Below are 56,270 nucleotides of genomic sequence, written 5' to 3' on the forward strand. Positions count from 1 at the left end.
GTATCGCCGGTGAGAGGATTCCAGCCAGTCTAGGTTTGGGCCATCCATCCGGTCAAATACGATCAAAAACGGCTGCCATTCATTTTTGATATGGCAAGCTGAGGACTGAATCAACGAAAACAGGCGAGGCGGGCAGATGAACCAACGGCAAATCGAAGCGTTCAGGCTGGTCATGTTGCGCGGCTCGATGACCGCCGCCGCCGAGGAACTCGGCACGTCGCAGCCGAGCATCAGCCGGTTGATTGCGGAACTGGAGGCCTCGACGGGCCTGACGCTGTTCACGCGCAACGGCGGGCGTATTCAGGCCACGGACGCGGGCAGCGCGTTCTATCGCGAAGTGGACCGGAGTTTCGTGGGCCTCGAAAAACTCGCGCATTCCGCGCGTGAGATCCGCCAGTTCGGCAGTGGCCGGTTGCGGCTCGTCGCGGCGCCGGTGCTGGCGTTGTCTTTCGTGCCGATGGTGATCGAGCGTTTTCTGGCCGTCTATCCGCGCATCGCGATATCGCTGGAAATGCGCAGCGAAGGCACGATCCAGCGCTGGGCTTCGTCGGCCTATTGCGATATCGGATTCGCCACGACGACGCCCGATGCGTTCGGTGTGACGAGCGCCGAGTTATACCGGCTGCCCGGTGTATGCGCGCTGCCGGCCGGGCACCCGCTGGCGGCGCGAAAGCGTATCCACGCACGGGACCTGCGCGGTGAAAAGCTGATCCTGCCGTCGTATGCGGACGACACGCGCTCGTCGCTGGATCGCGTGTTGCGTCAGGCGGAAGTCAATCAGGTGCCGACAATCGAAACACCATACGGCGCGACGATTTGCGCGATGGTGTCGCGCGGTTTGGGAATCGGCATCGTGAATCCGCTTGCGACTCTGGATGCCAATACCATGAAGATCAAGTTCCGGCCGTTTTCACCGGATATTGTGTTCCGTGGATTCACGGTGTGTCCCCAGCTTCAATATACCAATCCGATCGTCGATAGCTTTCTGAAGATCGCCAACGAGACGATGACGCTTGAAGCAAAACACTCGAAAGCCGATCTGGGGTCCGCCGTCGGATAGCCGTACTGGCCGAACCCCTCCCGACACCATCAGGCCAGATCGCGTCCCCCGGTCTCTTCGAGCATCATCACGGCACCAAGAGAAATGACGACGCATGCGATCATGTACCATGCCGGCGCCATCGTATTGCCCGTTACCTTGATGAGCCACGCAACCACGAGTTGTGCCGTGCCGCCGAACACCGACACCGCTACGGCATACGCGCTTGCCAGATACCCTGCGCGCACATGTTTCGGGAAGTTCTCAGGCATGAGCGCATAGGCCGGCGCCGAACCCATCGTGTAGAAGAACATCAAGAGAACGATCAGGCTGATGACGACAGGCAACGTCGGAAACTGGTTCATCAGCCAGAATGCGGGATACAGCAGCGCGATGAGCGCCACGCGTCCGAATACGGTCAACGGTTTTCTGCGGCCCATGCGGTCCGACAGCGCGCCCCAGACCGGGCACATGGTCAGGGACACGCATGCGGCGCCAATCGAGACCAGCATCGACAGCTTGGCCGGCATTTTCAGATACTGAATCGAGTAGGTTGGGATGTAGTACATCAGGACGTAGGTCGCGACCGTCATGCCCATGATCGCGAAGACGGTCAAGAACCATTTGCGCACGAGGGCCGGTTCGAAGCGCGACTGCTCCGTTCTGATGGGCTCATCGTCCACGATATGCCGGCGCAGATACACGCCCACGGGCATGATCAACGTGCCGGCCAGAAACGGAACACGCCATCCCCAATCGAGAAGTTCGGCCGCGGTCAATTGATAGGTGAGCAACGCAGCCATGCCCGAGCCGAGCAGCGCGGCCGCGCCCTGGCTCGCCAGTTGCCAGCTGGCGCGAAAGCCGCGCCCCCTGGCGGAGCCCGTTTCCAGCAGCGTCGCAGTGGCCGCGCCGAACTCGCCGCCTTGCGCAAAACCTTGCACGAGGCGTGCTATCACGATTAACGCGGGCGCGGCGATGCCGATCGTCTGGTAGGTCGGCGCGAGCCCGATCGCCGCGGAGCCGACGGCCATCAGGAAGATGGTCAGCGTGAGCGCGGCCCGGCGTCCGTGCTTGTCCGCGTAATGGCCGAGCACGAAGCCGCCGACGGGCCGCGCCACGAAGCCGATCGCGAACGCGGACAACGCCAGCAGCGTCGACACGACGGGATCTTGCGACGGAAAGAAAAGCTTGGCGATGGTCAGCGCGAAAAAGCTATAGACCGTGAAATCGAAGAATTCGAGCAGATTGCCGATGACGGCCGCCACGACAATGCGGGTCTGCGAAATCGCAATCGTGCCGGGCGATGCAAGAGGCTGGGTTGACATGGTTTAGGTCCTCACCGTAGGCGTATTTATGATGGTTCCGTCTGCGCTTTCTGACGCGCGCTCAGATGTTCGACGCCAGAAACCGCTCGACCAGCCGCGTCCAGAACGCGGCGCCGACGGTCAGATTGTCGTCGTTGAAGTCGTACTTCGCGTTGTGCAGCATGGGCGTGTCCATGCCGTTGCCGACGCGCAGGAAGCAGCCCGGCTTCTCCAGCAGGTAAAAGGCGAAGTCCTCGCTGCCGGCGATCGGACCGAAGCCATCGACCACGCGTTCGTCGCCCACTAGTTCGCGTGCGACCTGCAACGCGAATTCAGTTTCTTGAGCGCTGTTGACGAGCACCGGATAGCCGGGCACATAGTCGATATCGACGCTGGCGCCGTGCGCCTGCGCGTGCGCGTTGGCGAGCGCGCGGATGCGTGTTTCGAGCAGCTTGCGCACGCCGGGATCGAACGAGCGCACGCTCAGTTGAAGGCGCGCCGTTTCGGGGATCACGTTAGGCGCGTGTCCCGCATTGAACGCGCCGATCGTGACCACGGCGGACTGCATCGGATCGACGTTGCGCGACACGATGGTCTGCAGCGCCGTCACGAGTCCTGCGCCGATCACGAGCGGATCCGTGGTGAGATGGGGGCGCGCAGCGTGACCGCCGCGGCCGTGAATCGTGATGTCGACGGTATCGCATGCGGCCATGAAGGGGCCGCTGCGGAACATGAACGTGCCCGTCGGCGCGCCCGGATGGTTGTGCAGGCCGAAGATCGCCTCGCAAGGGAAGCGCTCGAACAGACCGTCGGCAATCATGCGTTGCGCGCCGCTATCCGTGCCGATTTCCTCGGCCGGCTGGAAGACGAGATGGACCGTTCCGTCGAAGCGGCGCGTGCGCGCCAGATGCCGCGCCGCGCCAAGGACCATCGCCGTGTGACCGTCGTGGCCACAGGCGTGCATCTTGCCGGGGTGAACGCTGGAATAGGGCAGGCCGGTGGCCTCGGTGATGGGTAGCGCATCCATGTCGGCGCGTACGGCAACGGCCCGCGAGCCCGTTCCCGACTTAAGCGATGCGACCATGCCGGTTCCGCCCAGGCCACGTGTTACTTCGTAGCCCCAACGTTGCAGCGCCTCGGCAATCAGGTCCGCTGTCTGAAACTCGTGATAGGCCAGCTCGGGGTGCTGGTGCAACCGGTGACGAATGTCGCGCAGTTCGTCGTCCAGATCGCTGGTTTCGTTGAGCGTACAAAAATGCGGGGTTTGGGTCATGGGATCGACATACATGAAGAAAGCGAAGCGTCAGTATTTCGCTGCAAAAACGTGCGATCAATGACGTTTCTGGGTCGATAATGTTGACCTGCATGTCAACGGTCAAGAAAATATGTCAACCGAAGCCGATCTCCCTCAGAAAGATGCCCTTAATCCGCGCAGCCTCCGCTATCTGCATGAAATCGCCGTGCATGGTGGCGTGCGGGCGGCGGCGGATGCGCTCGGCATCAATGCGTCGGTAATCAGCCGGCAGGTGACGCAGCTGGAGCGCGCACACGGTGTGGCGCTGCTCGAGCGGCAGGGCCGGCGCGTGGCGCTCACGGAGATCGGCCTGAGCCTTGTCGAGCACTTTCGCGAGAACCGGCGCCGCGACGCCGAGATGCTTATGCAACTGGAGGACTACCGGGGGCTGCGGCGCGGACGGATCGGTATCGGGTGCGGCGAGGGGTTCGTCGGCAATTTGCTGGCCATCGTGCTCGAGCGTTTCAGCGCGCAGTTTCCGGATATCGTCGTCGATCTGCATACAGGCGCGACGTCCGAAATCATCGCGATGGTGCGCAACGATGAGGTCGATCTCGGCCTATGCGCAGGCGGCGCGCGGGACCCGGCGATACGCTCGCGCACGTTTCGCGCCGCGCCGTTCTGCGCGTTCGTGAGCCCCCGTCATCCGTTGGCGGAACTTCAGCGTGTCCGTTTCGAGCAGCTGGCCGACGCCCGCCTGATTTTCATGCCGCCGCGTTTCGGCGTGCAACAGTACGTCGATTCGATTATTCGCGCGGAGCGGCTCAGTCTGACGCCAGCTTACCGGTGCGATATGTTCGCCGCGGCGCAGGCGATCGCGGCGGCGGGTCTCGGCGTCGCGTTCATGTCGACCGATGCCGCGCGGCAATATATCGACGCGGGCAAACTCGTTGCGCTAGAAATCGATCATCCGATCGCACGCGAGTTCAGCAATCAGGTGGTACGCCGGGTTGGTCGGCGCCTGTCGCCTGCTGCCGCGTTCTTGTGGAAGCAGCTGGTGGAGGCGATGCAAAGAGGCTGGGCGGCCGGTGCGGCCGGGAAAGGTCGATGAACAGAGGGAGGTATTGGCAGACGCGACCTGCGTGCTGCATGTTTCGGTGATGACCTTCATCCCGCGTTCTTGCGTGGGTTGTCGGCGGCCGTGCGGCAGGCTGCCGGCGCCATGTGCCATGTGCCATGTGCCATGTGCCGCTACAACTGGCTCTCAATCGCGGATTTATCGATAACCGACCAGACTTGCTGAATCTTGTCGCCGCCAAATTCATAGAAGACGTTCTCTGCGAACTTGACTCGTTTCCCTTGCACGGGAAGGCCAAGAAACGTACCGATCGGCGTGCAGTCGAAATGCAGTCGGCTGGCAATATGCGGCGGTTCGCAAATGAGAAGTCGAATCTCGAAGCGTAGGTCCGGGATTTCACGAAAATCTCTCTCAAGCATCTCGCGATAGCCTGACAAACCGATCCGTTCGCCGTTGTATCGCACATCGCCGCCAACAAAGTCCCCGAGCTGTGACCAGTCCTGCTTGTTCAGGCAGGCAATATAGCGCCGGTAGATTCCGGAAAGGTTACTTTCGCCCATTGCTATCGTTCACCATGCTTAGAGAGATCAGCTCATTTTCAACGATCCGAGCCATGATGTCGAATGGCCGGAAATGGCCGGAAATGGCCGAGGCCGATTACCGCCGCCTCGCCCTGTGTCGAACGAAATCGTGTGTCCGCCAAGGCTGGCCCGACGCGCACGCTGCAACACCGAGAATTGATACTTTTGATTCGGTCCACCGGCCCCGATAGCGGTCGCCCGACCAACGAGCCTCACCGTCGCGAAGGTTTTCCGCCCGGATCAGGCGGTTCGTGTCACGGCCGGCATCCGGGCGTCATATCCTGCACCGGCTATCATACTTTGCTGTCTTCTCGTTTCACGTCCGCCATGGCCTCAGGCTCTAACTCTTCCGCGGACCGGTTCAGGTGGACAAAAATCCCCCAGGAGGCAAGAAGCAAGGCTGTCGACGCAATCAGCCCGGCCGCATAGCGAAGCTGCGATGGATCCTGATGAAGCGCTTTGAACGTTGCCACGAGCCCTTCGATGGCGAGCGCGACGACAACCACCACCAGGAAGCGCGACATGAAACGCCGAACCCGCGTCGGCGCACTCACGTCAGCCTCCCGTATGACCTCTTCCTCTACGATGGTCTCGGCGATCTGCAAAGCGACAACGGCGCCTGCCAGGAGCCCCAAAGCTTCGATAATGGATTGAGCGCTTCCCTGATCCCATTGACTCGCAAATGCAGTCGATCCGACACGCGCCGCAATCGCAATCAACATTAGCGCGGCGCAGGTGAAGAGAGCAGCCATCAGCCCATGGACGATCGTAAAGAACCGCAAAAAGAACTTCATCTTTTTGGCTCCCTTGAATTGCAAGTGGATGATCCATGCCGTGCTCCATGGCTTACTGAAAGGCGCGCCGGCAGGGCTGATTGTAGAGGCCGACCGGATGGCCCTGACAATGGGGCCAAACCCGCGCTTGGCACATTATCATTTCGGAGCGCCAGCGCTGGACACAGGTCCCGGACCGTTCCTGGCGTGCCGGGTAGGCGAACCAGCGTAGTCTGCCGAGCCGGCGTGAGATCAAACTATTGCCATGCCTGCGCGCCAAACCCGGCTAGCCGGACAACGGTGACGCATAACAACGGAGACCGGGCGAAGAAGGATGGGTCGTGTCGACCGTGGACATTCGCGCTCGCTGGGTAGGGGGCTTATGTATTGGTGGGTGAAATAGAAGGTGAGGTCGGCAATTGCATGCCCATTCCGAAGAATCGCAGTCTCCGCGCACCCTCCGGATAGCGCGCCGACGCGGCTGAAATCGCGGAGGCGTGTCGTCGACTTCCCATAACGGGCCGAGAATGCGAGCGTCGAAGCTAAAGGGACCCTGCCGCGACGCAATGAATCAAAGACCCGCCATGTTCTGTTCTTTCGGTTCGATGGCGCCCAGCTTCTTGACGACCTCGAACCGGCCGCCCGCCGCTTGGGCGATGTACATGTTCATGCGGACGTGATGCTGCCCAGGCACCATCTCCGCCGGGCCGCCGGGTCCTTGCGCGATCTTCGCGTGGTCGAGCGCCGCGATCACTTTATCCTGATCGATGGTGTCCGCCTCGCGCACCGCCGCCTCCCAGAGCTTCATGCCGCGATAGAGACCGGTGCAGGCACTGCCGGCGGTGAACTGCGCGCTGCCGGGAAAGAGTTCGTTGTAGCGCGCGAGCAGATCGCAGCTGAATGGATCGTCGAGTGCCTGGTAATAGTCGAGGCAGCCGTAGAGACCTTCGACTTGCCCGGCCGGCACCAGATTGAGAAAGTTCTCGTCGAAGTAGGTGCAGACGAGCTTACCGCCTCGCTTCTGGAAGCCGGAGCGGTAGAGCTCCTCGAAGAACGGCGTGAGCCCTGGCGGGACGATGGTATGGAAAACTACGTCGGCACCGCTGGCCACGATCTTTCTCACTGTCTCGCGATAGTCTGTGTGATCGAGCGGATAGTATTCCTCCCCGACGATCTGGCCGCCGTTTGCGGTAACGAGCTCACGCACCTTCCTGTTCATCACATGTGGCCAGATGTAGTCGGCCGAAGGCAGATAGAACGTCTTCGCCCCCGTCGTCTGCATGAGCCAGGGAATGAGCGGTTCGAGCTGCTGTGCCGGTACCGGGCCGGTGCAGAAGACTAGCGGGTCCGCCTCCTGACCTTCGTACTGCTCGGGGTAGATGTATAGCTTGCCGTTCTTCTTGACGGGGCCCTTGATCGCCTGTCGCGTGGAGCTGTAGATTCCGCCGAGCAGCACGTCGACCCGATCGCGCTCGATCAGCCTGGTGGCCTTCGCCGTTGCCACGCTATCCGTAGTCGCGCCGTCCTCAAGACAGAGCGCGAGTTGCCGCCCGAGCAGACCCCCGCTCGCATTGATGTCGTCGATCACCATTTTTGCCACGTTGGCATCGGCGATGCCCATGAACGAGAGTGCGCCGGTCTGCTCGGCGACGACTCCGATCTTTATGGCGGATTGGGTCATGACGTCCTCCTGATCTCCCCCCGGCTGGCAACCTTCCAGGCGACCGCTGTGGAGCGCGATTACATCGACACCATCGAAGCAGTATAGGACGAGTAACCGCAACATTTTCCAATTTCGACCGCTCGGCCCAGCGGCGGCAATTGGCCGATTGCTGGTGGCCGACTCGTCCCGTACCCTTCAGCGCGAAGGCTAGGCGCGTTCGACACTGTCTGCGAGCGCGCGCAACAAGGCTGCCCCATCGCCGCGCCAGGCGCTGCCGTGCATGCAGGCCAGCGTGGTCGGCTGCAATGCAGCAAGGCGCTCCAGCATTGCGCGGGCGTTCCTCGTATGTGAGAAGTAGTCCATCTCGTGACGGAATGCCTCGCTCGGCTCGAGGATATCGCCCTCGGTAAGCGGCGGGTTATGTGAGCCGCCCTGGGTAAACAAGTCGCCACAGAGTAAGGTTGCCGACGCTGTCTCCATGAGAAACCCGCATTCCCACGCGTGCGGCAAATGCGGCGTATCAAGCCAGCGCACGCTATGCTGCCCTAACGGGATTGTCTCGTCGTCAGCCAGCGCTCGCGGCGGCCGGTCAGCATAATCACTCACCGAAACCATGGCCGCTATCTGGCCGCAAATGGGCTCCGCATGCGGCGCTGCAGCGAGAAATTCATTGAGTGCGCCGCATTCGTCGGCTTCGAAATGTGAGAATCCGACATAACGCAAACGATCGATTGGTATGATTCGCTCCACTGCTTCCCGGACGACCGGAAACAGCCTGCGCAGACCAGTATGAAATAACAGCGGATCGTCGTCGTCGATCAGGTACTGGTTGAACGAGAATCCGCCGCCACCGGGAATCTGGACGGGCGTGGAGATGCGATAGATGCGCTCCGAAATCTCGTGGATTGTGGTATCGCTTGAAAGGGATAGGGCTGCCATGGTGCGCTCCTTTCCTGGGTGACCGACGTAGTCCAGCTTCGGTCAAATCGACGGTGCACGTTTGCCGATTGTCGATCATTCAGGTACTGATGTCCAATGAGCACTTCTGGCTCAGTCCGACACAATCGACATCGATCTGGAAATCGCCGACAATCGACAACCGCCTCGATCCTCGCGTTTCACCCAGAACCATGCGTAATATCGCCTATCTGCTTATCTCGATCGTGCTTGCCTTGCCGTTCTCGGCACTGGCGCTCGGCAACGACAATCCAGAGTACGATCAATGCATTCTACTTTCGCTCAGAAACAGCGAGAGCCGCATAGCGGCGGGCGCAATCAAAGACTCGTGCGACGCGCTCTACAGAAACAGCGCGCTGCTATTACCTCGCGAAAAATCGTATTACGCGTGTGTCCTGCAGAATGTACAGGGCGTGAGGGACGCGTTTGCGGTTCACGAAATCCAGCGAGCATGCCGACGCCAGAATCAGATGTGAAATGTGCCGGCTAAGGTGTGCATGCACGCTCCGGTGCAGCTTGGGATGAGGTGGTTACCGGTCGACTTGCAACGGATCAGCTGTACGTTGCGCAGCGGACCGCGCGCGGCCCAAGGGGACACTCCCCAAGGTGGTATCAATCGTGGGCAACCCACCGTGAGTCGGTGATTCGGACAAACGCGGGTCCCTGAACGGAGACCTGCGACTCTGTCGCCATCCCAATCTGGCAGGGGGACCGCAAAGCCTGTCATTCCCTGCACAACATAGGGTCATCACAGTCCGCACAAGAACATCGCGTAGACTCGTCGCGAAATGAACTCCAGTTTCGCGGATGCAGAAATGATGCCGTTACGCCGATCGATCGAGACTTATATTTTTGCCAAAGATCGCAACCGCCCGCATCTGCTCTCCCGGGCATTCTCTGCTGACGCGGAACTCGTCATCGATGTCAAAACCGATGAGATAACGTTTCCGACGACAACGAAAGGCCTGCCCGGCATATCGGCTGTTGTGGTCAGTGAGTTCGCACAACGTTATGAAAATATCTATACCTTTTGCATGGAAATTCCGCCGGATGGAGCGGCCGCATTTCGCTGCAATTGGCTCGTCTGCATGACGGAGAAACTTTCGGGCGCAGTGCGGGTAGGCTTCGGGAACTACGAATGGTGTTGTCGAGACGATTCCAACTTGATCTCAAGGCTCAAGATCACGATCGAGGAGATGAGGAACTTGCCGGGCGAACTAGGTGACTCGATTCTTGAATGGGCCAGCATGCTTCCATATCCTTGGTGCTCTCCCGATTTGCTGCTGCAAAACGCCCCGGACATCCCGGTCATCCAGGAGATCGTGGCGAGTCTCGCGCACTGTCAATCTGGGCCGGCTGACCTTGCCGGAGGCCACTGATGGCGTGGCGAGGCGAGTCGTCAAGCGCTACCGAAATGACCGTTTCGTGAAAGTGCGGCCGTCCGCGGTGGGCCGTTACCATCGACATTCCGGCGCCCTGGAAGCTAAGTAGTTACGCAGCGCGTGAACGGAAGAGGGCGTCCGTGCAGCAATGGGCCAACTGGACCGGCCTCCGCTTTGACTGCCGACGTGAGGACAAGACTTGCCACACCCGCGCCGGGCTGACAAAGCAGCATTCGATGCCGCGCACCGGTCCGCGCTCAGGACTGCCTTAGCGAGGTGAGGCGGGCCCTATCGGACAGGGCTTCTGAGGATAGAGCAAGAGCGGCTAGGCGCAATGTCTTGAACATGAGCGACCATAACGCAAGTCGCACAATCCAGATATCCAGACCATGCAAGCTCACGTTGACGCCACTTGCGCATACACGAAGCGCTTCGATGCCGTGCTCGCGTACATCGAAACGAACATCGAGGGCGACCTGTCTGTGGAAGCGCTAAGCCGCGTCGCGAACTTCTCCAGGTTCCATTTTCATCGACAGTTTGCCGCATATGTGGGAGTGCCGGTCGCACGCTTCGTGCAGCTGATGCGCTTGCGCAAGGCCGCCCAGCGCCTGGCTTCACGCGAATTCTGTTCGGTGCTCGACGCCGCGCTCGACGCGGGCTTTGACAGCCCCGAAGCCTTCAGCCGGGCTTTCAAGCGTGCGTTTGGCGTGACGCCGAGCTCGTTTCGCCAGCATCCGAATTGGCAGATCTGGAGCGCGACTTTTGTCGTCCCCTATCTTTCGAGGAAACTCACCATGCAAGTACGGATTGTCGATTTTTTGGAAACTCGCGTCGCCGCGCTTGAACACTGCGGATCGATCGGGCTCGTCAACGAAAGCGTGCGCAAGTTCGTCGACTGGCGTAAGCAAAGTGGGCAGTCTCCCATTGCGTCGAGCAGAACGTTTGGTATCCCGCGCAATAACCCTGACACGACGCCGGCAGATGCGTTTCGCTTCGACATCTGCGGAGAAATCGACGAGCCAGTGGCCGCGAACGCCTACAATATCCACGAACTCGTCATTCCGGGCGGTCGATGCGCGGTGGTTCGACATATTGGATCGACCGACCACATCGGCGAAACAATCTATCCGATCTATCGTGACTGGCTTCCCGGAAGCGGAGAGGAACTGCGGGACCATCCACTGTTCTTTCACTACCTGAGCGTCTCTCCGGAAACGCCGCAGGACCAGTGGCAGACCGATATCTACATTCCCCTCGTGTAACAGATTGCCGAGGCGCGGGAGGCAGTGGTTGGGCAGGGATTGACGATTGCGGACTGCGGCTATCCCGTGCCCGTGGTGTGATCTGCATCTCTGGTTCGATGCGACGAGGAGTTGCAAAGTCTCAATGCCGAACATGGAGGAAACGCATGAAAGTCAAAAGAATAGTTGCAAACATCGAGACGCAAGAAGTGAATGACGCGAAGCGGTTCTACCAGGATATATTTGGTCTTGAACTATTGTTCACCTGGGCGTCGACCTGGGCGATGTCGTGACAAAGGCTACGCTCGCCGAGGCACTAAAAATCGCGTTGCGGCGCGTCGGCATGACGGTGACCAAGATCGCCGCTTTGAAGCAGGACAATTGAAATGGAGCAGATCCCTGTCCTCAAGCTTGGCGAATTTCTGCTCGTGTCAATTCAGGTTGAACTGCACGATGAATTGGTGCTGAGCTTGCAGGACGACTTAACGTTGCGAATCGAGAAGACCCGTGCAAAAGGAGTATTGATCGACATCTCCGCTCTGGAAATTGTCGATTCGTTTATCGGTCGAACGCTGGGTCGTATTGCCGCCATGGCGCGTGTGATGGACGCCACCACCGTATTGGTGGGCATGCGGCCTGCTGTGGCTATTACGCTGGTTGAACTGGGGATGTCTAAGGTATCCGCACGGCACTCGATGTCGACAAGGGGACGGTTTTGCTGCGCAAGTCGCTTGACGACGCGGGAGACCACTCATCGTTACCCTAAGCGAAGCCGTTCTGGACATTCGCTCGCCCGATCAGGTCAACCTGGCCCGCAAGACGGTTCAGGATTGGGCTACGCGGCTGGCCTTCGGTACGCTCGATCGAACCAAATTCGTTACCGCGGCGAGCGAACTCGCACGTAATACGCTCGTGCATGGCCAAGGGGGGACGCTTACTATATCTGAGGTCGAGCGCGATGGGCGGGTTGGAATCAAACTCGTTTTCGAGGACAACGGGCCAGGTATCCCGGATATCGAACGGGCGCTTCAGGACGGCTTCAGTACAGCCAGGAGCATGGGGTTGGGGTTGGGCGGCGCACGCCGGCTTGTCAACGAGTTCGACATTTCGTCGACAGTGGGTGGCGGTACGAGAGTGAGCATTATTCAATGGAAACGACGCTAAGCCTCGGCGACAAAAGCGGCGTGGCAGACGCGCGCAGGCGCGCGATGCATATGGCGCAATCCGTCGGCCTTTCGGAGAAATCGCAGGCAGACGTGGCATTAATTGTGACCGAGGCTGCGACTAACATTCTCAAATATGCCGGCCACGGCGAGATCTCCCTGAAAAGCGCCAGCGAAGACGGGGCCAACAGGCTGGATGTGTTCGCGCTCGATCGAGGCCCCGGTATCGGCAATCTTGGCGCGGCATGTTCCGACGGTTTTTCTACCGGCGGCAGCCTTGGCGCTGGACTCGGAACCATCGCACGGCATTCGACGCTCTTCGACGTGTGTTCGATCGCCGGCAGCGGCACCGCATTATTTGCGCGTGTCGGTGAAGGAGCCGTGGCACAACGCTCGCCGTTTCTGGTCGGCACGAGGGCAACGCCTAAGCTGGGTCAGACTGTAAGCGGCGATGCATGGGCAGTGCGTCACGCGGGAGACAGCATGTGGCTGACGTTGATCGACGGCCTTGGCCATGGTCCGCTTGCAGCCGAAGCGTCACGGCGGGCGGTCGACGTCTTCATGGCGTCCGATCCGAGCGGATCGCCAGCCGATATGCTGCGCAATGTCCATCTGGGCATTAAAGGCACGCGTGGAGCGGTGATGGCAATCGCCAAATTGGACCCGGTCAACTTCATGCTGTCGTTTGCGGGTGTGGGTAATATCATCGCCATCGTCCATGGCGGAGAGACTTCGCAGCATCTGCTTTCGACCGACGGGACCGTCGGCTACAACATGCGCGTAGTCCGGCATACGGAAGCCCGTTGGGTGCCCGGCAGCGTATTCATTGCCACCACGGACGGACTTTCCACGCGCTGGAATCTCAACCGCCATCCCGGATTGACAAGCCGGCATCCGAGTCTTATTGCGAGTGTGCTGCATCGTGACTTCGCACGCGACGTGGACGATGCGACTGTCGTCGTCGTGAAGGCGCTTTGATATGCGGCATCGAATCCTCGCGACGCCCGTCAGTTCCAATTTGAGTCTCGTGGCGGTACGCGATCGGTCGCGTCAGCTCGGCGAACTGTTCGGTCTTGACAGCGTGCAGCGTACGCGCTTCATCACGGCCGTCTCGGAGATATCGCGTAATGCGATCCAGTTCGGCGGTGGCGGCACGCTGACCTTCTTCGTGGGCGATGCGACGGACGCGGCCGAAACGCAGTGTGTCGTCGCGCAGATTAGCGACAAAGGGCCCGGCATTGCCAATCTGGAGACGGTGTTGCTCAACTCCGGCCAGCGGCCCGGCGCGACCGGCGTAGGCATTCCTGGCAGCCGGCGTATGACCGATGGTTTCTTTATTGAGTCGCAACCCGGCAAAGGCACGACCGTGACGCTGGAGATGTTCCTGCCACGTGGCACGGGACGTCTGTCGGTGCGCGACCTTGGCGGCCTCGTCGACCGGCTTACCCAGCGAAAGCCTCAGAGTCCCGTGGAAGAACTCGAGCAGCAAAACCGGGAAATGCTGCTCGCACTTGAGGAGCTTCGCCGCAAGCAGACCGAACTCGAGGAAGCGGATATCCGCAAGAACGAGTTTCTCGCCATGCTCGCACACGAGTTGCGCAATCCGCTCGCCGCCATTTCGCTTTCGCTCGAACTCGAAGCGCATGCCGGTGAAAGCCGTGGGGAGCATACCCTGGCCGTCATTGGGCGGCATACCGCGCAGCTATCGCGGATGGTCGACGACCTGCTCGATGTTTCACGGCTGACGCGTGGGAAGGTGGAACTGCAGACTGAGGTTGTACGGATCGATACGCTTATCGACGGTGGGATCGAGATGGCCGCGGCCGAAATCAGGCGGCGGGGACACCGCATCCAGACGGAGTATCCGCCCGAACAGGTGCGGGTCCGAGTCGACGTCGCGCGGCTCAAGCAGGTGTTCACCAACATCCATCCACAATGCAGCGCGCTACACGTCGCAGCCCGATTCCATTGCAATTTCCGTCACGCGCGTTGGTAGCGAGGTCGAGATCGCATTTACGGATCACGGTATCGGAATCGATCCCGCCATGCTGCCGAGGGTGTTCGACTTGTTTGCCCAGGCGGGCGGCGGAATCGGCCGCCAGGACGCCGGGCCTGGCATCGGGCTGACCGTCGTGCAGCGGCTTGTACACGATCACGGTGGATCGGTTAAAGCCTATAGCGAGGGGTTCGGCAAGGGCACACGGGTCGTCGTGACGCTGCCCACTGTCAATGAAGAGCTTGTGGACACTCCAAGTCTCGTATCAGCCGGAAAAAGGGTTGGCGAAGAGCACAAAGTGCTGGTCGTTGACGACAACCGGGACTCCGCTGACGCGTTGGCCGCGTTGCTCGAAATGCATGGGCATCGTTGCATGGTTGCATACGACGGTGCATCAGCGCTGAAAATTGCCGGCACGTTTGAAGCGTCTGTCGGTTTTCTCGATCTTGGCCTGCCCGATATGTCTGGGTTCGACCTCGCGAAGCATTTGCTTGGCGGCGAGTCAACATCGCCGACGCTGGTCGCAATGAGCGGGTATTCCACTGAAGCGTTTCGAGCAGAGGCGAGTGAAGCCGGGTTTAGCCACTTCTTTACGAAGCCCGTCCCGATCGAGGCCCTGTTGGACTATCTGGCAGGGATCTGAGAAAGAAGGTCGCGCTCAACGGGACGGTGACGCCGGTTTCGAAAGAAATCGTCACGGCTATTCGTTGATTTGTTGAGCCATATGCGCCGGTGCAGGGTTTCAGTGAGCCGTCGCCAGGTGGCCAGTCGGGAGTTCGCAAAATGATTCGTAAGTATGATCCGGGTGGGCAGACTGCGAATGGTGCGAGTGCCGCATTCGGGTTTTCACTGAGTCGAATCATTGTCGATTTGCCGTCGTATCGCGCGTCGTGTGGATGAGGAGCAAACTACCAACTGGCTTCGAATCCACATCACTTGAAGCGCCGACGGAGATGACAATGACTAGGGTAAGAGTTGCCGGGTTTAGTGTCTCGCTTGACGGCTTTGCCGCGGGAACCGATCAGAGTCTGGATCACCCGCTTGGGGTTCGCGGCGAGGAAATTTTTCAGTGGTTTTTCCCGACGCGGACGTTCTGTCAGATGCTGGGCAAAGAAGGTGGCGAAACGGGCCTTGATGACCGATTCGCGCAACGAGCAATGGAAGGGTTCGGTGCCTTCATTCTCGGTCGCAACATGTTCGGCCCTGTTCGCGGGGAATGGCCGGACGATCGATGGAAAGGCTGGTGGGGTGACAATCCACCGTATCATGCGCCGACCTTCGTACTCACGCACCATCCGCGACCGTCAATCGAGATGCTAGGCGGAACCACATTTCATTTTGTTTCTGGCGGCATTGAGGATGCGTTGGACAAGGCGCGCGAAGCGGCGGGCGGAAAGGACGTGAAGATTGGCGGCGGAGCCGAGACCGTGAAGCAATACGTTCAGGCCGGCTACGTGGACGAGATTCACCTCGCCTTTGCTCCGGTTGCGCTTGGCCAGGGGGAACCGCTCTTTAGCGGACTGGATCTCCGCGCGCTGGGATATCGGACAGTCGAGCATGTACCCACGGACCGAGCCACCCACATTGTCCTCGCGAAGTGAACCGAGAATCGGCCGTCCGCGCAATTTCCTGCAGAGGACGGTCGCTCTGCTCCTGTGGAATTGACCGCAACTGCTACTTTTGCACGGATCCCTCCTGTCCGAAGATATCCGCATCGGTAGTCTTTCCGGAGGAAAATCATGGAATTCGTCCGCATGGTCTGTATGGTCCTGGCCAGCTTCTTCGGCGTACGCAAGCGTTCCAATCATGAGGCAGATCTGGCCAACGTCAACATGGTATTGCTGCCGTTTGTCGCAGTAGCACTCGCTCTGATGATTGGTTTGCTCATCTTCGGCGCTGTTCATCTGATTGTCGATGGGACGAGCTCCTCCCAAGGATTCTGATAGGGACCCATCGGCAGCCAGGCGAGAAGGCGGTTGCGGTCTGCTCAACGAAGTCGCACCTCACACGACCACCTTCCGTCAAAGGACTAAACCGCTCGCGCGGTATGGGGCTCCGGTCCAATGCTAGTGGTTCTGGAGAGGAAGCCGACTCTGTTTTCATGCTGAAGGGCGAGGCAATCCGCCTCGTCGTTCAACGGGAGCAGAGTCATGACCCACACACCTCAGCCCATCAGTCCGCTGCGCCAGCGCATGACCGACGACATGCGCATGCGTCAGCTCGCACCGAAGACGCAGGCCGGTTATCTGCGTGTCGTACGCGAGTTCACGCGCTTTCTCGGACGCTCTCCTGACACCGCCACCGTCGAGGACCTGCGGCGCTACCAGTTGCATCTGGTCGACCAAGGCGTGTCACCCGTGTCGCTCAATGCGGCGATCACCGGACTGAAGTTCTTCTTCGAGATCACGCTCCACGAGCCCGACCTGATGGCACGCATGCAACCCGTGCGCGTGCCTCGCGTCCTGCCGGTCGTGCTCAGCCCGGACGAAGTGGGCCGCCTGATTGCCGCCACCGGCAATCTGAAGCACCAGACCGCACTATCGGTCGCCTACGGTGCCGGCCTGCGCGCCAGTGAAGTGGTGGCGTTGAAGGTCGGCGACGTCGACGGCCAGCGCATGACCCTGCGCATTGAACAGGGCAAGGGCCGCAAGGATCGTTACGCCATGCTCTCGCCGGTGCTGCTTGAACGCCTGCGTGTCTGGTGGCGAGTGGCGCACACGCAGGGCCGGATGCTGGAGCGCGGCTGGCTGTTTCCGGGCCTCGATCCGGTCGATCCGCTCAGCACGCGGCAGCTCAACCGCGCCATCCATGCCGCCGCCGAGGCCGCGAACATCAACAAGCGTGTCTCGATGCACACGCTACGCCACAGCTTTGCGACCCACCTGCTGGAGCAGAAGGTCGACATCCGCGTGATCCAGGTTCTGCTGGGGCACAAGAAGCTGGAGACGACAGCACTCTATGCGCAGGTCGCCACCGACCTGCTGCGCGAGGTGATCAGTCCGCTGGAGAAACTGCAGAACAACGGCTGAACGCGGCGCACAGCCGTGCCCGAAGTCGCGGACGTGTTCCGCGCGCATGGGCCCGTGTGGCGACAGACCGCACAGCTGAGTCTGGGACAGCTGAAGGTCATGTCGGCGATCGAACAGTGCCGCAGCGCGGCGCTGGGTGGTCACGTGTTGCGCTGTTCCGGCTGCGAGCAGATCGAGGTTGCCTACAACTCCTGCCGTAACCGCCATTGCCCGAAGTGCCAGGCGAGCGCCGCGCACCGTTGGCTCGAAGCACGTCAGGCCGATCTGCTACCGGTCGAGTACTACCATGTCGTCTTTACATTGCCCGCCACGATCAGCGCGATCGCCTGGTACAACAAAGCGGTGCTCTACGGCCTGCTGTTCGACGTTGCCGCCGAAACCCTGCGCACTATCGCCGCCGACACAAAGCATCTGGGCGCGCAGGTCGGCGCGACACTCGTGCTGCACACGTGGGGCTCGGCGCTCACGCACCATCCTCACGTACACGGCATCGTTCCCGGCGGAGGCCTCTCGCCAGACGGTGAGCGGTGGGTCGCCTGCCGGCCCGGCTTCTTCCTGCCGGTACGTGTGCTGTCGCGGCTGTTCCGGCGGCGCTTCCTGGAAGAGCTCACCCATGCACATCGCCGGGGCCAGTTGCGTTTCTTTGGTGAGTACGCCGGGCTTGCCGATCCCACTGCCTTCGCACAGTGGCTCGCGCCGCTGCGTACGTGCGAATGGGTCGTATATGCGAAGCGCCCGTTCGCGGGACCGAAAGCGGTGCTTGCGTATCTGTCGCGCTACACGCATCGCGTGGCCATCTCCAATCAGCGGCTCATAGCACTCGACGAACGCGGCGTGACCTTCCGATGGAAGGACTATCGGGCCAGCGGCCGCACACGCCAGAAGACGATGACGCTTGAGCCACAGGAATTCATGCGGCGTTTCCTGCTGCATGTACTGCCTGTCGGCTTCCATCGGATTCGCCACTATGGTCTGCTGGCCAATCCCGTGCGTCGGCAGAATCTGGCTGCGATACGGGCGCTGCTAGACGTGCCAGCTTCCATTATTGTGAGCGAAGGTCCGTCACCGGGCACTCCCGCCCCGAAGTTCGTCTGCCGGCATTGCGGCGCGCCGATGATCATCATCGACATCCTCCTGCGCAGCCACCCAATTCGCGCTCCGCCCACTTGCCGAAGCAACGTATGAAGACGAATCACCCTGGCTGTCCAGACCGACTGTCGGCTCTTCGGCAACGAGCGCCCGGAGAAGACGCTTGTGCCTGTCGTTACCAGCAGACCTTGCCGCGCTCGCGACACCTCTACAGACGTGCAGCATGGATGCAGCAGAATCTTTACGCGACCACCAAACCCTCGCTTCGACTGAAGATTGTGAGTCTCTGCAGTTCATGAGAGCACTTAAATCCCCATAGCAGCGCAATATTCCTGCCGTCCTGGTCCACTCCGCGGTTTCCTCCCTCGAGCGTTGTCCAACGCCTGCCCGCATCCCTCGTCGTGTACTCACGCGGTGGCAGACATGGGCAGGCGTCGAACAACGCTTAACACTCATGGACCTCCGGGTCATCAAGGATTTCGGCGAGTGACGCAATCGCGTTTTCGAAGCGGGCTTCCCAAGGATGTCCGAAGTTGAGCCGGACGCAGTTCTGGAAAGCGTGTCTTGCTGAGAACATGGGGCCTGGCGCAATGCTGATGCCCCGTTCGCTCGCAAGCGCATGAAGCTCCATTGCTCTAACGGATTGCGCAAGCTGTAGCCAGAGCATGTAACCGCCGTCCGGACGCGTCCATCTGACCGAGCTGGGCAGCCACTTATGCAGTGCGGTCTCCATCTGCTCAAGCTGCACGTGAAGCGACGACCGTAGCGAGCGCAGGTGCTTGTCATATCCGCCATGTTCCAGGTAGTCGGCGACACCCGCTTGCGCCGGGATACACGCAGACAGCGTTGTCATCAGCTTGAGCCGGCGTACCTTGTCAGCGTACCGTCCAGCCGTTGCCCAGCCAATTCGATAACCGGGCGCGAGCGTTTTCGAGAATGAACTGCAGTGCATGACAAGTCCTTCCGTATCGAATGCCTTTGCGGGCAACGGACGCTCGCGGCTGAAGTGGAGTTCCTGATAAACATCGTCCTCGATAAGCGGCACCTGTTTTTCGCGCAGCATCTCGACCAATTTGCGTTTCTTCTCGACAGTCAGCGAGGTCCCCGTCGGATTCTGGAAGTTGGGCATGAACCAGCATGCCCGGATTGGATGTTGCTCGAGCGCATCTCGCAGTGCATCCAGGTCGAGGCCCGACACCGGGTCCACGGGAATTTCGACCGCCCTCAGGTCCAGTCGCTCGATTGCCTGCAGTGCGGCGTAGAAGCCGGGCGATTCGACGGCCACGACGTCGCCCGGGCGGGTCACTGCCATCAGGCACAGATTCAGCGCTTCCAGCGCGCCGCTGGTCACGATGATTTCTTCCGGCGCGACGGCGAACCCCGTCGCAACGTATCGCAGCCGGATTTGTTGACGAAGCTGGTCGCTACCGGGCAAGTCTTCAACCGTACTCCATGGGGTGAGCGAGCGAGTGCCCGCGACCAGCGATTTCAGAAGCCGCGCCGACGGAAAGAGTTTCGGCGAAGGAAATGCAGAGCCCAGCGGCACGATGTCTGGGTGCCGCGTCGATTCCAGTACTGAAAAGACCAGGTCGCTAATATCGACCTTCTTGGGCGCCTCCACCGGCTTTTCAGCGGACACCGCGTTGATCGCGGCGCCGGGCGTTACAAAATAGCCGGAGCGTTCTTCGGCGCGGACCAAGCCCCATTGCTCCAGCAGATAGTAAGCGCGAAAGCCAGTAGATTGACTGACGCCGTATTGCGCGATGATCTGGCGCAAAGACGGAAGCTTGGTCCCGACGGGGATTTGCCCCGCGCGGATCTGCTCTGCAAGATTATTCGCAATGGTTTCGAAGCGATTCATAGGTTGACCCTGCGGCGTGCTGGTGCAGCGGAACCTGGAGCGGCCGCGCCTTCGTGACGTCCCCGGGTCCCCTCGATGTTTGTTTGCCATGCTACCCGGATTTGCAGCTTCTCGAGTCAACGGGCTCATGCAAGCCCTGCTGCTGCGCAAGAAATGACCGCATCTGCTTCTTTCCGCTCATCCGTGCCGACGCTACCGTACCCGTGTGCGTCGCGCGGTACGAGCGCGCGCTAAACCAACTGGAACACGTGACCGGAGAAGCTCCCCACCCATGTACCGATACACCGATTTTGACAAAGCATTCGTTAGAAGCCGTGCCGCCCAGTTTCGGGACCAGTTGGGGCGCTGGCAAAGTGGCCAGTTGAGCGAGGAAGACTTTCGTCCGCTCAGACTACAGAACGGCTGGTACGTGCAGCGACACGCTCCCATGTTGCGCGTGGCCGTGCCTTATGGCGAACTGTCGAGCGCACAGCTGCGCGTCCTGGCGCGCATTGCTCGCGAATACGACGACCCGGCTGCGGACGTGTATCGGAGCGCCATGGACGCGCAGGCACGATTGGGGCCGACGCATCTGCCCACCAATACCGCTCACTTCACAACGCGCACCAATGTCCAGTTCAACTGGATTCCATTGGATAAAGCCGCCGACGTAATGGACCTTCTCGCGTCCGTCGACATGCATGGCATTCAGACCAGCGGAAACTGCATCCGGAACATCTCGTGCGACGAACGCGCCGGCGTGGCGGTCGACGAAATTGCCGACCCTCGGCCTTTCGCTGAGCTAATGCGGCAGTGGACAACCCTCCACCCCGAATTTGCCTACCTGCCGCGTAAATTCAAAATCGCCGTCACCGGCTCGACGGAAGACCGGGCGGCCACCGACTGGCACGACGTCGGGCTTCGACTCACACGCAATGACGCGGACGAGCTGGGGTTTCGTGTCTCAGTGGGTGGCGGTATGGGGCGAACGCCAATGATTGCGACTGTTCTTCGGGAGTTCCTGCCATGGAACCAGATCATGAACTACATCGAAGCAGTCGTGCGCGTTTATAACCGTTACGGTAGGCGCGATAACAAATACAAGGCTCGCATCAAGATTCTGGTCAAAACCGAAGGGCAGCGCTACATCGATGAGGTCGAGGAAGAGTTCCGGCAAATCGTCGAACTGGATGGCGGACCGCACACCATTGCAGATGAGGAACTCGACCGTGTGACCGCCGCATTTGTGCCGCCCGTGGCAACGCGCGAGTCTACCGAGAGTTCCACGGAATCGGCAGCCGTCTCGAACCGTTTCGCGCGATGGGTGCAGCGCAACGTGGCGCCGCACAAGGAACCGGCACTGCGCATCGTGACGCTGTCGTTCAAACGACTCGGCCAGGCGCCCGGAGATGCTTCAGCCGAACAGTTAGAGCGCCTCGCAGACCTGGCGGACCGATTTTCCGGGGGCGAAGCGCGCGTGACCCATACGCAGAATATCGTTCTGCCCTGGGTTGCTGCCGACGACCTCCATGCGTTGTGGCAGGCGGCAAGTGAACTCGGCCTCGCCAGCACGAACATTGGATTGCTGACCGACATGATCGCGTGCCCGGGAGGCGACTTTTGCGCGCTTGCCAATGCGCGTTCGATTCCTATCGCTCAGGCATTGGCCGAGCGGTATCAAGACATCGACGAACTGGATGACATCGGCGACATCGACGTGCATATCAGCGGATGCATCAACTCCTGCGGCCATCACCATAGCGGGCACATTGGCGTGTTGGGCGTCGACAAGGACGGGAAGGAGTGGTACCAGATTACGTTGGGCGGAGCCGACGGAACCCTGGCGAGCGGCGCGGCGCAACCGGGCAGGGTGGTGGGTCCTTCCTTCTCCGCGGCTGAAGTGCCCGATGCAATCGAGGCTATCCTCGGCGCCTACCGAGACCTGCGCGAACATCGAGAACAGGGGCGGTACGAGCGCTTCATTGAAACCTTGCGTCGGACCGGCCTCGACCCCTTCAAAGCGGCCGCGAATGGCGCGCGAGCGAACCACGAGGTGCATGCGTGAATAGTCTCCCCCGAATGAAAATCATCGATGGGCGCGCTGCTCGAGATAATGAAGAACCCAACGTTCTGAAGCTGCCCAATGGCGCTGACCCCATGACGCTCGCGGGCAGGATCGCCGGCGTCGAGCGAATTGAACTGCAGTTCCCGCATTTCACCGACGGTCGTGCGTACAGCCAGGCCTATCTCCTGCGCCGCAGGCTGCGCTTCACGGGAGATTTGCGGGCAACGGGCGATGTCCAGATCGACCAACTCCTGCAGATGGCGCGAACCGGCTTCTCCAGCGCCGTGCTCAACGACGGACTCGATCCGGCGGAGGCCGCCCGCCACCTGGAGCAATTTTCCGGGTTCTATCAGCGCGACCTCGCGGGGACTTAGCTTTCTAATTCCCCGGTACGTCTGTTGCTTCGCGTCCCACTGTCAGCGGGCGGGGCCGGCGCTAACTTTAGCCCACCTTAGCGAATTGACGACGGGTGACGTGCGAGCGCCGTCACTTTCATCGTCATATACGGAAACAACGGCAGACCGGAGAGAAGGGTGTGCAGTTCGTCATGCGAGTCGACGTCGAAGATACTGTAGTTCGCGTATTCACCGACCACGCGATGGAGCTGCTGCCATTTGCCCTGACGTTGAAGGTCCTGCGAGTAAGCTTTTTCGCGGGCTTTGATTTCGTCAGCCTGAGCCACCGGCATATCGTGTGGCAGGTGCACATCCATTCTTACGAGATAGAGCATGTGTCTCTCATTTGAAAAGGTAAGGGTCTCTCAGGTCCGCCAGCACACGATTGGAATGACGAAATGTGTCTGGTGCTGTGACGGCAGTGTGTTCAGTTATTTTTTGTCACGACGGTAGAAAGCGAGCTTTTCTTCGTCGATATGCAGGCCTAGCCCCGGTCCCTCGGGCAGGTGAAGGTCGAAGTCCCGATACTGAGGTCGCGCGGTGACGATGTCGTCTTTCAGCAAAAGTGGTCCGAACAACTCCGTTCCCCATGCGAGTTGCGGCAGCGCGCTGAATCCATGAGCTGACGCAATCGACCCAATGCTGCCTTCCAGCATCGTGCCGCCGTACAGCGCTACGCCGGCGGCATCCGCGATAGCGGCCGCGCGCATCATTCCGTAAATGCCTCCGGACTTCGCAATCTTCAACGCGAACACGTCCGCGCATGCGTCACGTACGAGTTCAAGTGCGTCTTCCGGGCCCGTGACGGCTTCGTCCGCCATGATCGGCACGATGAAGCGTGCGGAAAGTCTGGCAAGCGCGCCGCGCTGCTCCCGCGGCGTGGGTTGCTCGATGAGGTCGATACCGGCCGCCTCGAGCGCTTGGATTCCCAGCGAGGCGTCCACTTCGTTCCACGCCTGATTGACGTCGACGGTCACTTTGGCGCGTTCGCCTAGAGCGGACTTGATTTTCGACACGTGCGCGACGTCATCACGAACGCTACGTCGTCCAATCTTCAACTTGAAGGTGTTGTGGCGCCGCTGCGCGAGCAGCGTTTCCGCTTCTTCTATGTCCCGTTGTGTATCGCCGCTTGCGAGCGTCCAGAGGACAGGGAGTGTCTTGCGAACAGCGCCGCCAAGCAGCGTGGAGACCGGAACACCGAGGCGCTTGCCCTGTGCGTCCAGCAATGCAGTTTCAATCGCGCATTTTGCAAAGCGGTTTCCTCGCGCGACCTTATTCAGCTTGAGCATGGCGCCATTCACGTTGGTCGCGTCCAGCCCGGCAAGCGCAGGTGCGAGGTAGGTGTCGATGGTCAGCTTGATACCTTCGGGGCTCTCTTCGCCATACGACAAGCCGCCAATCGTGGTGGCCTCGCCAATGCCCTCGATGCCGTCGCTCGAGCGCAGACGAACGATAACCAAGGTTTGTTGCTGCATCGTCGCCATGGCCAACTGATGCGCGCGAATGGTTGGAAGGTCAACCAGGATGGCTTCGACGGAGGTGATTTGGGCGTTCATACCTTGGATGGCTGAGTAGTTGGGTTGACGCAGTATTGCGTGCCCAATAACCGCCTGTCCAACACCATTAACGTCTAGCCTGATACCGTGCGGGTATGGTGGCCGTCAACGCGCCCAGTCCGCGCGGGGTGTGTAGGGTATTTTCTCTTCTTCGTAGAGCCGATAGATGAGTTCGAGCATTTCCGAAATGTCGCGCGATTCATCGAGTGCGCGCATGCTCATGATGATTGGGGACACCAAAGTTGGGTCGTCCAGTTCTTTGTAGCTCACATCGTCTCGCTTCAGCCCGTACACGCTGCTGGGCACAACTGCGATGCCTTCTCCCGCTGCGACGAGGCCAAGCGCAATCTGCAATTCCCGCACTTCATATATCTTGCGGGGTTTGAGGCCGCGGTCGTCAAATGCCGACAGCACCTGGTCGGCATAGCTGGGGCGGGGCGCTTTGGGAAAGATAATGAGCGTCTCATTGACCAGGTCACGCAGAGCGACAACGGGTTTGGCAACCGAAAGCGGATGGCCATCCGGAAAGGCAACAATCATTTTCTCCTCGCGAAGAATCACCCGGCGGATGTTTGCGTCCTCGTGCCGGATGCGGCCAAATCCGACATCGATGCGACCGTCCTTCAATGCTCGGATCTGGTCCATCGTCGACATCTCATGCAGGCTGAGCTCAACCGTTGTGTGCTCGTCGCGGAAACGCCGGATGATTTTCGGCAGCATCCCGTACAACGTGGAACCCACGAACCCGACCGAGAGACTGCGCTCAATGTTGCCCACGCGCCGTGTCATGGATTCAAGGTCTGCCGTCTGCGCCAACAACTGCGCAGCGTGAGAATAGAAAAACTTCCCCGTCTCCGTCAGCTTGAGCGGCCGCGAGTTGCGCTCCAGTAGCTGCACGCCCAGATTCTCTTCGAGTTGCTGTATCTGGCGGCTCAGAGGCGGTTGCGCAATGTTCAGCCGTTGTGCTGCGCGCGTGAAGTTGCGTTCTTCGGCCACCGCGACGAAATAACGTAGATGCCGCAGTTCCATTTCGATACCTCCAGGATATAGCCCGATACTAAAACGGTGTTGGACGACGCCTTCTCACGTCCATTATCCTGCATTCACACTCAGTTTCGGCATTCGATTATACCTTCTGTAGATAGATGGCTCGAAACCGAATCACGGGTTAACCCGACCAGAAAATACAGAGATTCAGGAGCAGACATGAGCGTCAAAGTGTTTGATACGAAGGAAGTTCAGGACCTGTTGAGGGCTGCTGCGAACCTTGGAAGTGAGGACGGCAATGCCCGCGCAAAGCAGATTGTCAATCGCCTGCTGGGCGACCTGTTCAAGGCCATCGACGACCTCGACATGACGCCCGACGAAATCTGGGCCGGCGTCCACTACTTCAACAAGCTTGGTCAGGACGGCGAAGCTGCACTGCTTGCTGCTGGTCTCGGTCTGGAGAAATTCCTCGATATCCGCATGGACGCGGAAGATAAGGCGGCGGATATCAATGGCGGTACGCCGCGTACCATCGAAGGCCCACTTTATGTGGCCGGCGCACCGGTGCGCGATGGTGTCGCGAAGATTGACGTCAATCCGGACGAGGACGCGGGGCCGCTCGTGATCCGCGGAACGGTAACCGGTCCGGACGGCCAGCCCGTCGCGGGTGCGGTTGTCGAATGCTGGCACGCCAATTCCAAAGGTTTCTACTCGCATTTCGACCCGACTGGCGCGCAGAGCGACTTCAATCTTCGCGGCGCGGTGAGCACCGATGCGAATGGCAAGTACGAGTTTCGTACGCTCATGCCAGTCGGGTACGGCTGTCCGCCGCACGGCGCGACTCAACAGTTGTTGAATGTCCTTGCCCGCCATGGAAATCGTCCGGCCCACGTGCACTTCTTCGCTACCTCCGACAAGTACCGCAAGCTGACGACTCAGATCAATATCGAAGGCGACCCGCTCATTTGGGACGATTTCGCTTATGCGACTCGCGAAGATCTGATTCCGCATGTGGTCGAAAAGACCGGCGGCACCGCTTTGGGTCTGAAAGCGGACGAGTACAAGGAAATCGAGTTCAACATTGAGTTGACTCCACGGGTACAAGGCAAGGACAACCAGTTGGTCAATCGTCTGCGAGCGTCTGCCACGGCGTAACGCTCATCGCGGCCACAGCGTCGTATCACAGTTGCCGCCTGATTCTGCGCAAAATCCTCTTACACCGATGCGCGTGCCCGCTTACCTGAGCACGCGTGGGGAGAACACTTATGTCCGCCATTATCGACAAAGCCAGGCAGCTGGATGAACTGCTGCACACCGCCGTTCAGGACGACGAGCAAAACGGTATATTCCGTTGCCGCCGCGACATTTTCACCAACGCCGATTTATACGAACTCGAGATGAAACACATCTTCGAGAATAACTGGGTGTACCTGGCGCACGAAAGCCAGATTGCCAATAACAACGACTACTACACCACGTGGATTGGTCGTCAGCCTATTGTTATCACGCGCGACAAAGCCGGTGAGTTGCATGCGGTCATTAACGCTTGCGCACACAAGGGTGCGATGCTGTGTCGCCGCAAGCACGGCAATAAAGGCAGCTTCACCTGCCCGTTCCACGGCTGGACGTTTTCGAACTCGGGCAAGCTGCTCAAGGTAAAGGATGAGAAGACCACCGAGTATCCCGTGCAATTCAACAAGCAAGGCTCGCATGACCTGCGAAAGGTGGCCCGCTTCCAGAGCTATCAGGGTTTCCTGTTCGGCAGCTTGAACGCGGACGTGATGCCTCTCGAGGAATATCTGGGTGAGACAAAGGTCATCATCGATCAAATCGTCGCGCAGGCGCCGAACGGCCTCGAAGTGCTGCGCGGCAATTCATCCTACATCTACGACGGCAACTGGAAGATGCAGATGGAAAACGGCTGCGACGGCTACCACGTCAGCACCGTGCATTGGAACTATGCCGCAACGATGGGCCGGCGCAAGGAAGAGGGCACGAAGGCCGTGGATGCGAATGGCTGGAGCAAGTCGGTAGCCGGTGTTTACGGCTTCGAGCATGGCCACATCCTGCTGTGGACCAACTCGATGAACCCGGAAGTGCGTCCGGTCTATGAACATCGCGAAGAGATTGCGTCGCGCGTTGGTGAGGACAAGGCAAAGTTTATCGTCAACCAGACCCGCAATCTGTGCCTCTATCCGAATGTGTTCCTGATGGACCAGTTCAGCACGCAGATTCGGGTCGTGCGTCCCATCAGCGTCGATAAGACCGAAGTCAGCATCTTCTGCTTCGCTCCAAAGGGTGAAAGTGCGGAAAGCCGTGCGACCCGTATCCGCCAATACGAAGACTTCTTCAACGTGTCCGGTATGGGAACCAGCGACGACCTGGAAGAATTCCGCGCCTGTCAGTCAGGCTACGCGGGTTCGACGACGATGTGGAACGACCTTTCCCGCGGGGCGCCGCTGTGGATTCACGGTGCGGACGAGAACGCGAGGAACATGGGCCTGAACCCGCTGATCTCGGGCGAGCGCAGCGAGGATGAAGGGCTCTTCGTGGTCCAGCATGAATACTGGGTGAAGGTGATGCGCGACGCTCTGCAGAAGGAACAAGCGGAGGCGATGGTATGAACTTCGATTATCAAGAAATCTGCGACGCGTTGTATCGGGAAGCGCGCTTTCTGGATGACCGCCAGTGGGACGAATGGCTTGCCTGCTACACCGAGGATGTTACCTACTGGATGCCCGCCTGGGACGACGACGACAACCTCACTGAAGACCCGCACAGCCAGATCTCGCTGATGTACTACCCGGACCGTGGCGGACTCGAGGACCGAGTGTTTCGCATCAAGACCGAACGCAGCGGCGCTTCGATGCCGGAACCGCGGACCAGCCACAACGTCACCAATGTGGAAGTGCTGGCGGAGCGCGAGAACGAAGTGGACGTTCGATACAACTTCAACACGCTCAACCATCGCTACAAGGTTACTGACCAGTTTTTCGGCACCATCTACGTCACCTTCCGGAAGGTCGGCGAGCGCTTGTTGATTGCCAACAAGAAGATTGCGCTTAAAAACGACTACATCCGCCAGGTACTCGACGTCTACCACGTCTGATGCCAACGGTTGGAACGAGACAGGAAGCAGGAGGCAACATGACCAGTTACAACATTGCACTGAACTTCGAGGATGGGGTGACCCGCTTCGTCGAATGCAAGGCCGGCGAGAAGGTTCTCGACGCCGCCTTTCGCGCCAGGATCAACCTGCCGATGGATTGCTCCGACGGCGTATGCGGCACCTGCAAGTGCCGAGCCGAGAGCGGCAGTTACGACCTGGGCGACGATTACATCGAAGACGCGCTGAGCGACGAGGAGAAAGAAAGCGGCTTAGTCCTCACGTGCCAGATGGTGCCGCAAAGCGACTGCGTGATTGCCGTGCCGGCGTCGTCGGCGGTGTGCAAGACAGAACAGAGCAAGTTTGCCGCGACTGTCAGCAAGGTCGAACCGCATAACGACGCAGCCGTCGTGCTCGAGTTGGATGTGGACGCGGCCGCGCCCGTGTTTCTGGCAGGCCAGTACGTCAATATCGACGTCCCCGGCAGCGGCCAGCATCGTTCGTATTCGTTCTCGTCAGCACCGGGCGAAACCAGAATCAGCTTTCTGATCAAGAAGATTCCCGGTGGTTTGATGAGCACGTGGCTCGAGTCCGCGCAGCCGGGCGACGACGTGCAGTTCACCGGGCCGCTCGGAAGCTTTTATCTGCGCCCGGTTGAGCGGCCGCTGCTATTCCTTGCTGGCGGCACCGGTCTGGCTCCCTTCCTGGCGATGCTGGAGGTGCTGGCGCGCACGAATTCCCAGCAGAGGATCCATCTGATTTACGGCGTGACGAGAGAGCTCGACCTCGTGCAGGTCGATGCGATCGAAGCCTACGTCGCCAGGCTGCCGAACTTCACTTATAGCACCGTCGTTGCCGATGCGGAGTCGAACCATCCCCGCAAAGGCTGGGTGACACAGCACATGCCGGTCGAGTCGTTGAACGACGGCGATGTCGACGTGTATCTGTGCGGCCCCCCTCCGATGGTCGACGCGGTACGTAAGTATTTCGATGAGAACGGCGTGAAGCCGAACAGCTTCCACTACGAGAAGTTCACCCCCAACACTGCACCGGAGCCCGCATGAGCGCCGACCGATTTGCCGGCAAGGTCATGGTCGTCACGGGCGCGGCGCAAGGTATCGGCCGGGGCGTGGCTTTACGGGCAGCGGCCGAAGGCGCCAAAGTGCTGCTGGTGGATCGGGCCGAGTTCATTTCCGAGGTCGCGGCCGAAGCGAACAGTGATGACGCGGCCGGGTTCGTGGCCGACCTCGAGACCTACGAGGGCGCCGCATCGGCAATCGCTTTCGCCGCGAAAAAGTTTGGTCGAGTGGACATTCTCGTCAACGGCGTTGGCGGTGCGATTCGCATGCGTCCTTTCGCCGAGTTCGAACCGGCACACATCGACGCCGAGATCCGCCGTTCGCTTATGCCCACTCTGTACGCTTGCCACGCGGTGCTTCCGTTTATGCTGGAGCAAGGCGGAGGAACCATTGTCAACGTGTCATCGAATGCTACGCGTGGCATCCGTCGCGTGCCGTACTCGGCGGCCAAGGGTGGCGTGAACGCACTGACGCAGTCTCTCGCCATGGAATACGGTGAGCACGGAATTCGCGTCGTAGCGGCCGCGCCGGGCGGAACCGAGGCCCCGCCTCGCCGGGTGCCGCGGAACGCTTCCGGGGACACCGCGCAGGAGAAGGTCTGGATGGGTGAAGCCGTGAAGCAGGTCACGGAGTCGACGTTCTTCAAGCGCTACGGCACGCTCGAGGAACAAATTGCACCGATTCTGTTTCTCGCGTCTGATGACGCAGGCTATATCACTGGCGCAGTACTCCCGGTCGCCGGTGGGGACAACGGCTGACAACGCCGACAATCGCAAGTTCGTACTGGAAAGGAAGCGAGATCCGTGACTGAACGCAAAGCCATCATCCCGGCGGGTATGGAAGCGGTGTACGAGAAGATTCGTTATGCGCCCGCTATCAAGGCCGGCAACACCATTTACGTATCCGGCCAGATTGGCCGCGACGCGTCCATGCAGCTCGTCGAAGGTCGCGAGGCCCAGATGGTCCAGGCCTTCGAAAACCTCAAGCTTGTTCTGGATGCCGCGGGCGCGTCGTTGAGCGACGTGGTTGACCTGACCACGTTCCATACCGACATGCGCGACCTTCCGCTCTTCATGCAGGTGCGTGACCGGTATCTTGCGACGCACCCGCGACCGGCCTGGACGGCAGTCGGCGCACATATGCTCGGCGGGACGGCCGGCTATATCGTCGAAATCAAGGCTGTGGCAATACTGCCTGGGTAGGGTGCGGCTATCGCATTCCCTCAAAAAGCAGGTGGGTGTGTCTGGCGAAATCTGTCAGCCGGCAAGACACGAGGTCGTTGAGCTGCGTTCGGATCGCGCGGATGACATAACGTCATTTTCGATGAGCGCGGCCATCCGCTCCAGGTCGCCACGCGCGTCGCCATGCTGGATGGCGCGTAGTCCATGTCGGCTTACTGCGCACGCAACCGCTCAAGGCGTGCCTGCAGTTCGCGTCTGCAGCATGTACAAGCGCGCATCCTGCACGGTGAACTCGATGTCCTGCATGTCGCCGAACGCGCGCTCGAGGCGCGTCGCGGCGTCACGCAACGCTTCCCAAACCGCGGGCATCGCGTGAGCGAATGCTTCGTGGCCATGCGCGTTACGCCGGCCCGAGACGACATGTTCGCCCTGCGCGTTGAACAGAAAATCGACCCACAGCGTCGGCTCGCCGCTGATCGGGTCTCGTGTGAATCCGACCCCCGCGCCCGAACGCCCCTCCGCATTGCCGAATACCATTGCCTGCACGGTCACGGCGGTCCAGATTGCATCGCTGATGCCGCACTGTTTGCGGCACGCACGGGCCCTGTTTGACTGCCAGCTTGTCAGCACGGCGCCAATGGCGTTCGCCAGTTGAACCTGCGGATCCTGCGGAAATGGCTGGCCGGCGACGCGCTCGTAGGCGGCGAGGCAACGATGGGTGAGGTCGCGCAGTTCGGCGGAATCGAGGACGACATGTCCAGGATGCAGGTTGGATCAGCGTCAGCGTGCGAAAGTCGCCTAGGTTAACCCAGCACCGCCTGCACGGGACGGCGGAGCGAAAGCGGTAGCGTCGGCCCATAGCCGAAGCGCAGAACGATATCAGGCCGCCGGCCAGCGTCGCCGACGAGGGCTGCCAGTTCTGGACGAAAGCGCGCGACCTCGATGGGCTGATTGATGAAGGCGACCTTGATCCCAAGGTGCGCCGCTGTCAGCGCGAAGCGCTGACAGGACCGGCCGACCCTGATCCAATGCATCTTGTCTTGCCGATCGCCGACAAACACGGCGACGCCTGCTGAAGAATCGATTTGGCGGGCACAGGTGTCGTTCTCTGTTCGGGCATTGAAGAACCGTTCGAACGCGAAGCGGCCAAGAACGTTGGGCAGCACGGGATTCCCGCTTGCGGCGGAGAACAGGCCATCGCCCGAGGCCAGGGCGCTGCGCGGGTTGAACCGGATCCACCGCTTCAGTTCGCTAATGAAAGCCGGGTCCGCCATTTGAACGCCGTTGGCGGCAACAATCAGATCTCTCACCTTGCCGATTCGTACCCGGTCCGTGAGGAGGGTCAGGTGAACGCCAGGCGTGTCGGCCGCCTGTTCGAGGAACGCGAGGTCCGCAACAGGAATGGGACGCCTGTCATATTCGACGCGCGTCGATTGTCGTTGGGTAATGGCGGCATAGAGCGGACTCGTGCTCATCGATCCGCTTGCGAATGCATAGCGTGCGCCGTCTGCCTCGGGAGTCATCTGAACCTCGCCGGGCCATCCCGTTGCCGCAGCCGCGATGGCGAGGTTTTCCGCCGCGCATCCCAGGCTCACAAACAGATGATGATCGTTCGGGTCAACAGCGGGTGTGCGGCGGGAGAAGTCCGGCAGAATGTCGATGAACCCGTCACCGGCGTGAAATCGCCAAGGCTGTGTATTGTGACTGTTAGCGGCAAGCGTTGCATAGCGGACGAGGTCGCGAATGTTCGGCGGCACGGTCAGATCGGCGCGCAGGCGCTTTGCATAGGCCTCATAGTCCGTCATCGATCCCACGGACGACATCCAGGCAGTCGTGCTGCCCGCCAGCATCAGGGCGCCACCAGCGCCGATGAAAAACGTTCGCCTGTTCATAGCACATTCCGTACGTTGTCGTGGCTGTCGCGTCGGGGCCGGCGGCGAGCGTGCGATCGCGACAAAGGATGCGCAACCCGTTCGCGCAGTGCGCGCCGCGAAGTCGATCGTAGTCTGCCATTGATCTGTGTCAACGGGTGGATGAGACGTCGGTCCATGCTGGGTCCGTATCGAGACTGGAGACGATCCATGAATGAGCAGATCAAGGAAAAGATACTGGCACTGCTGGATCAGCACCGGATCATGACGATCGCCACGCTAAGGTCGGACGGCTGGCCGCAGGCCACAACCGTAGGCTACGTGAATGAGGGGCTTACGCTTTACTTCCTTTGCGGTCTGGATAGTCAGAAGGCAGCCAATCTGGCCAGAGATGCCCGCGTCTCGCTTGCGATCGATCATGACACTTCGGATCTGATGGCGATTACTGGTTTGTCCATGGCGGCGCACGCGCGACCGGTGACAGATCGTACTGAAGCGGAAAAGGTCCTGCGCATGCTTGCGCTCAAGTATCCGGAACAGGTTACTTTGCCGATGCCAATGCCGTCCCCTGAAGATGTCCGAATATTCCGAGTCACGCCGACGGTCATTTCCGTGCTCGACTATTCGCAAGGCTTCGGCCACACGGATCTCGTCACGTGCTAAAACCCGTTTCGTGAGATGGATGCGGCAAACCATGAGACGGTGCGCTTGCAGGCGGATCAGATGGGCGGCCTGTGCCAAGGCAGGCAGTGTGTATGCCTTGAGCGTTTTCGCGATCGGCTTTGCCCTCGGAGCGATCCGCATCCTGCTGCTTGTCCCGCGTCTGGGGGACACGGCCTCTGTATCGCTGGAAACTCCGGTCATGCTTGCCGTGAGCTGGAGGATGTCGCGATGGAGCGCAAAAAAACACGGCTTGTTGACCGATACCCGCGGCGCGTTGTCGATGGGCGCAATCGCCGCTGCCGTCCTGATGTCTGCGGAGTTGGCAACCGCGGTGCTTTGCTTCAACAGGACTGTGGCCGAGTACTTTGCCGGATTCCGGTCGATGGCCGGGGCGATCGGACTCGCGGCCCAACTTTGCTTCGCCAGCTTCCCATTCCTGCAGGCCACCAGGAACCGAATCGCCTCTAGTGCGTGAAGGCGCTTGCCGAAAACCAGGTGGGCGCCGACCGCTTTTCCATAGCGAAACGCCCCGCATGTTCGCTCGTGAGATGCCGGCGTACAGCCGACGTTCAATACATATAGCCGACGGCGAGCATGATGGAGCGATCGTCGCCGAGTGCGACCGCGTTGCTCAGGCCGCCAGTGTAGTAGTGTTTGTTGAAGATATTGCTCAGGCGCAACGAGGTGTGCCATCGCGGTGCCGTATAACTTACACCGACGTCGCTGACAACAAAGCCCGGAATCGTGTAGCCGTACGCGTAGAGATTACTCTGACCGCGCACGCCCCCGTTGATTTCCCAGCGATAGAGTTCGCCCGGCAGCTTGTAGCGCGTAAACACGTTAAAGCTGTGACGTGGCACGTTGTTGATGCGCTCGCCGTCCGTCGACGGCACCTGGCCGCCGTCGTCGGCTATCACGGCAGCGGTGTAGGCGTAGCCACCGGTCACGCTCAAGTGTTTCGTCAATTCAGTGTTGAAGCCGAATTCGAAGCCGCGAGAATGTTCCTCGCCCACAGCGATACTGTAGCCGTCGTTAATCGGATCGTCTTCGAGCACGTTGCGGCGACGTAGGTCGAAAGCCGCGACCGTCACGCTGGTGCGTCCTTTTTCCACGTCGAACTTCACGCCCGCTTCCCATTGCTTGCCGGTCTCAGGATCAAAGACCTTGCCGTTTACGTCCGCGCCGCTGTTCGGATAGAACGACGTCGCATAGCTCACGTAGGGCCGAACGCCAGGGAACAGTTCGTACATCAGGGCGACGGAGCCCGTGGTTGCGCTGGACGGATTTCCACTGCGCAGGTTGGTGAGTTTGTTGAGCGCGTCGCTCGACGCGTCGTCGTAGCGCACGCCCGCGAGCACGCGCCAGCGCTCGCCGAGCGCGATCTGATCGCGCAGATAGAAGCCGAGGTCGCGAATCGTCGTGTAGGTGTGCGTCTTCGGGTTGGCCGGGCAGGTGATCGTGCCAGTGTAGACCGGGTTGTACATATTGATCGAGCCGACCGTGCACGTGTACGAGGTCGCGTCCTCGCGTCCGCGCATGTAGTCGATGCCCGCCGTGACTTCATGGCGTCCGAGCGCGGTGTCGAAGGTCTTTTGCGCGTTGTTGTCCAGCGAGATCGTGTCTCCGGACCATTGCGAATCCGTGGCGGTACGGCTGAGCGTGACGCCGTTCGAGGCGACCTTGCCGTTGCCGACGAGTTGACCGCCGAGTGAAAACTGCTGCCAGCGGAAATTCTGGTTCACGGTCCACCCCGAATCGAAATGATGGGCGAAGCTGTAGCCGACGCGCGCCTCGTGCCCTGAATAGGGCTGCTCGTCAGGCTCGCCGGTAAACAGGCTGCGTGAGAGGCTGCCGTGCGCGTTTGACAGGACGGAGCCGGACCACGGCAGGCCCTGCTGACGGATGTAATTGCGTTCTTGATAGCTCGTCAGGATCGTGAATTCGGTGCGTGGGCCAAGATCCAGCGACAGCGACGGCGCGATGTAGCGATTGCGCGACCAGACGTAATCGGTGGCGTCGTTCGAGTTCATCGCGAGCGCATTGAGGCGGAACGCGGCTTTGCCGTTCTCCGACAGCGGCGTGCCCATGTCGACGCTCGCCTGATAATAGCCGTGGCTGCCTGCCGTGAGGTCCAGGTTGGCGAACTCATCGGCTTCCGGACGCTTGCTGACCATATTGACCATGCCGCCGGGTAGCACGAGCCCGGAGAGCAGTGTAGCCGGACCCTTGAGCACTTCGATCTGCTGCATGCCGAAAACCTCTTCGGCAAACCGGTTGTTGACCGCCGTGCGCAGCCCGTCGAGATAGACCGAATCCGATGCGGTCTGTCCGCGGATGATGAAGTCGTCCCAGCCGCGACGACCATAAGTGCCGGAGATCACGCCGGGCACGTTGTGCAAGGCTTCGTTGAGAGTCTGGACCTGTTGCGCGTCCATCAGATCACGTGTCACAACGCTGATTGATTGCGGCGTTTCGCTCAATGGAACGGATGACTTCGTGACTTGTGCCGTGGCAGGCATGTCGAACGCGGTGCTCGGCGATCTAGTCTCCGTGACTTTCATCGCGGGGAGTTCGCTGTCGGCAACGCTCGCGGCGGAGTCGGTTTCGTGGTCGGCAGGCGCGGATGGCAAGCTCGATGAAGGCGAAGAGGCGGTGGATGAGTCCGAAGTGGCGGCTTGCGCGTAGGATTGGGACGAACCGAACGCAAAAACGGTAAGGATAGCGAAATAGATGGAATGAGGACGCATCGGTAATGGAGAAGAGCCAGCCTGCGCAAGAGGGTCGTAGAATTACTTTGAAATGAGAATCATTATCAATTGCGGGATCATACTACGGGTTTGCCCTGTCCCGCAATGGCCAGTACGCGCGGATCGGTGTCTTTCCTCGCGGCGGCATCCGACTTCAACGGATGCACAAGTTCGATCCACCTTTGCCGTTTGGTGCGTCGGATATCAAGTCGCCACAGGGATCGGACCGCCAGTAGGTGTTTGAACCGAATGCGACCGCACGATCGCGGCGCGGCTCTATCCGTCCATAGACGAGTCGATGGATCTGAACCGCCGATGGGCGCGGGCCCCAGATTGAACATATGACGCGTATCGGTTGTACAACGCGCGTCGCTCCCGCGGATGCATCGAAGCGACCGATCTCGGGTGACACGTCGAGTGGGCTGGGTGCAATTGCGCGCCGCGGCATGAACGTTGCGCGGAAAAAGTTGGAAAACCCTTTGTTTTGGCCGCGCGAATCGGCGCTGACGAAAATATCGAACATTCACGCTGCGGCAGGGCGGCCGATCTTCTCTGAAGTGGATCGTCTTCCGCCCGTGGCCATTACTGGAGAAATCATGCGCCGCTCGTTCAATAAAGTTGCCTTACCTACCAAAACCATCGGAACACTTGCGGCTGCGGCGACTGCCGCCGCTCTTGGTGCGCTATGGGTCGAACATCGCGCATGCAAAGCAGAACGCGACAACCCGCCTGCCGGCCGTTTTGTCGAAGTAGACGGCGTACCGCTTCACTACGTGGACAAGGGCACAGGGCCCGCCGTCGTGCTTTTGCATGGTAATGCAGTGCTGTTGCAGGATTTTATCGCCAGCGGATTAGTCGACCGGTTAGCTGAGCGCTATCGCGTGATCGCGTTTGACCGCCCAGGTTTCGGCTACAGCGGCCGGCCACGCGACCGCCTGTGGACCGCACAGGCTCAGGCCGCACTGATAGAACAGGCGCTCGTGCAAATCGGCGTCGTGAAACCGGTCGTGCTCGGCCATTCCTGGGGCACTCTGGTCGCGCTGGGTATGGCGGCCGACCGCGCCGCAGACGTACGTGGTCTGGTGCTGGTTTCCGGCTACTACTATCCGACGGCACGCGTCGATGTTGCGCTCACCGCGCCGGCAGCGCTCCCTGTCGTTGGGGACATTCTGCGATACACGGTTTCGCCATTGACCGGCCGACTGTTGTTAAAGCGGGCCGTCGAAGCGATGTTCGCCCCATTGCCCATGCCAGCCGACTTCTTTGATTTTGTTTCTCGAGAAATGATCCTCCGTCCGGTGCAGCTCAAAGCGGACGCCGAGGATGCCGCGTTCATGATCCCCGCTGCGGCAAAGTACAGTGCCCTTTATCCGAACCTCAAGATGCCGGTCAGCATCTTTGCGGGAGCGGATGACAAGGTCATTGATCCCCAATCCAATTCAGTGCGATTACATCGCGAAATCACTCATAGCACGCTCGTAATCGCGCCCGGGGCGGGCCACATGGCGCATTACGCGGTCCCCGATGAAATTGTCGAGGCGATCGACCTGATGAGTTCGGATCAACAGTCCGTTGAACCCGGCGATAGCCAAGCCACCATTGATGACGCGTCGGCGGCGGCTGAAATGCATCGGGCGTGAACCGCGAGGCGTGGCAGACGACTCTGCGCGAGTGCCTCAAGCCCTACGCGTTGGCTCGCGAGCAAGCGACGGGCGGCGGTCATTGACGCTGCCGACAACGGTTTCAGAATCGACTTCCGCCGGATGCCCGGCACCGGAGGCGAAGAAGTGTGCACGGTGCATGCGGCCGGCGCGATGTTGATGCCCGTACCCGACGCGCTCACTGCGTCGGGGCCGCGTTAGGCTTACCGTCGACAGTGTTCCCGGGAGACTGGATTTCTGCCGCGATTGAACCGTGGTTGATGATGGCTACCAGCGAGATACCGCCAATCATATTGCCAAGCAGCGTCGGCACGAAAAACCTCCACAGATAGTCCTCCACGCTTGCAGCGCCGGTCATCACCGCATAGCTTGCCTCGACCGAGCCCGCGATGATGTGCGACAGCCTGCTGATTGCCACGACATAGGTGATGAGCAGAATCGTCACAAGTCGCGCCGAGCGCGCACCTGGGAGCAGCCAGACCATCAGTGCGATGAGCCAGCCGGCAAACACCGCGCGCACTGCCGTCACCGCGAAACTGCCGGAAAACGGCTGTGTGGCTAGCGCGCCTAGCGCCTTGATCACATCGTTGGAAAAAACACCCGGGATCTGGAGCATGGCCGCGAATACTACCGTACCGATTACGTTCGCGAACAGCACGAGTCCCCATAACCGCGCCGTCTTCACGACAGTTTTGAAGTCGCGGCGCGTCAGGACCGGAAGTACCGCACTCAGGGTGCTTTCCGTGAACAATTGCTGCTTGCCAAGAATGACGATGACAAACCCGACCGTATAGCCGAACGATGCAATCAGAGAGCGCTCGACGGTATCAGGCAACGAGCTCTCGATGACCGCCTGGGTCAGAAAGGAGAATCCCATCGACAGCCCTGCGGCAAGGGCCGACATGATCAGCGCACCGGCTGTCCGGTCCATGGCAGCCTCGCCCTCTTCACGGACGACCTCATGGATGACGAGGGCGCGGGGAGACGAATGCTCAGCAGCCTGTCGCTGTTCGCCGTCATCGAGGTGGGGAGAGTTGGAGCCAGTATCGGAACCGGGCATGGTCGTAGTCCTCAGAAAGTCACATGTCATCCGGTTCGAGCAACCGGCCGACGTGGTGTCGCTGCGCACGATCGGTGCCTGCTTATGCGTTGGCTTGCGGGGCGCGTTTTCACCCGTTCGCTGCCTGGCTTCGCCGGCTGGTAGGTAAGAAATCGACGCGTTAGCAGCCGCACGGCGGTAAATACGATCGTGCGGCCGCTTTCGGAGTTCGCGCGATGTGCGCGTGACCAGCCAGTAGTTGACATTAGCGCAACGCAGAATGCGTCATTGCGATGGCGAATTGATTGCGTCATCTGCCGGGTGCACGATAGAACCAGCTTGGCCCAGGCTGTCATCTGGCTATTGGCTTCGATCAGTCTTCCACCGACGATTCTCGCCAATTATTCGATCAAGGAGCCCTGGTTTGCGAAGAGCGGTCAACTGGATATAGGGCGGCCCATGTGGCCTCGTCCAGGATCCCGCTTGTTGGAAGGAGGTGATCGGCCTGAAACCGCACAATTGCCGCTGTTGTTCGTTTTCCGATTACACCGTCGATTGGTCCAGGCTTATAGCCCTGTCTGACCAGTTGAAGCTGGGCCTCGAACAAATCATGATGAACCACGGGCTTTGCTATGTCCTGCGCGGAGCTTTGAATGACGTGTCCATTCGATGCGTCAATTTCGAAGTAAAGCCGCCGTGACTTTGATTCCTCGTCCAAGGTTACGCTGTATGTCTTTGTGCGTTCCGCCCAATTCGCTGCGTGCAGCGCGAAGTCAGACGCAGGGCGTTTGTACATATCGATCGCAGCCCCTACGGTCTTGCTGGCAGCTCCGCGCGCGTCGAGCATTTCTGCCGGTTTGTCACTCAAGCAAAATATCGCGAAAGCAGCAAACAGCAGGAGACCGAGCAACATCGTAATGTGCGACGCGTTTGCTCGCCATATCGCCCGACTTCGGCTCACGATGTCGGTGTCGTCTCTTAGATAATTGACGAGGAGCGCATGGCAGGTCGCCGCACTCCAGATGGAGAAGGCAAGGCACGCCCACGACAGGAGCAGGATCCAGATGTAAGTCGAACCGTTAGGCTTGCCCAGCAGATTGCCTGAGAACGTCGCCGTGAGCGCAAAAATCGCACTCGAAAGCGTGACAATGCCCTTCGAAAACTCACTGAGGACTGTCCACGGGCTCGGCGGAGGATCGGGTGCGCCCGGCGACGGTGACGGCGAAGGCGATGACATGGGAGCGTTTTAGCGAAGCCGCTATTTCTTGATCACACAAATAAATTGATCGAGATTGGTTGCCAGCCAGTGCACAGCATCGAATGCAGTAATCCCTTTGTCCGAGTCCATCTGCTTAAGTATCTGGTACAGGAAAATCGGTACAGCCACCTCGTAGGCTTGCGTTAACCTCTCGACATTTGCTCCTGGAACATTCCATCTGGGATGCGGATCCTCAGTGATCAGGCTGATTACCTCAGCGATGAATTCTGCGGCTTGACGACTGACCGGAACGCCGGTGTAGCCGGAAAAATCATTACACGCCTGCTCGACGCTCTGCAATATCGGAGTAATCATGTGACTATTCCCTTCGCAAGTTTCGACAACGGAAACCATGCACCGAACATCATTTGCATAGATGCTGGCAGGTCAGCGCCCACATCGACTGGAGCGATATACCAGAGCATATGGATTCGACGTGCGCCGTATGTGTGGCATCGCACACTACTTTATCCGCGATAGAGGGGAGGGTGCGGCTCGGTATGCAGGCTCTTTGGAACGATGGCTCCACGCCGACACGCGCTGAGGGAAATGCAACGACTCGACCGTCAACAGGGGCGGTGTCATGCCGAAAACATGAGGCAATCGTCGGCCGTCAAGAGCCGGTCAGTGTCTCGCGTTTGCGAGTACGAGCGATATGCGAATTACCCGCTGCCGGTTCCGGCATGTAGGTCACACGGGTCGGCGCCATTGCGGCGCTAGAAATAGTTTTTCTTCGGCATTGCCAGCCCCTGCGGACCTCCAGTAAATCACGCACTCCGGGGCAAGGTGCCGTCAGTGGTCTAGATATCCCGCACGGTAAACCCAAGAAAATCTCACCATCCGCCACCATCACCCGGATCGACCATGGCGCTTGCGAACGCGGAGCCGGCCGTGCGCTCACTCATACGCCCCGCGGAAGCAGTCGCTTGGCGCCGCTTTCTTTTTTCGCCGAAAACGTCCCGTCTCAAGGGGTTGAGCGGGACGCTATCACAGCCAGAATGATCGGCAATTGGGCCGGTTTTACAAAATGGTGATCGAAACCCGCCCTAAACGATTCGACCCTTTGGGAGGATGCGCGCTGGCCGGTCACCGCCACCAGCAACGGTCTGGGCACGGTGCCGATGCGCCGGATTTCTCTCGCCACTGCGTGACCGTCCCTACCGGGCATCTGGATATCGAGCATCACCACATCAGGACGCCAGGCGGAGTACGCGGCGAGCGCGCTTACTCCGTCTGTAGCCTTTTGGATGATGAAACCGTAAGCCTCGAAGAACAGCACGTAGGCATTGACCAAATCCGGGTCGTCGTCCGCGATGAGTAGGCGCTCCGCTTTCGTAGTGGACATTGGATTCCTGTAGGTTGCCCCTATGAGACGCAATTTGGGGACCCGATAGAATCAACGCAGCTACTTGCGCGTAATATGGATTCATGGCTTTGGCCACTGACCTTTTCCGCTTCTTTGAGGCTAAACATGCGATTGGCCGATTTCATCGTGCGGGACATGGAAACGATTCTGGTGCAATGGGAGACGTTCGCCGCTACGCTGCTGCCGGCAGCCGGGGATATGAAATCACTCGCTCTGCGAGACCACGCGCAACAGATTCTGCACGCCGTAGCGAAGGATCTGTCGACCGCCCAGACGCGGAAAGCGCAAGCCGAAAAGTCGATGGGGCGTGCTCCCATCCTGATCGGGGCGCCAGAGACGGCTGCCCAGACCCATGCCCTTGTGCGGGCGCGAGGCGGATTCGACATTAACCAGCTGGCTGCGGAGTACCGGGCCTTGCGCGCGAGCGTCCTGCGCCTCTGGATGGATGAATGTCAGCCCGAAGTACCGCATCCGGACGATGTCGTCCGGTTCAACGAGGCTATCGACCAGGCGCTCGCCGAATCGGTCGGGTTTTTCAGTGCGCAGGTAGATCAGGCTCGTAATCTCCTGCTTGGCATGCTCGGGCATGACATGCGCAGCCCGCTACAGACCATCGTGCTGACGGCCCAGTATCTGGCGGCATTGAACGCCGGGGAGCAGGTGTCCGTAGCCGCATCCCGCCTGATCAGGAGCGGCGCTCGCATGCAAGCCCTTCTGAACGATATGCTTGATTTCAATCGAACCAGGCTGGGTTTGGGGATCAATATCGCGCCGATAGAGGGCGACCTGGCGACACTGCTTGCCGACGAGCTCGACCAGTTGCGGGCAGCGCACCCAGACTGTCAGATTCATCTCGAAGTGGAAGGGGACTGTCGGGGGCTGTGGGATGGCCGCCGTTTGCAGCAACTGCTCGGCAACCTGGTGTTGAACGCGATCAAATACGGCACGCCGGACGCACCCGTGCGGGTGGCAATGACCGGCGAAGGGCGGCAAGTTCGTTTCGAGGTCAGAAACCAGGGACCTGCCATCGATCGAACGACTATGCAACGGATCTTCGACCCACTGCAGCGTGGCCTGAATCAGCAAGGCTCAAATAACGCCGACGGCAACCTTGGGCTCGGTTTGTATATCGCGCGAGAGATTGCGAAGGCCCATGGCGGCGAGATCGAGGCGCAGTCCGACGACGCAGAAACCGTGTTTGCTGTGCATTTGCCTCGTCGCATGTGGCTGTAACTTCTCTTGCCGACTACGCGGGCCTGTCCTTCTCGAATTCGGTGCGCACCCCAACAGGCAACCAGGGTTCCTTATGGCAGCACCACAATTCGTAGGTCGGCTCGTAAGTTCCAACCCGGTCGAAGGCGCCCAATGGCAGGTCCAACTCGTCGCTTTCGAGATATTCCATGAAGGCCACTGATCCACAGGTCGGACAAAAGTGCCTTTGCGCGGCCGGTGAACTTTGCCACGCCTGAGTCCGACCAGATAATTCCACCGCACTGCGCGCGAACATTGCGTAACCGCCAAACACGTTGCCATGTATCCGTCTCTCGGTTGGTTCAGGGTTGTGTCGACCCAGTCGGGAATGAGCAAGGCGGATGCCCGTCCCGGAGCGCCGGTTCGGCGAACCATTCCACGAATGCCGCGCCTCTGTGGAATGGTCGATGCTGTGAGTTGCCGCACGAATTGGTTTCGCTTGCCCACTCGACGAGAGGCTCACCGCGACTTGAGAGATCCACGTCGGTTGACGTGCGTCAAGCCCTCGCTGGCGTCGAGGGTTAGCTTGGTGATCTGTCATGCCACGCACAGTCCGCGCATGGCAAGACATGCTGGCACTGACGCCGGCTGACGCAATGCGGGATTCCTGCGATGCTCTCGCAAAGTGGATCTTGACTTCGATGAGTCAGCCTCCCCAATCGTATGCTTCATCCATTTCAGGGACGATCTTTCGGCGCCTTCAGCGGCTGATAGGTGCTGATCTTCTTTGCGTTTCCGCGTGCACAACGGATGTGCCGCATGGTGACCGCACACTACTGGAATTCCTGCGTGACGGGACGACCTCGCGGGAAGAGGTCATCCTGAGGCTCGGGCAACCGTCTGCCACGTTCGAAGGCGAAAGGATTGTGACCTACCGGGTCGGCAGCCGTAAGAATGAGGGTTACACGATCTCGCGACAGCGCGAGCACAAGTGGGAAACTGCATCTGACACTTGGGTCGATACCCACTTCAGCCTTGTGCTTGTTTTCGATGACGCAGGTGTCCTGAAGAAACACGCTCTGGGTCAGGTCAGGTAACCGGCAATCACGGGTAAGGTGATTTTGATGGAGGCGAGCGCGCGATGATACCGATGAGAATCACGTTCATCATCGCATGTGCCAGTCTGTGCGCGAGTTACATCGTCGTGCCCGTCAGCTATACCGAATATGGAGACCGCAAGAACGTCTCAAAGGAAACGATAGACAGGATCGTCATCGGTGTGACCACCAAAGAGGATGTGCGCCTTGCCTTGGGCGAACCTGATTTCATTTCTATGGACGAAGCGTGCTTGGGGTACTCCTGGAGTAAGGTGAAGCTGCTTTGGATGGCTGCTGCCGGATATAACGCGACAGGCGGGGCCATCGCACGTGATTACAGGCTAACCATACCGTTCGATGAAAAGAACGTCGTCGTCGAAAAACAATTCACCGCCCGATCGAGTTCGCAGTAGTGTCTGAACGGCGCCAGAAAAGCGCCGGAATGAGTCCGGCGTTGTTGGGTCGATGAGCGGGCCGTTAGTCCGATGGACCCGCTCGCCGTTTGCGACGATCGCGCACCGTTGTCCGCCTGAGCAATGCCTGCAAGCGCAGCGAACGGTGCGGGGCTTGCCGATGAATGTTGGCGACAAGCGTGCCGGGTATGTTCGCCGTCCGATCGTTGCGGGTCAGGCGTTCGACCAATCCCAGCAGGCTTACCGCTTTACGCAGGCAGGTGGCACTGAGCCTGCCGCTCGACAGAGGGGGCAGGTCGTCGACGGTGAGGGCATGACGGATTTCGAGCCGGCAAGCGCGCGTTGCATCGTCGAGTACGATCAGCACGTCGTACTGCCTTGCACGATGACGTGCGTGCCGGTAACGGAAACAGAAGCGAGTGACGGCGGACTGACGGGCCCGCCGCCCCGCTTCCGGCACAAGCATCACATGCCACCGCCATAGAGATCGGGCGAAACACCGCCTAAGGATGAAGCGCTGTCCGCGGCCGGCCTGCCCACCACCATGCAATCGGTCGTCAGAAGCAGCGATGCAACAGAGACCGCGTTCTGCAACGCGGTGCGCGCGACCTTGACCGGGTCGACAATGCCGGCCGCAAACATATCGCCGTACTCGGCGTGTGCCGCGTCGTATCCATACGAACCGTTCGACGCGGCGACTGCATGCACGACCGCGGGGCCGTCCGCGCCGGCGTTCTCCGCGATCTGGCGCAGCGGTGCGGCGAGTGCATTGAAGACGATCTTTGCCCCCGTATCTTGCATCTCCGTGTTGCTGCTGGACTCGAGAAGCACGCAACGGGCGCGCAATAGCGCGACGCCGCCGCCCGGTACGATCCCTTCCTCGACGGCCGCCCGGGTCGCATGCAATGCATCCTCGAAGCGGTTCTTGCGCTCATGGAGCGCGGCCTCAGTTGCGGCGCCAACCTTTATCACGGCGACTCCGCCCGCGAGCTTCGCAAGCCGGCCTGCCAGCGCATCGCGTTCGCGTCCCGCGCCGAGCGTCTCCAGTTGTTGCTTCAGACTGGCGATCCGCCCGTCGATGCCCTTGCGCTCCCCGCCGCCGGCGACGATCGTGGTCGTATCCCGCGTAATCTCGACGCGCCGCGCGGAGCCCAGATCGTCTAGCGTCGCATGTTCGACGGTGCGTCCCGTCTGCGGCGAAATGACCGTAGCACCAGTCAGAGCGGCCAGATCGGCGAGTTGTCCGGAACGTCCCTCACCGAATCCGGGTGAGCGGATCGCACAGCACTTCAGCGTGCCGCGCAGGTGATTGACGACCAGCGTGGCCAGCGCTTCGCCTTCGACTTCGTTGGCGACCAGGAGAAGCGGCTTACCGATGCCGATGATTGCCTCGAGCACGGGCAACCGATGCGAGACAGCCGTAATCGTCGTGTCGCACAGCAGGATGCGCGGCTCTTCCAGCACGAGCTCGCGGTTCTGCGCTTCGACGAACAGGGGCGAGAGGTAGCCGCGCTCGATCAGGGAACCATCAACGATCTCGAGTTCATCGTCGAGCTTCGAGCCGTCCTCGATGCTGATTGCCCCGTCCTTGTGGACACGCTCGACCGCCTGCGCTACCAGCGCGCCGATACTTCCGTCTCCGCTAGCCGAGATAGTCGCTATCTGGCGCATCTCCTCGATGGTGGAGCAAGGCCGCGCCAGGCGATGCAGTTCTTCGACGACGCTTTTGCCGGCCGCTTCGATCGCACGCTTCAGTGCCATTGGGTCGTAGCCTGCGGTCACGCATTTCATGCCTTCGATCATCATCGCCTGGGCAAGGGTGGTCGCGGTGGTCGTGCCGTCGCCGGCCACTTCACTCGTCTTTGTCGCCACCTCGCGCAAGAGTTGCGCGCCCATCGCCTCGAAAGGATCCTGCAATTCGATGGACCGGGCCACGACCACACCCGAATTTGCAATCAGCGGCGGCCCTCCAGGACGTTCGACAATCACGTTGCGCCCGCCTGGGCCGAGGGTAACCTTGACTGCTTCCGCTAATGCGTTGACACCGTCAAGCAGCAAGTGCCTCGCACTCTGATGAAAGACCAGCGACTTGGCCGACACAATTCACCTCCAGATGGGAAACGGGGCTCGCGCGATATGCGAACGCCAGGCACTGGGCGGCAGCGTTGACCCAGGGTCGTGCGCCGCCGGATGCCCCGATTGCGTAGAGCTCAGGAAGCTCTTATTCCACACCTCTGCATGACGTGAAGCGTTGATGTGTGTCAATCCACCTTAGCTGAGACCGTCCACGGAAGTCGCACCCTCGGGCTATCGCAGAGCGGACGTGACTTTTCCATCCATCCGGCTCCCCTTGCCCGTCGTCCAGCGCCGGAATTTAGCGAGCGAACAGGCCCGACGGCTGATGTTTCATGTTGACCACGGGGCTCGCGCGCCCGCTTCAATTTATCGCTTGGGCGTCTGTATTCCGCGAGCAGGTCAGGCTGCCGAGGTTGTTGCTCATGCCCGCGCCGAAACTGCGGTTGTCATTGAAACCGGTTGTCGATTTGCTGAATCCGTATAGTGCAGTAGCCCGGAAATCCAGTCGGGTAAACCACTTCTTGATCCGGACAGGTCACGAGATTCTGTCGCGCCCTAGAGAACGCCGACATCGATGATCTTTCGTCATCGCGATCGGCGATGGTGCCTTTCCAAAAGACCACGAACGAGCCGGCGTGCCTGATGCATGATGCCTCCACACCAGAATCAATTGCGAAACCGCATGACCGTGTCAACCATGGTCGACAAATTGACGGAGTGAGACGAAGCAATGCAACTCGACCAAGCCATGAGTGGTCCGCGAACCCTTTACGACAAGATCTGGGACGCTCACCGGGTCATGAGGCGTGACGATGGACAGGACCTGCTGTTCATAGACAGGCATTTCGTCCACGACGTCACTGCTCAGTCGTTCGACATGTTGCGTGAGCGTGGACTCAAACCGCGCTCTCCCGAGCGTATCTTCGGCACGGCTGATCACTACGTTTCCAGCACGGCGAACGATCTCGCGTCCGTGGCAGATCCCGAGCGGCGAGGCATGATCACGGCTTTGCAACGTGATGCCGCGGAGTCGCGCATCACGCTGTTCGACATGGATGACTCGCGGCGCGGAATCGTCCACGTCGTTGGACCGGAGCAGGGCCTGAGTCTGCCCGGCATGACCGTCGTCTGCGCCGACAGCCACACGTCGACCCACGGCGCGCTCGGCGCGCTGGCGTTCGGCATCGGCGCAACCGAAGTGGCGCACGTGCTCGCCACACAATGCCTGTGGCAGCGCAAATCGAGCAACATGCGCGTCATCCTCGACGGAAGGCCGGGGCAGGGCGTGACCGCCAAAGACCTGATTCTTGCCGTGATTGCGCGGATTGGCGTGGCTGGCGCGGCAGGCCACGTGATCGAGTACGCCGGCCCGGCTATCGCGGGTTTATCGGTGGAAGGACGGTTGACGCTGTGCAACATGACTATCGAGGCGGGCGGCCGTGCCGGAATGATCGCTCCCGACGACACCACTTTCGCTTATCTGTCCGGCCGTCCTTACGCCCCCACAGGCGAGCAGTGGGATCGGGCGATGGCGCGCTGGCACGAACTGTTTACCGACGCAGGCGCGGTGTTCGATCGCGAGGTGAATATCGACGTGGCGGATATCGCGCCCATGGTGACATGGGGAACCACGCCCGAATACGCATGCGCAATCGACCGCCGGGTGCCCGATCCTGCGGAGCAGGCCGACCCTGATCTTCGTGCGTCGATGTTGCGGGCTCTCGACTACATGGGACTGAAGCCTCACGAGGCGCTGGAAGGCGTGGCGATCGATAGAGTGTTTATCGGCTCGTGCACCAACGGGCGGATTGAGGATCTGCGCGGCGCGGCCGAGGTCGCGCGCGGTCGCCGCGTTGCACCCGGCGTCGAGGCATGGGTGGTGCCCGGTTCGCACCAGGTACGCGCGCAGGCCGAAGCCGAAGGGTTGGACCACGTGTTCAGGGAGGCCGGTTTTGAGTGGCGCTTCCCCGGCTGTTCCATGTGCCTCGCAACCAACGGCGATATCGCCGCCCCTGGCCAGCGCTGTGCCTCGACCTCAAACCGTAATTTTGTGGGACGTCAGGGGCCGGGCGTGCGCACGCACCTGATGAGCCCGTCCATGGCCGCCGCCGCCGCGGTGACGGGTCGTTTGACGGACGTGCGCCGCCTCATGGGAGTCTGAACATGGACAGCCTGAACTACCTTGACTCAGCCGCGGTGCCGATTGCCGCCATCAACTGCGATACCGACCAGATACTGCCGGCACGCTTTCTCCAGAAACCCCGTTCCGACGATTTCGGTCAATTTCTGTTCCGTGCGCTGCGCTTCGACCAGGACGGTGCGGAGCGGCCGGACTTTGTGCTCAACCAGACGCCTTACCGGGAGTCCCGCATCGTCGTAGCGAACCACAATTTCGGTTGCGGCTCTTCGCGGGAGCACGCTGTCTGGGCGCTGCATGACTACGGGTTCCGCGCCGCGATCTCGTCGAGCTTCGGCGACATCTTTTTCATCAACTGTTTGAAAAACGGGCTGCTGCCCATCGTGTTGCCCGAGGCCGTGGTTTTGCCACTGCTGGACACCTTGCTGGCCAGTCCGGGTAGCCGCATTGCCATCGACGTGCCCGCACAGACCGCGACGTTGCCCGACGGCTCTATTCATGCCTTCGAGATGGAGCCCTTCGCGAAACAGTGTCTGGTGCGCGGCATGGACGAGATCGACTACACACTGTCGCATCAGGATCGCATTGACGCGTTCGAGCGCAACCATGCCCAGGCTTATTGAAGGCGCACTCATACGGATAGCAACCAAGGAGAAGTTCAAATGAAGATTGCAGTCATGCCGGGTGACGGTATCGGCACGGAGGTGGTGGCGCAGGCTGTCAAGGTACTGCGGATCGTGGCGCCTCATGCCGAGACTCAGGAGGCGCCCGTGGGCGAGGCGGGCATTCAGGCCCATGGTGTGCCGCTTCCCGAATCCACTCTGGCGTTGGCGCGCAAAGCCGATGCGATCCTGTTCGGCGCGGTGGGAGTGGCCGACGAGGCCGATATCCCGCGTGAACGTCGCCCCGGCACGGGATTGCTGCAGTTGCGCGAAGCGCTGACGCTATATGCCAACTTCCGGCCTGCCTACATGTTCCCGGAACTGATCGGCGCTTCGACCTTGCGGCCAGAGGTCGTCGATGGGCTGGATCTCGTCATCGTGCGTGAATTGAATGGCGACGCTTATTTCGGCCAACCCCGAGGGTTCGAAACCAACCAGGCAGGGGAGCGCGTGGGTTTCAACACAATGCGCTATTCGGAATCGGAGGTCGAACGGGTTGCGCGTGCTGCCTTCGAGAGCGCTCGACGCCGCAGCCGCAAGTTGTGCTCGGTGGACAAGGCGAATGTGCTGGAGGCGAGCCAGTTATGGCGCGAAGTGGTCACGCGCGTCGGGCGCGATGACTACCCGGATGTCGAACTGAGCCATCTCTTTGTGGATGCCGCCGCGATGATGCTCATGCGTCGACCCAAGCAGTTCGACGTGATCGTCACGGGCAACCTGTTTGGAGACATTCTCTCGGATGCCGCGGCCATGTTGACGGGTTCGATCGGCATGCTGCCTTCAGCATCGCTGGGCTATAACCGAACGGGCTTGTACGAGCCTGTGCACGGCTCGGCGCCGGACATTGCAGGCAAGGATATCGCCAATCCCCTCGCCGCGATCCTGTCGCTGGCGATGATGCTGCGCGAGAGCTTCGAGATGGAAGATGCCGCGAGGCGCGTCGAGCAGGCCGTGCGTGCAGTGCTGGCCGCCGGCTATCGAACTGCCGACATCCATCAGGAGGGCACGCAATCCGTGGGTACCCGAGACATGGGCGATGCGGTGGTCGAGGCACTGCGCAAGCAGGCAGCGTAAGCGCATCGCGCAGCAGGACGAAAGCCGGCAGCACGAGGATCGGGAGCATGAGGAGCCGATGATCCTCGGCAGTTCTCAGCATCAAAGGAATCGGGGACGTGAAGACCCCGGTCCGTCCTCGGCGGCATGTCGCACCCAAATATCCCCTGAAAGGGAGGAGACAACCATGAAGCTGAAATTTGCCATCGCGCTTTGTGCCGCGTTCGAGCTTGGCTGCGGTTCTGTCGCGGCCGTGGCCAAGGACGTGCCTGAAAAACCCGAACTTCACATTGCGGCGGCCTCCGTCGGCATCACCTATCTGCCCATGCTGGTCGCCATGCAACGCGGCTACTTCAAGGACGAGGGGCTGGATGTGCACATCGCTGCCTTCTCCGGTGGGTCCAAAACATTGGAGGCGTTGTTGGGTGGGAGTTCCGACATGGTGGCGGGCGCCTATTCGAACACCATCACGATGGCTACCAAGGGGCAGCACCTCGTAGTGATCGCAGCGCAGGTCATTTGTCCAGGCTGGATCTTTGGCGTGTCCCAGAAGCGCCAGGCCGAAGTCAAGTCGACGAAGGATCTGAAGGGTATGCGTATCGGCGTGAGTGCGCCGGGCTCAAGCACACACATGGCACTGAACTACATCCTGCACAAGGCAGGCCTTCAGCCCTCGGACGTATCCATCATCGGTGTCGGCCAGGCTGCGGGAGCGGTGGCGGCAGTGAGGGCGGGCCAGATCGATGCGCTGATCGTCAATGATCCGAGCGCCACGATCCTGACCAAAGACGGCAGCCTCAAACCGTTGGAGAACATGCGCACCGCGGAGGGTAACGTCAAGGTGTTCGGCTCGGATTACCCCGAATCGAGCCTGTTCGCGACTCGGGATTTCATCAACAGGAATCCGAAGACGGTACAGGCGGTCGCCAATGCGATCGTGCGCGCGGAGAAATGGATCGCCAAAGCCACGCCCCAGCAGGTCGCGGACAATGTGCCGCCCGAGTATCTGGGCGAGAACAAGGCACTGTATGCAGATGCCTTCACGAACAGCCGCCGTTGCATCGCACAGAACGGGGAGGTCACAGTCAAAGGCGCACAGACCGTGCGTGATGTGCTGTCGGCGTTCGACCCGACTGTGGCGTCGACCAAAATCGATCTCACGTCGACCTACGACAACCGGTTTGTCGAGAAAGCGGCGGAGATCCAGCCATGAGTACCGCACCGTGCACTATCACTCCAGAGCATGGCCAGAGGGCAATGCGTGAGGCTTTGCGCTTTGACAATGTGACCTGCACCTTCGCCGGCAATGGCAAGAACGCTCAGACCTACACGGCCGTTTCCGGCGGGAATTTGACGATCGGCGACGGCGAGTTCGTCTCGATAGTCGGCCCCACGGGCTGTGGCAAGTCCACGTTGCTGAACGTGGCGGCCGGGCTCACCCGGCCTTCGTCGGGCAGTTTGAGCGTGTTCGGCGAGAAACTGAGCAATGGCCTGAACAAGCAAGCTGCCTACCTGTTCCAGGTCGACGCACTCATGCCCTGGAAGACGGCCGAAGAGAACATCGCGGTGGGCCTCATCTTCCGTGGCACGCCCCGCGATGAGGCGCTCAAGGTGGCGCACGAGTGGATCGAGCGGGTGGGTTTGCAAGGCCATGGCAAAAAGTATCCGCACCAGATGTCGGGCGGCATGCGCAAACGTGCCGGCCTCGCGCAGGCCCTGGCGCTCAATCCACGCATCATTCTGATGGACGAACCCTTCAGCGCGCTGGACATTCAGACCCGGCACCTGATGGAAAACGAACTGCTGCGCCTGTGGTCGCGCGACCGCAAGTCCGTGATGTTCGTGACTCACGATCTGGAGGAGGCTATCTCCTTATCGGACCGCGTCATCGTGCTGTCGGCAGGGCCGGGTACGCGGCCTATCGCCGAGTTTGAAATCGACCTTGTGCGTCCACGCGAAATGTCGGAAATCCGCATGACGCAGCGTTTCCTGCAACTGCACACCCAGATCTGGGACGTGCTTCGAGGGGAGGTTCTGAAAAGCTATGCGCGCAATCGTGTTTGACCCAAACAATCGCGTTGTCGTTCTTGTCACGCGGCTCGCACTTCTGTGCGGCGTTCTGTTCTTGTGGTGGATCGGCACCAGTCAGAAATGGTTGTCGCCTTTCTTCTTCGGCGATCCGTTGGGTGTTGTGCGTCGCATCGTCGAATGGACTGTGACCGGCTCGGTGTTTCGCCACCTGTACACGACGCTGCTCGAAACCATGCTGGCGTTCGCCATCGGGACGGTGTCCGGTCTGGCGTGCGGTCTGTGGCTCGCGCTCAATCCGTTTCTCGCGGTCGTGTTCGATCCATTTATAAAGGCCATGAATTCCATGCCGCGCCTGATCTTTGCGCCGATCTTCGCACTTTGGTTTGGCCTCGGCATTTGGTCCAAGGTGGCGCTGGGCGTGACACTCGTCTTCTTCGTGGTTTTCTTCAATGTCTTTCAGGGTGTGCGCGAGGTCAGCCCCGCGGTGTTGTCCAACACCCGCATGCTGGGCGCCAATGCGCGTCAGCTGATGCGGCACGTGTATCTGCCTTCGGCGACGAGCTGGGTGTTCTCAAGCCTGCACAACGCGATTGGTATCGCGTTTGTCGGAAGCGTGGTCGGTGAGTATCTGGGCTCGGAGAAGGGCGTAGGGTATCTGATTCTGCTGGCGGAGGGCGTGTTCGACATCAACTCGGTGATCGCCGGCATTCTTGTGTTGACCTTATTTGCACTGCTGCTCGATACAGCGGTATCCGTCGTCGAGGACTATCTGCTGCGCTGGCGGCCTGTCGCCGGGCAGACCGTGGCCGCGAGCGCATGAGCGTGCGGGCCGCGATCGACAATCCAACATCAAGGAAACTATCTTGCAGACCAATGCAATCAACCTGAAGGAACGCGTCGCCGTCGTGACCGGCGGCGCACAAGGCATCGGCCTGGAGGTCGGCCGCCGGCTGCTGGCTTCTGGCGCGCGCCTCGTGATCTGGGATATCAATGCCGAGGGCCTTGAGCGGACCCGTACTGAACTGGGACGCTCCGATGTTCACGTCGAACCCGTTGATATCGCCGACTATGCCAGCGTCGAAGCTGCCGTCTCGGGTACGCTGAAAGCGGCGGGACGCATCGATATCCTGATCAATAACGCAGCGATCGTCGGCCCCAATGCGACCTTGGCCGAGTATCCCGTCGACCTCTGGAAGCAGGTGATCGACATCGACGTCAACGGCACCTTCCACTGTTGCCGCGCCGTGGTGCCCGCGATGATCCGGCAGAACTACGGCCGCATCGTGAATCTGGCTTCTGTCGCTGGCAAGGAAGGCAACCCGAACGCCGCGGCGTACAGCTCGGCCAAGGCTGCCGTGATTGCCATGACCAAGTCGCTCGGAAAGGAATTGGCGAGCCACGACATCGCGGTCAACTGCGTGACGCCCGCGGTGGCGCGTACACCAGGCGCGATGGAACAGTCGCCCGAGCATATCCGCTACATGCTGGGCAAGATTCCGCGTGGCCGTTTTCTCGAACTCAATGAAGCGGCCGCAATGATTGCCTGGCTTGTCAGTGAAGAGAATTCATTTACCACGGCCTCGGTCTTTGATCTGTCTGGCGGTCGCGCGACCTATTGAAGGGAACACCAAAAATGAAGCTGTTACGCTACGGTCCGCCCGGCGAGGAGAAGCCGGGCCTGCTCGACGCCGATGGAGACTTGCGAGACTTGTCGGGCCATGTGGCCGACATCTCCGGCGACACTCTGCTGCCCGCCAGTCTGGCCCGCCTGAAAGCGCTCGACGTCGCTTCGCTGCCGCGCGTGGAAGGCAATCCGCGCCTCGGCCCATGCGTGGGCGGTACGCGAAAGTTCATCTGCATCGGGCTGAACTACTCCGACCATGCCGCCGAGACGGGCGGCGCGATACCGCCGGAACCCATCGTCTTTATGAAGGCTGTCAGCGCGATCGTAGGTCCGGGCGATGCCATCGAGATCCCGCGCAACGCCCTCAAGACGGATTGGGAGGTCGAACTGGGTGTTGTCATCGGCAAGCCCGCGAAGTACGTGAGCGAGAGCAATGCGATGAATCACGTGGCCGGCTACTGCGTGATCAATGACGTGTCTGAGCGCGCGTTTCAGGCGGAGCGCCAGGGGCAGTGGACCAAGGGCAAGTCGGCCGACACCTTCGGTCCGACGGGCCCGTGGCTGGTGACTTCAGACGAAGTGCGCGATCCGCAAGCACTGCCCATGTGGCTGGAGGTGAATGGCCACCGCTACCAGAACGGTACTACGGCGACCATGATTTACGGCGTGCGTTACCTTGTAGCCTACCTGTCGCAGTTCATGTCGTTGCAGCCGGGCGATATCATATCCACCGGCACGCCGCCGGGCGTTGGGTTGGGACAGAAGCCGCCCGTGTATCTGAAACCGGGTGACGTGGTGACGCTCGGCATCGACGGCCTGGGTCAGCAACGCCAGAACGTCGTACAGGGCTAGAGAATCGCCGCCAAGCCGATCTGGACAACAAGGAGACAACATCGTGCTAACGATCAGGCGCCTGCTGTTGCCGATACTAGCCGCCTGCCTCGCGCTGACGAGCCACTCGGGCGCGAGCGCAGCCCCGGCGCCGGCGCCAGAGAAACCAACACTTCACCTGGCTGCCGCCGGCGTTGGCTTTCCCTATTTGCCCTTCGTCATCGCGCAAAGCCGGGGCTATTTCAAGCAGGCGGGGCTGGACGTGGACATTGGCGTATTTAGCGGCGGCGCGAAGGCGTTGCAGGCAATGTTGGGCGGCAGCGCCGACATGGTCGCGGGTGCTTATTCCAACACGATCACGATGGCGGCTAAGGGACAGAAATTGGTCTCGTTCGTGACGCTGGCTTCTTGCCCGGGCTGGGTGTTCGGCGTGACGCGGGCCAGCCATGACAAGGTCAAGACCTATGCGGATCTTAAGGGAATGCGCATCGGCGTAAGCTCGCCCGGTTCGAGCTTCCACATGGGCGTCAATTATCTGCTGAACAGGGCCGGCCTCAAAACGGGGGATGTCTCGATCGTCGGCGTGGGTTCGTCTGCCGGCGCGATTGCCGCGGCACGCAGCGGGCAGATCGATGCATTGATGAGCAACGACCCGGTCGCGACCGTACTGCAGGGCAGCGGCGATCTCTTTCCGCTGGCCGTGATGCGTGACCCCGCCGGAACCCGTGCGACGCTAGGCGGCGACTACCCGGAAGCGTCTGTCTACACCACGAGCGAGTTCGCGGCCAGGTATCCCAATACGGTGCAAGCCGTGACGAACGCTGTCCTCGCGGCCGAGCGCTGGATGGCGCAGGCCACGCCTGAGCAGGTGGCCGAAGCAGTCCCCGCCCAATATGCTCTCGCCGACAGGACTGTGTTCGCTCGAGCCTACGGCAACATGCAGAATTGCATTTCGCGCGACGGACTGATGACGGACGCCGCAGCGCATACCGTGCGCGATGTGCTTGCTGCCTTCGATCCCGACATCGGCAAGGCCTCGATCGACCTGAAAGCCACGTATGACAATCATTTCGTCGAAAATGCCAGCAAGCACTGACTTGCACGGAGGTCAATGATGGAGAGCGGCATCCATATCGTGGCTGAAGGGCTCAAGTTTCCCGAAGGACCCGTGGCGATGGCCGATGGCTCAATCGTGCTGGTCGAAATCGAGCGCGAGACCATCAGCCGCGTGACGCCCGAGGGCACGGTCAGCGTATTGAAGGAGGTGGGCGGCGGCCCCAACGGCCTGGCCTTGGGGCCGGATGGGGCGTTCTACATCTGCAATAACGGAGGTTTCCTGTTCCGTACCGTTGCCGGTCTGAATCGCACCAAACCAGGCGTACACCCGCGTTATACCAGCGGGCGCATCGAGCGTTTCGACCCACGGACCGGGGATCTGAAGACTTTGTACGACCACTGTGGTGAATACCCGCTACGCGGTCCCAACGACATCGTGTTTGACCACGACGGCGGCTTCTACTTCACCGACTTCGGCAAGAACCGGCTACGCGAGCGCGATCACGCAGGTCTCTATTACGGACGAGCTGACGGATCAATCATCGTTGAAGTAGCCTACCCGCTCACGACGGCCAACGGCGTTGGCCTGTCGCCTGACGATCGTGTCGTGTACGTGGCGGAGACCGAGACCGCGCGCTTATGGGCGTTCGATCTCGAGGCGCCCGGCAGGGCGCGCAGGCATCCTTATCCTTCTCCGCACGGCGGTCGCCTGATTTGCGGATTACCGGGCTACCAACGTTTTGACAGCCTGGCCGT

At 60.4% G+C, this 56,270-nt stretch carries 55 protein-coding genes and 5 pseudogenes (1 of these 60 only partly in view); 40 read left to right on the forward strand and 20 right to left on the reverse strand.

The window, feature by feature from the left end; genetic code table 11:
- The first annotated feature begins 136 nt into the window (after positions 1-136).
- Entirely contained in the window at positions 137-1,060 is a 924-nt protein-coding gene (locus CJU94_RS35095) for a LysR substrate-binding domain-containing protein (RefSeq protein WP_095423238.1), read from the forward strand.
- Between the two features lie 29 nt (positions 1,061-1,089).
- Here CJU94_RS35095 and CJU94_RS35100 read toward each other — a convergent pair whose 3' ends face one another.
- Both CJU94_RS35100 and CJU94_RS35105 read right to left on the reverse strand, forming a co-directional pair.
- Positions 1,090-2,364, reverse strand: coding sequence for an MFS transporter (locus tag CJU94_RS35100; protein WP_095423239.1), 1,275 nt, complete (start codon positions 2,362-2,364; stop codon positions 1,090-1,092).
- A gap of 61 nt (positions 2,365-2,425) precedes the next feature.
- On the reverse strand, positions 2,426-3,616 hold the full coding sequence (locus CJU94_RS35105) for a M20 aminoacylase family protein (protein ID WP_095423420.1): 1,191 nt from the start codon (positions 3,614-3,616) through the stop codon (positions 2,426-2,428).
- 112 nt (positions 3,617-3,728) lie between these two features.
- Between CJU94_RS35105 and CJU94_RS35110 the strand changes: the two genes are divergently transcribed.
- Positions 3,729-4,688 carry a LysR family transcriptional regulator gene (locus CJU94_RS35110; protein ID WP_095423240.1) on the forward strand — a complete coding sequence of 320 codons (960 nt, stop codon included), beginning with the start codon at positions 3,729-3,731 and terminating at the stop codon, positions 4,686-4,688.
- A 140-nt stretch (positions 4,689-4,828) separates the two neighbouring features.
- On the opposite strand, the gene CJU94_RS35115 is transcribed toward CJU94_RS35110, so the two are convergent.
- The 4 genes from CJU94_RS35115 to CJU94_RS35130 all read right to left on the reverse strand — a co-directional run bounded on the left by CJU94_RS35115 (position 4,829) and on the right by CJU94_RS35130 (position 8,611).
- Complete coding sequence (locus CJU94_RS35115; protein WP_095423241.1) at positions 4,829-5,215, reverse strand: ester cyclase; 387 nt, start codon at positions 5,213-5,215, stop codon at positions 4,829-4,831.
- Between the two features lie 314 nt (positions 5,216-5,529).
- On the reverse strand, positions 5,530-6,030 hold the full coding sequence (locus CJU94_RS35120) for a hypothetical protein (RefSeq protein WP_095423421.1): 501 nt from the start codon (positions 6,028-6,030) through the stop codon (positions 5,530-5,532).
- Positions 6,031-6,580: 550 nt separating this feature from the next.
- Complete coding sequence (locus CJU94_RS35125; protein ID WP_095423242.1) at positions 6,581-7,690, reverse strand: substrate-binding protein; 1,110 nt, start codon at positions 7,688-7,690, stop codon at positions 6,581-6,583.
- A 189-nt stretch (positions 7,691-7,879) separates the two neighbouring features.
- Entirely contained in the window at positions 7,880-8,611 is a 732-nt protein-coding gene (locus CJU94_RS35130) for an oxygen-binding di-iron domain-containing protein (protein WP_095423243.1), read from the reverse strand.
- 191 nt (positions 8,612-8,802) lie between these two features.
- Between CJU94_RS35130 and CJU94_RS35135 the strand changes: the two genes are divergently transcribed.
- The 14 genes and pseudogenes from CJU94_RS35135 (at position 8,803) to CJU94_RS35190 (ending at position 18,625) form a co-directional block, all read left to right on the forward strand.
- Positions 8,803-9,105 carry a VF_A0006 family four-cysteine protein gene (locus CJU94_RS35135; protein ID WP_095423244.1) on the forward strand — a complete coding sequence of 101 codons (303 nt, stop codon included), beginning with the start codon at positions 8,803-8,805 and terminating at the stop codon, positions 9,103-9,105.
- A 312-nt stretch (positions 9,106-9,417) separates the two neighbouring features.
- A complete protein-coding gene (locus CJU94_RS35140; RefSeq protein ID WP_244221115.1) occupies positions 9,418-10,008 on the forward strand; it encodes a hypothetical protein in 591 nt (196 codons plus the stop codon).
- Between the two features lie 392 nt (positions 10,009-10,400).
- A complete protein-coding gene (locus CJU94_RS35145; protein WP_095423246.1) occupies positions 10,401-11,273 on the forward strand; it encodes an AraC family transcriptional regulator in 873 nt (290 codons plus the stop codon).
- Between the two features lie 146 nt (positions 11,274-11,419).
- Positions 11,420-11,533 (forward strand): annotated as a pseudogene (locus CJU94_RS42355) (glyoxalase); the annotation flags it as partial.
- Positions 11,506-11,637, forward strand: a pseudogene (locus CJU94_RS42040) (anti-anti-sigma factor); the annotation flags it as partial. The pseudogenes CJU94_RS42355 and CJU94_RS42040, both read left to right, overlap by 28 nt.
- 1 nt (position 11,638) lies before the next feature.
- Positions 11,639-12,018 (forward strand): annotated as a pseudogene (locus CJU94_RS35155) (STAS domain-containing protein).
- Between the two features lie 11 nt (positions 12,019-12,029).
- A complete protein-coding gene (locus tag CJU94_RS35160; protein WP_244221162.1) occupies positions 12,030-12,416 on the forward strand; it encodes an anti-sigma regulatory factor in 387 nt (128 codons plus the stop codon).
- Complete coding sequence (locus CJU94_RS35165) at positions 12,401-13,393, forward strand: ATP-binding SpoIIE family protein phosphatase (protein ID WP_095423248.1); 993 nt, start codon at positions 12,401-12,403, stop codon at positions 13,391-13,393. The genes CJU94_RS35160 and CJU94_RS35165 overlap by 16 nt, the downstream gene beginning before the upstream one ends.
- A 1-nt stretch (position 13,394) precedes the next feature.
- Positions 13,395-14,411, forward strand: a complete 1,017-nt coding sequence (locus CJU94_RS42045) for an ATP-binding protein (RefSeq protein WP_244221116.1) — start codon at positions 13,395-13,397, stop codon at positions 14,409-14,411.
- Positions 14,389-15,054, forward strand: coding sequence for a hybrid sensor histidine kinase/response regulator (locus tag CJU94_RS42050; protein WP_244221163.1), 666 nt, complete (start codon positions 14,389-14,391; stop codon positions 15,052-15,054). The genes CJU94_RS42045 and CJU94_RS42050 overlap by 23 nt, the downstream gene beginning before the upstream one ends.
- Before the next feature lie 316 nt (positions 15,055-15,370).
- The gene (locus tag CJU94_RS35175) at positions 15,371-16,012 is read left to right on the forward strand and encodes a dihydrofolate reductase family protein (RefSeq protein WP_095423249.1); all 642 of its coding nucleotides are present in this window, start codon (positions 15,371-15,373) and stop codon (positions 16,010-16,012) included.
- Between the two features lie 138 nt (positions 16,013-16,150).
- Positions 16,151-16,354 carry a DUF2970 domain-containing protein gene (locus CJU94_RS35180; RefSeq protein WP_095423250.1) on the forward strand — a complete coding sequence of 68 codons (204 nt, stop codon included), beginning with the start codon at positions 16,151-16,153 and terminating at the stop codon, positions 16,352-16,354.
- Positions 16,355-16,561: 207 nt separating this feature from the next.
- Positions 16,562-17,440: a tyrosine-type recombinase/integrase gene (locus CJU94_RS35185; RefSeq protein WP_095423251.1), complete on the forward strand. Its 879-nt coding sequence runs from the start codon at positions 16,562-16,564 to the stop codon at positions 17,438-17,440.
- Between the two features lie 15 nt (positions 17,441-17,455).
- Complete coding sequence (locus CJU94_RS35190; protein ID WP_095423252.1) at positions 17,456-18,625, forward strand: IS91 family transposase; 1,170 nt, start codon at positions 17,456-17,458, stop codon at positions 18,623-18,625.
- A gap of 349 nt (positions 18,626-18,974) precedes the next feature.
- Here the strand turns inward: CJU94_RS35190 and CJU94_RS35195 are convergent, their stop codons facing one another.
- Positions 18,975-20,390 (reverse strand): aminotransferase-like domain-containing protein, encoded by a 1,416-nt coding sequence (locus CJU94_RS35195; protein WP_095423253.1) that lies wholly within the window; start codon positions 20,388-20,390, stop codon positions 18,975-18,977.
- 271 nt (positions 20,391-20,661) lie between these two features.
- On the opposite strand from CJU94_RS35195, the gene CJU94_RS35200 reads away from it, so the two are divergent.
- Together CJU94_RS35200 and CJU94_RS35205 are read left to right on the forward strand one after the other, a co-directional pair.
- Entirely contained in the window at positions 20,662-22,434 is a 1,773-nt protein-coding gene (locus CJU94_RS35200) for a nitrite/sulfite reductase (RefSeq protein WP_095423254.1), read from the forward strand.
- A gap of 14 nt (positions 22,435-22,448) precedes the next feature.
- Positions 22,449-22,808, forward strand: a complete 360-nt coding sequence (locus CJU94_RS35205; RefSeq protein ID WP_095423255.1) for a DUF934 domain-containing protein — start codon at positions 22,449-22,451, stop codon at positions 22,806-22,808.
- Between the two features lie 77 nt (positions 22,809-22,885).
- On the opposite strand, the gene catC is transcribed toward CJU94_RS35205, so the two are convergent.
- The 3 genes from catC to CJU94_RS35220 form a co-directional block, all read right to left on the reverse strand.
- The gene (catC, locus tag CJU94_RS35210; protein ID WP_095423256.1) at positions 22,886-23,164 is read right to left on the reverse strand and encodes a muconolactone Delta-isomerase; all 279 of its coding nucleotides are present in this window, start codon (positions 23,162-23,164) and stop codon (positions 22,886-22,888) included.
- A gap of 96 nt (positions 23,165-23,260) precedes the next feature.
- Positions 23,261-24,385: a muconate/chloromuconate family cycloisomerase gene (locus CJU94_RS35215; protein ID WP_095423257.1), complete on the reverse strand. Its 1,125-nt coding sequence runs from the start codon at positions 24,383-24,385 to the stop codon at positions 23,261-23,263.
- A gap of 105 nt (positions 24,386-24,490) precedes the next feature.
- On the reverse strand, positions 24,491-25,414 hold the full coding sequence (locus CJU94_RS35220; RefSeq protein WP_095423258.1) for a LysR family transcriptional regulator: 924 nt from the start codon (positions 25,412-25,414) through the stop codon (positions 24,491-24,493).
- Between the two features lie 177 nt (positions 25,415-25,591).
- Between CJU94_RS35220 and catA the strand changes: the two genes are divergently transcribed.
- The 6 genes from catA to CJU94_RS35250 all read left to right on the forward strand — a co-directional run bounded on the left by catA (position 25,592) and on the right by CJU94_RS35250 (position 30,759).
- Positions 25,592-26,527 (forward strand): catechol 1,2-dioxygenase, encoded by a 936-nt coding sequence (gene catA, locus CJU94_RS35225; RefSeq protein WP_095423259.1) that lies wholly within the window; start codon positions 25,592-25,594, stop codon positions 26,525-26,527.
- Positions 26,528-26,637: 110 nt separating this feature from the next.
- Positions 26,638-27,996, forward strand: a complete 1,359-nt coding sequence (locus CJU94_RS35230) for a Rieske 2Fe-2S domain-containing protein (RefSeq protein ID WP_095423260.1) — start codon at positions 26,638-26,640, stop codon at positions 27,994-27,996.
- Positions 27,993-28,481: a benzoate 1,2-dioxygenase small subunit gene (gene benB / locus CJU94_RS35235; protein WP_095423261.1), complete on the forward strand. Its 489-nt coding sequence runs from the start codon at positions 27,993-27,995 to the stop codon at positions 28,479-28,481. The genes CJU94_RS35230 and benB overlap by 4 nt, the downstream gene beginning before the upstream one ends.
- A gap of 38 nt (positions 28,482-28,519) precedes the next feature.
- Positions 28,520-29,542 (forward strand): benzoate 1,2-dioxygenase electron transfer component BenC, encoded by a 1,023-nt coding sequence (gene benC, locus CJU94_RS35240; RefSeq protein WP_095423262.1) that lies wholly within the window; start codon positions 28,520-28,522, stop codon positions 29,540-29,542.
- Positions 29,539-30,315, forward strand: a complete 777-nt coding sequence (benD, locus tag CJU94_RS35245; RefSeq protein ID WP_095423263.1) for a benzoate diol dehydrogenase BenD — start codon at positions 29,539-29,541, stop codon at positions 30,313-30,315. The genes benC and benD overlap by 4 nt, the downstream gene beginning before the upstream one ends.
- 45 nt (positions 30,316-30,360) lie before the next feature.
- A complete protein-coding gene (locus CJU94_RS35250; RefSeq protein WP_095423264.1) occupies positions 30,361-30,759 on the forward strand; it encodes a RidA family protein in 399 nt (132 codons plus the stop codon).
- Positions 30,760-30,987: 228 nt separating this feature from the next.
- Here CJU94_RS35250 and CJU94_RS35255 read toward each other — a convergent pair.
- A pseudogene (locus tag CJU94_RS35255) lies at positions 30,988-31,485 on the reverse strand (PEP/pyruvate-binding domain-containing protein); the annotation flags it as partial.
- 56 nt (positions 31,486-31,541) lie between these two features.
- A complete protein-coding gene (locus tag CJU94_RS35260; protein WP_095423265.1) occupies positions 31,542-32,630 on the reverse strand; it encodes an Acg family FMN-binding oxidoreductase in 1,089 nt (362 codons plus the stop codon).
- 189 nt (positions 32,631-32,819) lie between these two features.
- Here CJU94_RS35260 and CJU94_RS35265 point away from each other — a divergent pair, with 189 nt between their 5' ends.
- Both CJU94_RS35265 and CJU94_RS35270 read left to right on the forward strand, forming a co-directional pair.
- Positions 32,820-33,272: a pyridoxamine 5'-phosphate oxidase family protein gene (locus CJU94_RS35265; RefSeq protein ID WP_095423266.1), complete on the forward strand. Its 453-nt coding sequence runs from the start codon at positions 32,820-32,822 to the stop codon at positions 33,270-33,272.
- An 88-nt stretch (positions 33,273-33,360) separates the two neighbouring features.
- The gene (locus CJU94_RS35270; RefSeq protein WP_095423267.1) at positions 33,361-33,747 is read left to right on the forward strand and encodes a hypothetical protein; all 387 of its coding nucleotides are present in this window, start codon (positions 33,361-33,363) and stop codon (positions 33,745-33,747) included.
- 94 nt (positions 33,748-33,841) lie between these two features.
- Here CJU94_RS35270 and CJU94_RS35275 read toward each other — a convergent pair whose 3' ends face one another.
- Positions 33,842-35,707: a TonB-dependent siderophore receptor gene (locus tag CJU94_RS35275; protein WP_244221117.1), complete on the reverse strand. Its 1,866-nt coding sequence runs from the start codon at positions 35,705-35,707 to the stop codon at positions 33,842-33,844.
- 61 nt (positions 35,708-35,768) lie between these two features.
- On the opposite strand from CJU94_RS35275, the gene CJU94_RS42055 reads away from it, so the two are divergent.
- Positions 35,769-35,957 (forward strand): hypothetical protein, encoded by a 189-nt coding sequence (locus CJU94_RS42055; RefSeq protein ID WP_244221118.1) that lies wholly within the window; start codon positions 35,769-35,771, stop codon positions 35,955-35,957.
- Between the two features lie 403 nt (positions 35,958-36,360).
- Entirely contained in the window at positions 36,361-37,659 is a 1,299-nt protein-coding gene (locus tag CJU94_RS35280) for an alpha/beta fold hydrolase (RefSeq protein ID WP_244221119.1), read from the forward strand.
- A 199-nt stretch (positions 37,660-37,858) separates the two neighbouring features.
- On the opposite strand, the gene CJU94_RS35285 is transcribed toward CJU94_RS35280, so the two are convergent.
- The 4 genes from CJU94_RS35285 to CJU94_RS35300 all read right to left on the reverse strand — a co-directional run bounded on the left by CJU94_RS35285 (position 37,859) and on the right by CJU94_RS35300 (position 41,322).
- Positions 37,859-38,740: a formate/nitrite transporter family protein gene (locus CJU94_RS35285; protein ID WP_095423423.1), complete on the reverse strand. Its 882-nt coding sequence runs from the start codon at positions 38,738-38,740 to the stop codon at positions 37,859-37,861.
- 388 nt (positions 38,741-39,128) lie between these two features.
- Positions 39,129-39,956 (reverse strand): peptidoglycan-binding domain-containing protein, encoded by an 828-nt coding sequence (locus tag CJU94_RS35290; RefSeq protein WP_095423269.1) that lies wholly within the window; start codon positions 39,954-39,956, stop codon positions 39,129-39,131.
- Positions 39,957-39,977: 21 nt separating this feature from the next.
- The gene (locus tag CJU94_RS35295) at positions 39,978-40,292 is read right to left on the reverse strand and encodes a hypothetical protein (RefSeq protein WP_095423270.1); all 315 of its coding nucleotides are present in this window, start codon (positions 40,290-40,292) and stop codon (positions 39,978-39,980) included.
- 649 nt (positions 40,293-40,941) lie between these two features.
- Positions 40,942-41,322, reverse strand: a complete 381-nt coding sequence (locus tag CJU94_RS35300; protein ID WP_095423271.1) for a response regulator — start codon at positions 41,320-41,322, stop codon at positions 40,942-40,944.
- A 126-nt stretch (positions 41,323-41,448) separates the two neighbouring features.
- Here CJU94_RS35300 and CJU94_RS35305 point away from each other — a divergent pair, with 126 nt between their 5' ends.
- Positions 41,449-42,576, forward strand: a complete 1,128-nt coding sequence (locus tag CJU94_RS35305) for a sensor histidine kinase (protein ID WP_095423272.1) — start codon at positions 41,449-41,451, stop codon at positions 42,574-42,576.
- Between the two features lie 13 nt (positions 42,577-42,589).
- On the opposite strand, the pseudogene CJU94_RS35310 reads toward CJU94_RS35305, so the two are convergent.
- Positions 42,590-42,892, reverse strand: a pseudogene (locus tag CJU94_RS35310) (GFA family protein); the annotation flags it as partial.
- Between the two features lie 792 nt (positions 42,893-43,684).
- On the opposite strand from CJU94_RS35310, the gene CJU94_RS35320 reads away from it, so the two are divergent.
- Positions 43,685-44,044 carry a hypothetical protein gene (locus CJU94_RS35320; RefSeq protein WP_157763854.1) on the forward strand — a complete coding sequence of 120 codons (360 nt, stop codon included), beginning with the start codon at positions 43,685-43,687 and terminating at the stop codon, positions 44,042-44,044.
- A gap of 64 nt (positions 44,045-44,108) precedes the next feature.
- Here the strand turns inward: CJU94_RS35320 and CJU94_RS35325 are convergent, their stop codons facing one another.
- Together CJU94_RS35325 and groL are read right to left on the reverse strand one after the other, a co-directional pair.
- Positions 44,109-44,411 carry a hypothetical protein gene (locus CJU94_RS35325; RefSeq protein ID WP_095423275.1) on the reverse strand — a complete coding sequence of 101 codons (303 nt, stop codon included), beginning with the start codon at positions 44,409-44,411 and terminating at the stop codon, positions 44,109-44,111.
- A 98-nt stretch (positions 44,412-44,509) separates the two neighbouring features.
- The gene (gene groL / locus CJU94_RS35330) at positions 44,510-46,144 is read right to left on the reverse strand and encodes a chaperonin GroEL (RefSeq protein WP_095423276.1); all 1,635 of its coding nucleotides are present in this window, start codon (positions 46,142-46,144) and stop codon (positions 44,510-44,512) included.
- A 706-nt stretch (positions 46,145-46,850) separates the two neighbouring features.
- On the opposite strand from groL, the gene leuC reads away from it, so the two are divergent.
- From leuC to CJU94_RS35380, 10 genes are all read left to right on the forward strand, one after another.
- Positions 46,851-48,281, forward strand: coding sequence for a 3-isopropylmalate dehydratase large subunit (leuC, locus tag CJU94_RS35335; protein WP_095423277.1), 1,431 nt, complete (start codon positions 46,851-46,853; stop codon positions 48,279-48,281).
- Positions 48,282-48,283: 2 nt separating this feature from the next.
- Entirely contained in the window at positions 48,284-48,880 is a 597-nt protein-coding gene (leuD, locus tag CJU94_RS35340; protein WP_095423278.1) for a 3-isopropylmalate dehydratase small subunit, read from the forward strand.
- Between the two features lie 39 nt (positions 48,881-48,919).
- Positions 48,920-49,993, forward strand: a complete 1,074-nt coding sequence (leuB, locus tag CJU94_RS35345; RefSeq protein ID WP_095423279.1) for a 3-isopropylmalate dehydrogenase — start codon at positions 48,920-48,922, stop codon at positions 49,991-49,993.
- 166 nt (positions 49,994-50,159) lie between these two features.
- Complete coding sequence (locus tag CJU94_RS35350; RefSeq protein ID WP_095423280.1) at positions 50,160-51,185, forward strand: ABC transporter substrate-binding protein; 1,026 nt, start codon at positions 50,160-50,162, stop codon at positions 51,183-51,185.
- A complete protein-coding gene (locus CJU94_RS35355; protein WP_095423281.1) occupies positions 51,182-52,036 on the forward strand; it encodes an ABC transporter ATP-binding protein in 855 nt (284 codons plus the stop codon). Before CJU94_RS35350 ends, CJU94_RS35355 begins: the two co-directional genes overlap by 4 nt.
- Positions 52,017-52,823 carry an ABC transporter permease gene (locus CJU94_RS35360; protein WP_095423282.1) on the forward strand — a complete coding sequence of 269 codons (807 nt, stop codon included), beginning with the start codon at positions 52,017-52,019 and terminating at the stop codon, positions 52,821-52,823. Before CJU94_RS35355 ends, CJU94_RS35360 begins: the two co-directional genes overlap by 20 nt.
- A 43-nt stretch (positions 52,824-52,866) precedes the next feature.
- Positions 52,867-53,622, forward strand: coding sequence for an SDR family NAD(P)-dependent oxidoreductase (locus tag CJU94_RS35365; protein WP_095423283.1), 756 nt, complete (start codon positions 52,867-52,869; stop codon positions 53,620-53,622).
- Positions 53,623-53,636: 14 nt separating this feature from the next.
- Positions 53,637-54,479: a fumarylacetoacetate hydrolase family protein gene (locus CJU94_RS35370; RefSeq protein WP_095423284.1), complete on the forward strand. Its 843-nt coding sequence runs from the start codon at positions 53,637-53,639 to the stop codon at positions 54,477-54,479.
- A 43-nt stretch (positions 54,480-54,522) separates the two neighbouring features.
- Complete coding sequence (locus tag CJU94_RS35375) at positions 54,523-55,554, forward strand: ABC transporter substrate-binding protein (protein WP_095423285.1); 1,032 nt, start codon at positions 54,523-54,525, stop codon at positions 55,552-55,554.
- An 18-nt stretch (positions 55,555-55,572) separates the two neighbouring features.
- Positions 55,573-56,270: the 5' portion of an SMP-30/gluconolactonase/LRE family protein gene (locus CJU94_RS35380; protein WP_095423286.1), read on the forward strand. 226 nt of this gene lie beyond the right edge of the window; only the first 698 of its 924 coding nucleotides appear in the window; the start codon lies at positions 55,573-55,575; its stop codon lies beyond the right edge, outside the window.

Source organism: Paraburkholderia aromaticivorans (genome assembly GCF_002278075.1).
Classification (GTDB): domain Bacteria; phylum Pseudomonadota; class Gammaproteobacteria; order Burkholderiales; family Burkholderiaceae; genus Paraburkholderia; species Paraburkholderia aromaticivorans.

Bases quoted from the DNA above. Each gene is read 5' to 3' on its own strand.
- CJU94_RS35260 (WP_095423265.1), bottom strand. From the start codon at position 32,630: ATGAACAGGCGAACGTTTTTCATCGGCGCTGGTGGCGCCCTGATGCTG.
- CJU94_RS35100 (WP_095423239.1), bottom strand. From the start codon at position 2,364: ATGTCAACCCAGCCTCTTGCATCGCCCGGCACGATTGCGATTTCGCAG.
- CJU94_RS35140 (WP_244221115.1), top strand. From the start codon at position 9,418: ATGAACTCCAGTTTCGCGGATGCAGAAATGATGCCGTTACGCCGATCG.
- CJU94_RS35145 (WP_095423246.1), top strand. From the start codon at position 10,401: ATGCAAGCTCACGTTGACGCCACTTGCGCATACACGAAGCGCTTCGAT.
- CJU94_RS35205 (WP_095423255.1), top strand. From the start codon at position 22,449: ATGAAAATCATCGATGGGCGCGCTGCTCGAGATAATGAAGAACCCAAC.
- CJU94_RS35280 (WP_244221119.1), top strand. From the start codon at position 36,361: ATGACGCGTATCGGTTGTACAACGCGCGTCGCTCCCGCGGATGCATCG.
- benB (WP_095423261.1), top strand. From the start codon at position 27,993: ATGAACTTCGATTATCAAGAAATCTGCGACGCGTTGTATCGGGAAGCG.
- CJU94_RS42045 (WP_244221116.1), top strand. From the start codon at position 13,395: ATGCGGCATCGAATCCTCGCGACGCCCGTCAGTTCCAATTTGAGTCTC.
- CJU94_RS35175 (WP_095423249.1), top strand. From the start codon at position 15,371: ATGACTAGGGTAAGAGTTGCCGGGTTTAGTGTCTCGCTTGACGGCTTT.
- CJU94_RS35095 (WP_095423238.1), top strand. From the start codon at position 137: ATGAACCAACGGCAAATCGAAGCGTTCAGGCTGGTCATGTTGCGCGGC.
- CJU94_RS35295 (WP_095423270.1), bottom strand. From the start codon at position 40,292: ATGATTACTCCGATATTGCAGAGCGTCGAGCAGGCGTGTAATGATTTT.
- CJU94_RS35220 (WP_095423258.1), bottom strand. From the start codon at position 25,414: ATGGAACTGCGGCATCTACGTTATTTCGTCGCGGTGGCCGAAGAACGC.
- CJU94_RS35305 (WP_095423272.1), top strand. From the start codon at position 41,449: ATGCGATTGGCCGATTTCATCGTGCGGGACATGGAAACGATTCTGGTG.
- CJU94_RS35105 (WP_095423420.1), bottom strand. From the start codon at position 3,616: ATGACCCAAACCCCGCATTTTTGTACGCTCAACGAAACCAGCGATCTG.
- catC (WP_095423256.1), bottom strand. From the start codon at position 23,164: ATGCTCTATCTCGTAAGAATGGATGTGCACCTGCCACACGATATGCCG.
- CJU94_RS35195 (WP_095423253.1), bottom strand. From the start codon at position 20,390: ATGAATCGCTTCGAAACCATTGCGAATAATCTTGCAGAGCAGATCCGC.
- leuC (WP_095423277.1), top strand. From the start codon at position 46,851: ATGCAACTCGACCAAGCCATGAGTGGTCCGCGAACCCTTTACGACAAG.
- CJU94_RS35200 (WP_095423254.1), top strand. From the start codon at position 20,662: ATGTACCGATACACCGATTTTGACAAAGCATTCGTTAGAAGCCGTGCC.
- CJU94_RS35320 (WP_157763854.1), top strand. From the start codon at position 43,685: ATGAGAATCACGTTCATCATCGCATGTGCCAGTCTGTGCGCGAGTTAC.
- CJU94_RS35120 (WP_095423421.1), bottom strand. From the start codon at position 6,030: ATGAAGTTCTTTTTGCGGTTCTTTACGATCGTCCATGGGCTGATGGCT.
- CJU94_RS35110 (WP_095423240.1), top strand. From the start codon at position 3,729: ATGTCAACCGAAGCCGATCTCCCTCAGAAAGATGCCCTTAATCCGCGC.
- CJU94_RS35180 (WP_095423250.1), top strand. From the start codon at position 16,151: ATGGAATTCGTCCGCATGGTCTGTATGGTCCTGGCCAGCTTCTTCGGC.
- CJU94_RS35135 (WP_095423244.1), top strand. From the start codon at position 8,803: ATGCGTAATATCGCCTATCTGCTTATCTCGATCGTGCTTGCCTTGCCG.
- CJU94_RS35285 (WP_095423423.1), bottom strand. From the start codon at position 38,740: ATGCCCGGTTCCGATACTGGCTCCAACTCTCCCCACCTCGATGACGGC.
- CJU94_RS35350 (WP_095423280.1), top strand. From the start codon at position 50,160: ATGAAGCTGAAATTTGCCATCGCGCTTTGTGCCGCGTTCGAGCTTGGC.
- benD (WP_095423263.1), top strand. From the start codon at position 29,539: ATGAGCGCCGACCGATTTGCCGGCAAGGTCATGGTCGTCACGGGCGCG.
- CJU94_RS35215 (WP_095423257.1), bottom strand. From the start codon at position 24,385: ATGAACGCCCAAATCACCTCCGTCGAAGCCATCCTGGTTGACCTTCCA.
- CJU94_RS35370 (WP_095423284.1), top strand. From the start codon at position 53,637: ATGAAGCTGTTACGCTACGGTCCGCCCGGCGAGGAGAAGCCGGGCCTG.
- CJU94_RS35360 (WP_095423282.1), top strand. From the start codon at position 52,017: ATGCGCGCAATCGTGTTTGACCCAAACAATCGCGTTGTCGTTCTTGTC.
- CJU94_RS35300 (WP_095423271.1), bottom strand. From the start codon at position 41,322: ATGTCCACTACGAAAGCGGAGCGCCTACTCATCGCGGACGACGACCCG.
- leuD (WP_095423278.1), top strand. From the start codon at position 48,284: ATGGACAGCCTGAACTACCTTGACTCAGCCGCGGTGCCGATTGCCGCC.
- CJU94_RS35165 (WP_095423248.1), top strand. From the start codon at position 12,401: ATGGAAACGACGCTAAGCCTCGGCGACAAAAGCGGCGTGGCAGACGCG.
- benC (WP_095423262.1), top strand. From the start codon at position 28,520: ATGACCAGTTACAACATTGCACTGAACTTCGAGGATGGGGTGACCCGC.
- CJU94_RS35185 (WP_095423251.1), top strand. From the start codon at position 16,562: ATGACCCACACACCTCAGCCCATCAGTCCGCTGCGCCAGCGCATGACC.
- CJU94_RS35355 (WP_095423281.1), top strand. From the start codon at position 51,182: ATGAGTACCGCACCGTGCACTATCACTCCAGAGCATGGCCAGAGGGCA.
- catA (WP_095423259.1), top strand. From the start codon at position 25,592: ATGAGCGTCAAAGTGTTTGATACGAAGGAAGTTCAGGACCTGTTGAGG.
- CJU94_RS35275 (WP_244221117.1), bottom strand. From the start codon at position 35,707: ATGGACGCGCAACAGGTCCAGACTCTCAACGAAGCCTTGCACAACGTG.
- leuB (WP_095423279.1), top strand. From the start codon at position 48,920: ATGAAGATTGCAGTCATGCCGGGTGACGGTATCGGCACGGAGGTGGTG.
- CJU94_RS35130 (WP_095423243.1), bottom strand. From the start codon at position 8,611: ATGGCAGCCCTATCCCTTTCAAGCGATACCACAATCCACGAGATTTCG.
- CJU94_RS35125 (WP_095423242.1), bottom strand. From the start codon at position 7,690: ATGACCCAATCCGCCATAAAGATCGGAGTCGTCGCCGAGCAGACCGGC.
- CJU94_RS35265 (WP_095423266.1), top strand. From the start codon at position 32,820: ATGAATGAGCAGATCAAGGAAAAGATACTGGCACTGCTGGATCAGCAC.
- CJU94_RS35290 (WP_095423269.1), bottom strand. From the start codon at position 39,956: ATGTCATCGCCTTCGCCGTCACCGTCGCCGGGCGCACCCGATCCTCCG.
- CJU94_RS35115 (WP_095423241.1), bottom strand. From the start codon at position 5,215: ATGGGCGAAAGTAACCTTTCCGGAATCTACCGGCGCTATATTGCCTGC.
- CJU94_RS35230 (WP_095423260.1), top strand. From the start codon at position 26,638: ATGTCCGCCATTATCGACAAAGCCAGGCAGCTGGATGAACTGCTGCAC.